The organism is Rhizobium sp. Pop5, assembly GCF_024721175.1.
In the GTDB taxonomy this organism is placed as follows: Bacteria; Pseudomonadota; Alphaproteobacteria; order Rhizobiales; family Rhizobiaceae; genus Rhizobium.
This window is the reverse complement of record NZ_CP099399.1, coordinates 4353816-4411030: the sequence shown is the minus strand read 5'-3', so window position 1 is coordinate 4411030 and position 57215 is coordinate 4353816. Positions and strand designations below refer to the sequence as shown.

General features: G+C 56.3%; 53 protein-coding genes and 4 pseudogenes (2 of these 57 cut by a window edge). 35 read left to right on the top strand and 22 right to left on the bottom strand.

Annotated elements, in window-relative coordinates:
- The 5 genes from NE852_RS23820 to NE852_RS23800 form a co-directional block, all read left to right on the top strand.
- Nucleotides 1–768 carry the 3' portion of a pirin family protein gene (locus tag NE852_RS23820; protein WP_008524705.1) on the top strand. 144 nt of this gene lie to the left of the window's left edge, so only the last 768 of its 912 coding nucleotides appear in the window; the start codon falls outside the window, past its left edge; the stop codon is at nucleotides 766–768.
- A 312-nt stretch (nucleotides 769–1080) separates the two neighbouring features.
- Complete coding sequence (locus NE852_RS23815) at nucleotides 1081–1758, top strand: FadR/GntR family transcriptional regulator (RefSeq protein WP_258156158.1); 678 nt, start codon at nucleotides 1081–1083, stop codon at nucleotides 1756–1758.
- Entirely contained in the window at nucleotides 1755–3044 is a 1290-nt protein-coding gene (locus NE852_RS23810; protein WP_258156157.1) for an MFS transporter, read from the top strand. The genes NE852_RS23815 and NE852_RS23810 overlap by 4 nt, the downstream gene beginning before the upstream one ends.
- Before the next feature lie 105 nt (nucleotides 3045–3149).
- On the top strand, nucleotides 3150–4682 hold the full coding sequence (locus tag NE852_RS23805; RefSeq protein ID WP_008524711.1) for a S10 family peptidase: 1533 nt from the start codon (nucleotides 3150–3152) through the stop codon (nucleotides 4680–4682).
- 10 nt (nucleotides 4683–4692) lie between these two features.
- Complete coding sequence (locus NE852_RS23800) at nucleotides 4693–5094, top strand: GFA family protein (RefSeq protein ID WP_008524712.1); 402 nt, start codon at nucleotides 4693–4695, stop codon at nucleotides 5092–5094.
- A gap of 6 nt (nucleotides 5095–5100) precedes the next feature.
- On the opposite strand, the gene NE852_RS23795 is transcribed toward NE852_RS23800, so the two are convergent.
- A complete protein-coding gene (locus NE852_RS23795) occupies nucleotides 5101–5628 on the bottom strand; it encodes an Lrp/AsnC family transcriptional regulator (protein WP_374991992.1) in 528 nt (175 codons plus the stop codon).
- Nucleotides 5629–5710: 82 nt separating this feature from the next.
- On the opposite strand from NE852_RS23795, the gene NE852_RS23790 reads away from it, so the two are divergent.
- The 3 genes and pseudogenes from NE852_RS23790 to NE852_RS23780 all read left to right on the top strand — a co-directional run bounded on the left by NE852_RS23790 (nucleotide 5711) and on the right by NE852_RS23780 (nucleotide 7714).
- A complete protein-coding gene (locus NE852_RS23790; protein ID WP_008524716.1) occupies nucleotides 5711–6097 on the top strand; it encodes a RidA family protein in 387 nt (128 codons plus the stop codon).
- A gap of 313 nt (nucleotides 6098–6410) precedes the next feature.
- Nucleotides 6411–7349 (top strand): sialate O-acetylesterase, encoded by a 939-nt coding sequence (locus NE852_RS23785; protein ID WP_258156156.1) that lies wholly within the window; start codon nucleotides 6411–6413, stop codon nucleotides 7347–7349.
- 55 nt (nucleotides 7350–7404) lie between these two features.
- A pseudogene (locus NE852_RS23780) lies at nucleotides 7405–7714 on the top strand (RidA family protein).
- A gap of 43 nt (nucleotides 7715–7757) precedes the next feature.
- Here the strand turns inward: NE852_RS23780 and NE852_RS23775 are convergent.
- Nucleotides 7758–8465, bottom strand: coding sequence for a glutathione S-transferase family protein (locus tag NE852_RS23775; RefSeq protein WP_037170922.1), 708 nt, complete (start codon nucleotides 8463–8465; stop codon nucleotides 7758–7760).
- Between the two features lie 114 nt (nucleotides 8466–8579).
- On the opposite strand from NE852_RS23775, the gene NE852_RS23770 reads away from it, so the two are divergent.
- Entirely contained in the window at nucleotides 8580–9473 is an 894-nt protein-coding gene (locus tag NE852_RS23770; protein WP_258156155.1) for a LysR substrate-binding domain-containing protein, read from the top strand.
- A gap of 3 nt (nucleotides 9474–9476) precedes the next feature.
- Here the strand turns inward: NE852_RS23770 and NE852_RS23765 are convergent, their stop codons facing one another.
- Nucleotides 9477–11060: a peptide chain release factor 3 gene (locus tag NE852_RS23765; protein WP_008524747.1), complete on the bottom strand. Its 1584-nt coding sequence runs from the start codon at nucleotides 11058–11060 to the stop codon at nucleotides 9477–9479.
- An 89-nt stretch (nucleotides 11061–11149) separates the two neighbouring features.
- Between NE852_RS23765 and dut the strand changes: the two genes are divergently transcribed.
- Both dut and NE852_RS23755 read left to right on the top strand, forming a co-directional pair.
- Nucleotides 11150–11620: a dUTP diphosphatase gene (gene dut, locus NE852_RS23760; RefSeq protein WP_008524748.1), complete on the top strand. Its 471-nt coding sequence runs from the start codon at nucleotides 11150–11152 to the stop codon at nucleotides 11618–11620.
- Nucleotides 11620–12519 (top strand): GNAT family N-acetyltransferase, encoded by a 900-nt coding sequence (locus NE852_RS23755; protein WP_008524749.1) that lies wholly within the window; start codon nucleotides 11620–11622, stop codon nucleotides 12517–12519. Before dut ends, NE852_RS23755 begins: the two co-directional genes overlap by 1 nt.
- A 21-nt stretch (nucleotides 12520–12540) precedes the next feature.
- Here NE852_RS23755 and NE852_RS23750 read toward each other — a convergent pair whose 3' ends face one another.
- Nucleotides 12541–13005 (bottom strand): Lrp/AsnC family transcriptional regulator, encoded by a 465-nt coding sequence (locus NE852_RS23750; protein WP_008524750.1) that lies wholly within the window; start codon nucleotides 13003–13005, stop codon nucleotides 12541–12543.
- Between the two features lie 112 nt (nucleotides 13006–13117).
- On the opposite strand from NE852_RS23750, the gene NE852_RS23745 reads away from it, so the two are divergent.
- The gene (locus NE852_RS23745; protein ID WP_258156154.1) at nucleotides 13118–14020 is read left to right on the top strand and encodes a DMT family transporter; all 903 of its coding nucleotides are present in this window, start codon (nucleotides 13118–13120) and stop codon (nucleotides 14018–14020) included.
- A gap of 43 nt (nucleotides 14021–14063) precedes the next feature.
- Here the strand turns inward: NE852_RS23745 and NE852_RS23740 are convergent, their stop codons facing one another.
- Nucleotides 14064–14582, bottom strand: coding sequence for a Dps family protein (locus NE852_RS23740; protein WP_008524761.1), 519 nt, complete (start codon nucleotides 14580–14582; stop codon nucleotides 14064–14066).
- A gap of 234 nt (nucleotides 14583–14816) precedes the next feature.
- On the opposite strand from NE852_RS23740, the gene NE852_RS23735 reads away from it, so the two are divergent.
- Both NE852_RS23735 and cysK read left to right on the top strand, forming a co-directional pair.
- Complete coding sequence (locus NE852_RS23735) at nucleotides 14817–15434, top strand: LysE family translocator (protein WP_008524764.1); 618 nt, start codon at nucleotides 14817–14819, stop codon at nucleotides 15432–15434.
- 144 nt (nucleotides 15435–15578) lie between these two features.
- Complete coding sequence (cysK, locus tag NE852_RS23730) at nucleotides 15579–16541, top strand: cysteine synthase A (protein ID WP_008524766.1); 963 nt, start codon at nucleotides 15579–15581, stop codon at nucleotides 16539–16541.
- Nucleotides 16542–16611: 70 nt separating this feature from the next.
- Here cysK and NE852_RS23725 read toward each other — a convergent pair whose 3' ends face one another.
- Nucleotides 16612–17679: a DUF4037 domain-containing protein gene (locus NE852_RS23725; protein ID WP_008524769.1), complete on the bottom strand. Its 1068-nt coding sequence runs from the start codon at nucleotides 17677–17679 to the stop codon at nucleotides 16612–16614.
- Nucleotides 17680–17779: 100 nt separating this feature from the next.
- Nucleotides 17780–18682 (bottom strand): annotated as a pseudogene (locus tag NE852_RS23720) (YifB family Mg chelatase-like AAA ATPase); the annotation flags it as partial.
- On the opposite strand from NE852_RS23720, the gene NE852_RS23715 reads away from it, so the two are divergent.
- Nucleotides 18628–19623 carry a recombinase family protein gene (locus NE852_RS23715; protein ID WP_258156153.1) on the top strand — a complete coding sequence of 332 codons (996 nt, stop codon included), beginning with the start codon at nucleotides 18628–18630 and terminating at the stop codon, nucleotides 19621–19623. The pseudogene NE852_RS23720 and the gene NE852_RS23715 overlap by 55 nt on opposite strands.
- Here NE852_RS23715 and NE852_RS23710 read toward each other — a convergent pair.
- Both NE852_RS23710 and NE852_RS23705 read right to left on the bottom strand, forming a co-directional pair.
- Nucleotides 19620–22376: a hypothetical protein gene (locus NE852_RS23710; protein ID WP_128623514.1), complete on the bottom strand. Its 2757-nt coding sequence runs from the start codon at nucleotides 22374–22376 to the stop codon at nucleotides 19620–19622. The genes NE852_RS23715 and NE852_RS23710 overlap by 4 nt on opposite strands.
- Nucleotides 22369–22791 carry a hypothetical protein gene (locus NE852_RS23705; protein ID WP_008524774.1) on the bottom strand — a complete coding sequence of 141 codons (423 nt, stop codon included), beginning with the start codon at nucleotides 22789–22791 and terminating at the stop codon, nucleotides 22369–22371. The genes NE852_RS23710 and NE852_RS23705 overlap by 8 nt, the downstream gene beginning before the upstream one ends.
- Before the next feature lie 202 nt (nucleotides 22792–22993).
- On the opposite strand from NE852_RS23705, the gene NE852_RS23700 reads away from it, so the two are divergent.
- Entirely contained in the window at nucleotides 22994–23458 is a 465-nt protein-coding gene (locus NE852_RS23700) for a GNAT family N-acetyltransferase (RefSeq protein ID WP_008524775.1), read from the top strand.
- Nucleotides 23459–23560: 102 nt separating this feature from the next.
- On the opposite strand, the gene NE852_RS23695 is transcribed toward NE852_RS23700, so the two are convergent.
- On the bottom strand, nucleotides 23561–24871 hold the full coding sequence (locus tag NE852_RS23695; protein ID WP_008524776.1) for an RES family NAD+ phosphorylase: 1311 nt from the start codon (nucleotides 24869–24871) through the stop codon (nucleotides 23561–23563).
- A gap of 1 nt (nucleotide 24872) precedes the next feature.
- Nucleotides 24873–26174, bottom strand: a complete 1302-nt coding sequence (locus tag NE852_RS23690; protein ID WP_008524777.1) for an MBL fold metallo-hydrolase — start codon at nucleotides 26172–26174, stop codon at nucleotides 24873–24875.
- A gap of 589 nt (nucleotides 26175–26763) precedes the next feature.
- On the opposite strand from NE852_RS23690, the gene NE852_RS23685 reads away from it, so the two are divergent.
- Entirely contained in the window at nucleotides 26764–27555 is a 792-nt protein-coding gene (locus tag NE852_RS23685; protein WP_205621932.1) for a thermonuclease family protein, read from the top strand.
- 396 nt (nucleotides 27556–27951) lie between these two features.
- On the opposite strand, the gene NE852_RS23680 is transcribed toward NE852_RS23685, so the two are convergent.
- The 3 genes from NE852_RS23680 to NE852_RS23670 form a co-directional block, all read right to left on the bottom strand.
- Nucleotides 27952–29544, bottom strand: a complete 1593-nt coding sequence (locus NE852_RS23680; RefSeq protein ID WP_008536638.1) for an IS66 family transposase — start codon at nucleotides 29542–29544, stop codon at nucleotides 27952–27954.
- A 74-nt stretch (nucleotides 29545–29618) separates the two neighbouring features.
- The gene (gene tnpB, locus NE852_RS23675) at nucleotides 29619–29963 is read right to left on the bottom strand and encodes an IS66 family insertion sequence element accessory protein TnpB (RefSeq protein WP_008536637.1); all 345 of its coding nucleotides are present in this window, start codon (nucleotides 29961–29963) and stop codon (nucleotides 29619–29621) included.
- Nucleotides 29960–30310: a transposase gene (locus NE852_RS23670; protein ID WP_225897245.1), complete on the bottom strand. Its 351-nt coding sequence runs from the start codon at nucleotides 30308–30310 to the stop codon at nucleotides 29960–29962. The genes tnpB and NE852_RS23670 overlap by 4 nt, the downstream gene beginning before the upstream one ends.
- Nucleotides 30311–30506: 196 nt before the next feature.
- Here NE852_RS23670 and NE852_RS23665 point away from each other — a divergent pair, with 196 nt between their 5' ends.
- Nucleotides 30507–32153 (top strand): hypothetical protein, encoded by a 1647-nt coding sequence (locus NE852_RS23665; protein WP_008524787.1) that lies wholly within the window; start codon nucleotides 30507–30509, stop codon nucleotides 32151–32153.
- A gap of 167 nt (nucleotides 32154–32320) precedes the next feature.
- On the opposite strand, the gene NE852_RS23660 is transcribed toward NE852_RS23665, so the two are convergent.
- Together NE852_RS23660 and NE852_RS23655 are read right to left on the bottom strand one after the other, a co-directional pair.
- Nucleotides 32321–34135: an ATP-dependent endonuclease gene (locus NE852_RS23660; protein WP_008524788.1), complete on the bottom strand. Its 1815-nt coding sequence runs from the start codon at nucleotides 34133–34135 to the stop codon at nucleotides 32321–32323.
- A 185-nt stretch (nucleotides 34136–34320) separates the two neighbouring features.
- On the bottom strand, nucleotides 34321–34830 hold the full coding sequence (locus tag NE852_RS23655) for a hypothetical protein (protein WP_258156152.1): 510 nt from the start codon (nucleotides 34828–34830) through the stop codon (nucleotides 34321–34323).
- Between the two features lie 247 nt (nucleotides 34831–35077).
- On the opposite strand from NE852_RS23655, the gene NE852_RS23650 reads away from it, so the two are divergent.
- A complete protein-coding gene (locus tag NE852_RS23650) occupies nucleotides 35078–36805 on the top strand; it encodes a recombinase family protein (protein WP_008524792.1) in 1728 nt (575 codons plus the stop codon).
- 404 nt (nucleotides 36806–37209) lie between these two features.
- Nucleotides 37210–38423, top strand: a protein-coding gene (locus NE852_RS23645) for an IS3 family transposase (RefSeq protein WP_128623700.1) whose coding sequence is annotated in 2 segments (ribosomal slippage) — nucleotides 37210–37546 and nucleotides 37546–38423 — 1215 coding nt in all. Because the reading frame shifts where the segments join, the coding sequence is not laid out codon by codon here.
- Here NE852_RS23645 and NE852_RS23640 read toward each other — a convergent pair.
- A complete protein-coding gene (locus NE852_RS23640) occupies nucleotides 38370–39221 on the bottom strand; it encodes an HNH endonuclease (protein ID WP_258156151.1) in 852 nt (283 codons plus the stop codon). The two genes, NE852_RS23645 and NE852_RS23640, sit on opposite strands and share 54 nt — an antisense overlap.
- A gap of 224 nt (nucleotides 39222–39445) precedes the next feature.
- Nucleotides 39446–40006, bottom strand: a complete 561-nt coding sequence (locus NE852_RS23635; RefSeq protein WP_008524803.1) for a recombinase family protein — start codon at nucleotides 40004–40006, stop codon at nucleotides 39446–39448.
- Between the two features lie 324 nt (nucleotides 40007–40330).
- Here NE852_RS23635 and NE852_RS23630 point away from each other — a divergent pair, with 324 nt between their 5' ends.
- The 7 genes from NE852_RS23630 (at nucleotide 40331) to NE852_RS23610 (ending at nucleotide 46757) form a co-directional block, all read left to right on the top strand.
- Nucleotides 40331–41254 (top strand): hypothetical protein, encoded by a 924-nt coding sequence (locus tag NE852_RS23630; RefSeq protein WP_128623517.1) that lies wholly within the window; start codon nucleotides 40331–40333, stop codon nucleotides 41252–41254.
- Nucleotides 41206–42213, top strand: a complete 1008-nt coding sequence (locus NE852_RS32785; RefSeq protein ID WP_128623518.1) for a radical SAM protein — start codon at nucleotides 41206–41208, stop codon at nucleotides 42211–42213. The genes NE852_RS23630 and NE852_RS32785 overlap by 49 nt, the downstream gene beginning before the upstream one ends.
- Before the next feature lie 65 nt (nucleotides 42214–42278).
- Nucleotides 42279–43862, top strand: coding sequence for a carbamoyltransferase C-terminal domain-containing protein (locus NE852_RS23625; protein WP_258156150.1), 1584 nt, complete (start codon nucleotides 42279–42281; stop codon nucleotides 43860–43862).
- Nucleotides 43863–43864: 2 nt separating this feature from the next.
- Nucleotides 43865–44557, top strand: a complete 693-nt coding sequence (locus NE852_RS32780) for a glycosyltransferase domain-containing protein (RefSeq protein WP_008524808.1) — start codon at nucleotides 43865–43867, stop codon at nucleotides 44555–44557.
- Complete coding sequence (locus NE852_RS23620; protein WP_128623520.1) at nucleotides 44554–45420, top strand: hypothetical protein; 867 nt, start codon at nucleotides 44554–44556, stop codon at nucleotides 45418–45420. The genes NE852_RS32780 and NE852_RS23620 overlap by 4 nt, the downstream gene beginning before the upstream one ends.
- A 6-nt stretch (nucleotides 45421–45426) precedes the next feature.
- Nucleotides 45427–46155 (top strand): putative glycosyltransferase, encoded by a 729-nt coding sequence (locus NE852_RS23615; protein ID WP_008524810.1) that lies wholly within the window; start codon nucleotides 45427–45429, stop codon nucleotides 46153–46155.
- Between the two features lie 431 nt (nucleotides 46156–46586).
- Nucleotides 46587–46757, top strand: coding sequence for a hypothetical protein (locus NE852_RS23610; RefSeq protein ID WP_258156149.1), 171 nt, complete (start codon nucleotides 46587–46589; stop codon nucleotides 46755–46757).
- 2 nt (nucleotides 46758–46759) lie between these two features.
- On the opposite strand, the gene NE852_RS23605 is transcribed toward NE852_RS23610, so the two are convergent.
- Both NE852_RS23605 and NE852_RS23600 read right to left on the bottom strand, forming a co-directional pair.
- Nucleotides 46760–47523, bottom strand: a protein-coding gene (locus NE852_RS23605; RefSeq protein WP_128623705.1) for an IS5 family transposase whose coding sequence is annotated in 2 segments (ribosomal slippage) — nucleotides 46760–47184 and nucleotides 47184–47523 — 765 coding nt in all. Because the reading frame shifts where the segments join, the coding sequence is not laid out codon by codon here.
- 39 nt (nucleotides 47524–47562) lie between these two features.
- Nucleotides 47563–47793 carry a YccF domain-containing protein gene (locus NE852_RS23600; protein ID WP_258156148.1) on the bottom strand — a complete coding sequence of 77 codons (231 nt, stop codon included), beginning with the start codon at nucleotides 47791–47793 and terminating at the stop codon, nucleotides 47563–47565.
- Between the two features lie 108 nt (nucleotides 47794–47901).
- On the opposite strand from NE852_RS23600, the gene NE852_RS23595 reads away from it, so the two are divergent.
- The 8 genes and pseudogenes from NE852_RS23595 to NE852_RS23560 all read left to right on the top strand — a co-directional run bounded on the left by NE852_RS23595 (nucleotide 47902) and on the right by NE852_RS23560 (nucleotide 55849).
- Nucleotides 47902–48357, top strand: a complete 456-nt coding sequence (locus tag NE852_RS23595; RefSeq protein ID WP_008524819.1) for a transposase family protein — start codon at nucleotides 47902–47904, stop codon at nucleotides 48355–48357.
- A gap of 775 nt (nucleotides 48358–49132) precedes the next feature.
- Nucleotides 49133–50661: pseudogene (gene istA / locus NE852_RS23590) on the top strand (IS21 family transposase).
- A gap of 12 nt (nucleotides 50662–50673) precedes the next feature.
- Nucleotides 50674–51411 (top strand): IS21-like element helper ATPase IstB, encoded by a 738-nt coding sequence (gene istB, locus NE852_RS23585; protein WP_008524821.1) that lies wholly within the window; start codon nucleotides 50674–50676, stop codon nucleotides 51409–51411.
- Nucleotides 51412–51727: 316 nt separating this feature from the next.
- Nucleotides 51728–52078: a hypothetical protein gene (locus NE852_RS23580; RefSeq protein ID WP_128623523.1), complete on the top strand. Its 351-nt coding sequence runs from the start codon at nucleotides 51728–51730 to the stop codon at nucleotides 52076–52078.
- Between the two features lie 547 nt (nucleotides 52079–52625).
- Nucleotides 52626–53378 (top strand): DUF2971 domain-containing protein, encoded by a 753-nt coding sequence (locus NE852_RS23575; RefSeq protein ID WP_008524823.1) that lies wholly within the window; start codon nucleotides 52626–52628, stop codon nucleotides 53376–53378.
- A gap of 606 nt (nucleotides 53379–53984) precedes the next feature.
- Nucleotides 53985–54281 (top strand): hypothetical protein, encoded by a 297-nt coding sequence (locus tag NE852_RS23570; protein ID WP_008524825.1) that lies wholly within the window; start codon nucleotides 53985–53987, stop codon nucleotides 54279–54281.
- On the top strand, nucleotides 54274–54753 hold the full coding sequence (locus tag NE852_RS23565) for a hypothetical protein (protein ID WP_008524827.1): 480 nt from the start codon (nucleotides 54274–54276) through the stop codon (nucleotides 54751–54753). Before NE852_RS23570 ends, NE852_RS23565 begins: the two co-directional genes overlap by 8 nt.
- A gap of 568 nt (nucleotides 54754–55321) precedes the next feature.
- Nucleotides 55322–55849, top strand: coding sequence for a hypothetical protein (locus tag NE852_RS23560; RefSeq protein ID WP_008524831.1), 528 nt, complete (start codon nucleotides 55322–55324; stop codon nucleotides 55847–55849).
- Nucleotides 55850–55982: 133 nt separating this feature from the next.
- Here NE852_RS23560 and NE852_RS23555 read toward each other — a convergent pair.
- Both NE852_RS23555 and gshB read right to left on the bottom strand, forming a co-directional pair.
- Nucleotides 55983–56630, bottom strand: a pseudogene (locus NE852_RS23555) (magnesium chelatase domain-containing protein); the annotation flags it as partial.
- Between the two features lie 177 nt (nucleotides 56631–56807).
- On the bottom strand, nucleotides 56808–57215 hold the final stretch of the coding sequence (gshB, locus tag NE852_RS23550; protein ID WP_008524835.1) for a glutathione synthase. It continues 540 nt past the right edge of the window; the window shows 408 of its 948 coding nt (coding positions 541–948); the start codon falls outside the window, past its right edge; it ends in the stop codon at nucleotides 56808–56810.

The window sequence follows — 57215 nt, the reverse complement described above, 5'->3', positions numbered from 1 at the left end:
CCGGCGGAATATATCCGCGGTTTTCCCTGGCATCCGCATCGCGGCATCGAGACGATCACCTATGTGCTCGCCGGCACCGTCGAGCATGGCGACAGCCTCGGCAATCGCGGCCTGCTCGGCGCGGGCGACATCCAGTGGATGACGGCCGGCAGCGGCATCATGCATCAGGAAATGCCGAAGGGTGATTTCGCCGGCCGCATGCACGGCTTCCAGCTCTGGGCTAATCTGCCCTCCTCCCTGAAGATGACGGCGCCGCGCTATCAGGACGTCAAATCGTCCGATATTCCTGTCGTCGTCGATGATGACGGCACAGCCGTGCGGGTGATCTGCGGCGATTTCTGGGGCAAGGCCGGTCCTGTGGACGGCGTCGCTGCCGAGCCGATCTATCTCGACGTTTCTGTACCGCCCGGCAGGAAGAAGCGTCTGCCGGTCGATACCTACCGCAACGCCTTCGCCTATATCTTCGCCGGCTCCGGCACCTTCCGCGATGCATCGAAACCCTTCGGCGTGCGCGTCGAGAAGGAAGTCGACGGCGAAGAACTGAACATTCGCGACATGTCGGGCAACCGCACGCTCGTGGTTTTCGACAGCGGCGATGAAGTCACCGTACAGGCAGGCGACCAGGGCATTCGTTTCCTGCTTGTTTCGGGCAAACCGATCGAGGAGCCGGTCGCCTGGCACGGCCCCATCGTGATGAACTCCCGCGAGGAAATCATGCAGGCGATGCGCGAGTTGCAGAACGGCACCTTCATCAAGGCGGCGCATTAATCGTATTTTTTCTTGCTTCTCAAAAGAATCGGCCTACCTTCCATCTATCAGCAACAGAACGAAAGGAAGGTGATCCAATGTCTAATGAGATTTCGGACCTCGTAACGGGCATGGGAGAGGTGATGAAAGCGAGGCAGCCCTCGCGCTAATCCCCGCCTTCCTGGGGCTGCATAGACAGCCCAGGCCAGTTTGAGGCCAAACTCATGGAAAGGGTCGCTGAGGCGGCCCTTTTTTATTGCCTGGATTTCGGGTTGACGGCAGAACTCAATTTCTCTATTCATAAAGTCATCAGATGACTTTATGAATAGAGAAATGCGAGCTCTCAGCAAAACCAATCTCGCGGATGAGGCGATCGAAGCGATCCGCAGCGACATTCTCGGCAAACGCTGGGCGGTCGGCGAGAAATTGCCGAATGAAGCCTCGCTGTCTGCCATGCTCTCCGTCAGCCGCGGCACGGTGCGCGAGGCGGTGCGGGTTCTGGTATCCCAGGGTTATCTCGAGACACGGCAGGGGTCGGGAACCTATGTGCGCTCGACCAGCGATGCCGGCCGGCCACTGACGATGGCGCGGCGCGCCAGCCTGCGCGACCAGTTCGAGGCTCGCCTGGCGCTCGACGTGGAGGCAGCCCGGCTGACGGCGATCCGCAAGACGCCGGAAACGGTTGCGGGGCTCCGCAGGCTGCTTGCAGAACGCAGCAATTACGATGGCGGTAACCAGGCCGCCTTCATCGAGCGCGACCTCGCCTTCCACAAGGCCGTCATCGCCGCCTCTGGCAACCAGGCGATGATCGAGATCTATAATTTTTTCTCGACCTCGATCGCCGACACCATCGCTGCGACGCTCGGCAAGGATATTCCGGAACCAGACATGCAGGCGCATGCCGCTATCGTCGACGCCATCGAAACGGGCGACCCCGACAAGGCGGATGCGGCGGTGCGCCGTTTCATGGCGCCGGTTCTTGCGGCGCTCGACCGGATGATCCTGTCATGACCGCGCCTTCGAACAATGCCGCCAGCACGCTCGAGGCGGCCGACGAACTGCTTTTGGACGCCGAGGCCGACAGCCTTCCGCCACCGCAGGCCACGCGGGTCAGGGGAGCTGCGGATCGTTTCCTGCTCGGTGCGAGCCTCGTGCTGATCGCCTTCAATCTACGACCTGTCTTCTCGAGCGCCTCGGCTCTCCTGCCGGAAATCCGCTCGGAATTCGGGCTGAGCGCGCTTGGCGCCAGCCTGCTGACGACGCTTCCGGTTGTCTGCCTTGGCGCCTTCTCGCCGCTTGCGGCTCGCCTTGCCCAGCGCATCGGTTCGGAGCGCATACTGCTCGGCGTTCTCCTGCTGCTTGCGCTCGGCACCGCCTTGCGCGGGCTTTCCTCGGTGCCGCTACTTTTCATCGGCACGGCCCTTGCCGGCGCCTGTATCGCCATCGGCAACGTGCTGCTGCCGGGGCTGGTGAAACGGGATTTCGCCGGGCGCGCCGCTGTGATGACCGGCTTCTACACGATGGCGCTCTGCGCGGGTGCTGCCAGCGCGGCCGGGCTGACCCTACCGATCGAACATATGCTCGGCGGCTCTCTCGACGGCGCGCTCGCCGCCTGGGCGCTGCCAGCACTTCTCGTCGGCCTCATCTGGCTGCCGCAGGTTCTTCGCAGCGGCGGCCATGCAAGGCGAAACGGTTTTCGGGTCGAAGGCCTCTGGCAGGATCGGCTTGCCTGGCAGGTCACGCTTTTCATGGGGCTGCAATCGGCGCTTGCCTATTGCGTCTTCGGCTGGCTGGTCCCTATTTTGCGCGAACGGGGTCTCGACGGCGTCACCGCCGGGGCGATCGTGTCGCTGTCGGTGATGGTGCAGGCGGCGTCCTGCCTCATCGTGCCGCATATCGCCGTGCGCGGCCGGGACCAGCGCTTGATCAACGCCAGCCTCTGCGGCGTCGCGGTCACCGCCCTGCTCGGGCTGCTCTTTGCCCCGCTTTCGACCGTTTGGCTGTGGGCGGTGTTGCAAGGTATCGGCCAGGGCGGACTGATCGCGGCCGCCATGACGACGATCGTGCTGCGCTCGCGCGATCCCGATGTCGCCGCCCATCTCTCCGGCATGGCGCAATGTGTCGGCTATCTTCTTGCGGCCATCGGCCCGCTCATCGTCGGCCTCATCCGCGGCTGGACCGGAAGCTTTTCCTGGTGCGCGGTTCTCTTCATCGCGCTCGGGCTTGGAGCCGCGATCAACGGCTGGAAGGCCGGCCGAGCATTGGAAGTGAATGTGCGCGCGGTCGAGAAAGTCTGAACCGCCCTCTCACTTTCGCGCTCCCCGGCCCATCACCATCTCTTGATGCCGGTCGCCGGACGCGGATGCTACGCTATGTCAGCCTGCATTCGCGGAGGACAAATCGTGCGCATACGAACCCTGTTTCTGCTCACTGCGCTTATGGCGTCGCTGTGGCCTGCCCTTTCCCCGGCACAGGAAGATGGCGAACGACCGGCGAATGTGCAGCGCAGCGCGCGTGACGGCGTGCTGAAGCTGCTGCCGGCCGATTCCGTCACGGAGCACGAACTGACGATCGGCGGCCGGAAGATCGCCTATACAGCGACGGCAGGCACGCTCGACCTTTTCGGTCAGGACGGCGCGCAGACCGCCGCGATCTTCTACACCGCCTATGTCGCGAAAGGCGGTGAGCCTAATCGGCCATTGACCTTTGCCTTCAACGGTGGGCCGGGTGCGGCTTCCGCCTTCCTGCATCTCGGGCTGGTTGGGCCGAAGGTACTCGATTTCGGGCCTGATGGACGTGACGGCGCCAATGCGAAACTTGTCGACAACGAGCAAAGCTGGCTCGATTTCACCGATCTCGTGCTGATCGATCCGATCGGCACCGGCTGGAGCCGGACTGTAAAGGCGGACGACGCCTCCAACTATTACAGCGTCAACGCCGATGCCCAGAGCATCGCCAAGGCGATCGCGCTCTATGTCGCGCACAACAATCGCTCCAACTCGCCGAAATATCTTCTCGGTGAGAGTTATGGCGGCTTTCGCGCAGCCAAGGTCGCCTCCGTGCTGCAGGAAAGCCAGGGCATCGTCGTCGCCGGCGCAGTGATGCTCTCGCCCTTGCTTGAAGGCCAGTTGATGTTCAATGCCGATCAGTTCGCACTCGGCGCAGCACTGGAACTGCCGTCGCTGGCGGCGGCCGAACTCGACCGCAAGAACGCCTTTGACGAAGAGAAGCAGAAGGAGGCCGAAACCTTCGCGCTCGGCGACTATCTGATGAAGCTCGCCGGGGCGCCGCCGACGGGTGCGGATGCCGACGCCTTCTATGGCAGGATTTCCCGGCTGACCGGTATCCCCGAGGATATTGTCACCCGCAACCGCGGCTTCCTCGGCAATTCCTTCGTCAAACATGCGGACACCGGCAAGGGCGAGGTGACCAGCCCTTACGACGCCGCTTTTGCCTCGCCCGATCCCTATCCGGAATCCGACTACGACCGCGGTGACGACGCCATCCTCGATGGTTTCACCCGCGCCTATGGCGGCGCTTTCGCCGACTATGCCCGCAACGAGCTCGGTTTCAAGACCGAGATGACCTATGAGCTTCTCGACAGCGATATCAGCCGGCGTTGGGAATGGGGCAGCGGGCGCGGCGGCGGATCGCGCTTCCAGGCGAGCGCCGACGACGACGTCAGGCAGCTGCTCGCCTCGAATTCGGCCTTTCATCTCCTGATCGCGCACGGCTACAGCGACCTGGTGACGCCCTACAGCGTCAGCCGCTATGTGGTCGACCATCTGCCGCCCTCGCTCGCGGGCGGGCGCGTCAGGCTGGAACTCTATCGCGGCGGGCATATGTTCTACACGAAAGCCGATCAGCAGGCCGCTTTCACGGCAGATGCCAAGGCCTTCTACACCGCACGCCCGGCCGCGCAGCCGGCGGACTAAGGAATTGCCGATGCATATCACCGGAGGATGCCATTGCGGGGCGATCCGCTATCAGGCGGAAATCGATCCGGAGCGCGTCTCGATCTGCCACTGCACCGATTGCCAGCGGCTGACGGGTTCCGCCTATCGCGTCACCGCGCCGGCGCGGCCGGGAAGTTTCAACCTCGTTTCCGGCGAGCCCAAAGCCTATACGAAGTACGGCGACAGCGGCGGTCTCAGCCGGCAATTCTTCTGCCCGAACTGCGGATCGCCGCTCTACCGCGCGGGCGACGGTGGCGGCGCAATCGGCATCCGCATCGGGGGTATCGACCAGCGGCGGGATCTGATGCCAAAGAAACAAATATGGTGCCGGTCGGCTTTGCCCTGGGTGGAGAATATCGAGTCGCTGCCGCGGTTTGCAGACGAGGGCTGAGCCGGCCTATTCCGGCAAAGGCATGTCAGGCCAGTTCTCGGTGACGCCTGCCTGCACCGGACGCTCCAGATAGGTGGAGAGCGCGATGTAGCTGCGGGTGCCGGTGACACCGGGAACGGCGTGGATTTGCGAGAGAAAAGCCTCCAATGCCTGGGGGCTCGCGGTGCGCACCTTGAAGAGCACACTGGCGTCGCCCGCGACCGAATGCATCTCCTCGACCTCGGGAAAACGCAAGACCTGCATTAGCCGCTCGCTTTTTCCCCAACCGGCCGCCTCCACATGGACGAAAGCAAGCAGCGGCTTGCCGAGGGCCGATCCATCAAGTGCGGCATGCACGCCCTTGATGACACCCGATTGCCGCAGGCGACGTACTCGCTCGTGCACGGCCGGCGCCGATAGCCCGACTGCCTCGCCGAGCCTTGTGTAGCTCTGGCCGCTGTCGGCGCCGAGTTCGGCTAATATCTTTCGGTCGAAGGCATCCATGACAGGCTGCTGCTGGCGCTTCCGCCGAAGATCTTTTGTATTTTCCGTCATTCGGAAAACTTCCCTTTCTGACGAAGAATAATCGTCGATATTGGGATTATTCAACAGAATATTCGGAAGAGGAAGAGATATCATGGAGATGATCGAGCGTAATCCGGCAAGCGGGCTCTATGCGACGAGCCCTGACTACATCCATGCGCTGGAAGTCCGGCATCCGTCGCGGCTTCTCTTCGTCAGCGGCACGATGGGTCTCGATCAACAGGGAATGGCGGCTGCCGATCTCGATGGACAACTGGAACTCATCTGGTCCAATCTGCGCGCCATCCTCGCCTCGGCCGAGATGACGGTGGACAATATCGTGCGGCTGACGAGCTATCTGCGGGACGGCGCCTCGATGGAGGTCAACCAGAATGCCCGGCTTCGGGCCCTCAACGGCCGTGCCGTGCCGACCACTGCCATCATCGTCGAAACGCTGCGCGACGACTGGCTGGTCGAGATCGAGATCATCGCCGCGGGATAGCTTCCGGATCTTTTGTTGGCTGCTTCAGGCGCTAAAGACCCCGCTGAAACGAGCCTCGCTGCAGGCAGGCAGGCGTGATCTCTAACCCAACCGGATGATTGCCATCACTGATCCGGACTATAGTTTAGAGCAGGTTTTCGGCGACTCCGCGCGAAATAGCCGTCGATCGGGGCTCGATCTTCGCGACGAACCTTCTTTAAAGATCACGCCCGAGCAAGCAGATGTGGCTGGTGTAAAGGAACCTTCATGGCTGGAGCAGCCTTGATCGGTCCGTAGACCCCATGTCATCGGATGATGTTTCAAAGGTGGCGACATGCGCAAAGCAATTGCAGTCGGCCTGGTCGCCTTGCTCGCCATGTACTTTCTCGGCGGCATGAGCGCGAGACATGAGATCTTTCCTTGGCCACAACTTTCCCAGTTGAGGAAAATGGTTGGCGCAGAGAAGGCGGTGGCTCCAAGCCGTTATACCTTCGACGACAAGGAACGGCTCATCGGGGATGAATCAAAAACCGCTGTGACCTGCCCGACTCAAACTGATCGAACTGCGGTCTTACTCATTCTTGGCCAATCGAACGCGGCCAACGAAGGTGGGCAGCGGTACCGGTCAAATTACGGCGCTCGCGTTGTAAACGCCTTTGACAAACAGTGCTTCATCGCGGCGTCGCCACTTCTTGGATCGACCGATACCAAGGGAGAGTACTGGACGCTTCTTGGGAACAAATTGATCGCATCAGGACAAAATGACAGCGTCATCCTCGCGCCTCTCGCATATTCCGGATCGGAGGTCGCACGATGGGCGACGGGTGGTGACCTCAATCCTGTGCTGGTCGATACAACAAAACAGCTTCAGGATTCCGGTTACCGGATAACGAGCGTCCTCTGGGTGCAAGGAGAGAAGGACCTCGTTATGAGCACCACTGCAGACGCCTATCAGAAACGTTTCATGTCGATGGTTGACACATTGCGTCAGCACGGCGTCGCAGCGCCCGTTTACATTTCGATCGCATCGAAATGCCTCGAGCCGAGCAACGGCGGCTTCAAGGAGCATATTCCAGACAATGCGATAGTACGGGCGCAACTGGCCCTGTCAAAAAGCGGCCACGGTATCCGAGAGGGCGTGAATTCTGACGCGTTACTCGATGGAGAGGACCGATACGACGATTGCCACTTCGGGGGCACAGGCGCGGAGAAAGTGTCGCAGGCCTGGCTGAACCTTCTTCGCGGCGATCGCGGCCTGGAACCCTCGGGATAGTCTTCCCTGAACCGGTTTCCGCGCCTTCGCAAACTTCGGGCATGGCGGCGAGCCCATCACGCAGAACTTCCGCCGCGCGATGCTCTTCGTCAGCGGCACGATGGGCCTCGGAGGGAATAGCGGCGGCCGATCTGGAAGGGCAGTTGGAATGCGTCTGGTCCAATCTTCGTGCCATTCTCGCCTCTGCCGGCATAACGATGGACAAAATGGTGCGGCTGACGAGCTATCTCAGCGACGGCGCCTGTGTCGAGACCAACCAGAATACCCGTCTCCAGGCGCTTGGCGGCCGCGCCGTGGCGACCACGGCCATCATCGTCGAAACGCTGCGCGATGACTGGCTGGTCGAGATCGTCGCCGCGGGCTGATGGCAGATTGGCCATCGCACCAAAGATGCGATGGCCGGGGTTTTCAGGCCGCCTGCTTCAACAGGCAGAATGCGTCGGCCAGATCGACCTCGCCGAGGAAACCGCCGCTGCTTCTTGCCTCCTGCCGATGCTCGATCGCATGGGCAAATCGTACGGCTGGCTGCTCCTGCATGCGCTCATAGAGACCGCGCAGGCCGGGGAACTGGCGGCGGTCGACGACCTTGTGAAAATCGTTCCAGCGGGCAATACCGACGAAATAGGCATCTGCCAGGCTTGGCCCGTTGCCGAGAAGCCATTCGCGGCCACCGAGCAGACGTTCCAGCGTGTGATGCGCCTTTTCGACCGCCGCCATGCCATAGGCCGTGATGGCCTGTTTCTGCTGCGGCTCCAGCGGATGCTCGAACGCATACCAGAGCGGGCCGAAAGCCTTGAAGAAGGTAGTATTGAGAAAGGCGAGCATCTGGTTCAGACGATCGAATTCCTCCGCCCCCTGCGCAAAGCCCAGACCGGTGCCGATCGCGCGGGCGCCGATATGGTGGAGGATCGCCATGCTTTCGCTGATGGTCCTGCCATCTTCGAGCAGCAGCGACGGCGTTTCGCCGACTGCATTGATCCGCTTGTATTCGTCGCTCGAGACGATTTCCGGCATCTCGACACGGCAGAGCCGATAAGGCAGGCCGGACCATTCCAGCGCGACGATCGAGCCGAAGGAGCAGCCCTCCGGCACGCCGTAAAACAATATGGGTGACATCAATCGTTCCTTTCAGAATTGAAGCTTGTTGGACGCGATGAATGTGCTGATGTAGACGATCCTGCGGTAGAGGCGATAAATGCATCGCAATGTCTACATTTGTGGAAGACGGTCATGGCGCTTTTCAATCTCAACGATCTCCATCTTTTCGTGCAGGCCGTCGACAGCGGCGGTTTTACCGCCGCGGCCAGGCATCTCGGCATTCCCAAATCGACGGTCAGCAAGCGGGTTGCCGAGCTGGAAGGACGGCTCGGCGTGCGGCTGATCCAGCGCACGTCGCGAAGCTTCGCGCTGACCGAACTCGGCCGCGAATTCTTTCAGCATGCCCAGGCCTCGATCATCGAGGCGGAGATGGCCGAAGGCATCGTGCGCAGGCATCTGGCCGAACCCGCCGGCACCGTCCGCCTGACGGCTTCGGTACCGACGGCGCAGTTTACCTTGACTGAGCATCTGCCGGCGTTGACGGCACGCTATCCGAAGCTCCGGCTCTCCGTGCATGTGACGGACCGCTTCGTCGATATCGTGCAGGAGGGCTTCGATATCGCGCTGCGCAGCCACCGCGGGCCGCTGCCGGATTCGGCGCTGGTGCAGCGCAAGCTCGCCAGCCACCCTTTCCTCATTCTCGCTTCCCCGGATTATGTCAGCACGCATGGTCAACCGCGCCGGCCGGAGGAGCTGGTGGAGCACGCAACGATCATGACCAGCCTGACGGAAAACCAGTGGCGGCTCTACACCGATCACGGCGATAAGGCGCTCGTCACGCTGCAATCCGCCGTGGCGGCAGATGAGCCTTATGTCCTGATGGAAACGGCGGCTGCCGGGCTTGGCATTACCTGCCTGCCGACATCCGTCTGCCGGAAGGCGCTGGCAGACGGGCGGCTGGTGCGGGTGCTGCCGGACTGGACGGCCGGCAGCATCGAGACGACAATCCTGATGCCGCACCGGCGCGGCCAGCTGCCGGCAGTGCGCGCCGTCGTCGATTTTCTGGCGGAACGGCTGGCCGAGTGAATATCACGCCGCCTTGGCGGCGTGATATTCCTTGATGGCGACCATCTTGATCGCCGGATAGCGCTCGGCCTCGTAACGCAGCGAAAATGCGTCCTGGGCAAGGAAGACAGGATCGCCGTCGAGGTCGCGGGCGATATCGCCGCGCTTGACGGTAAGGAACTTGTCGAGGTCGGCTGCCTGATCGGACGAGATCCAGCGGCAGACAGAAAAGCGCGACATTTCGAAGGAGACCGGCAGGCCGTATTCGGCCATCAGCCGCTCCTTCAAGACGTCGAGCTGCAGGGCGCCGACAACGCCGACGATCGCCGGCGAGCCGTCTTCCGGCGAGAAGAGCTGGACGACTCCTTCCTCGGCCATCTGCTGCAAGGCTTCCTTGAGTTTCTTCGCCTTCATTGCGTCTTCCAGACGCACGCGGCGCAAAATTTCCGGCGAGAAGTTCGGCACGCCCTGGAAGACCAGCGATTCACCTTCGGTCAGCGTATCGCCGATCCTCAGCGTCCCGTGGTTGGGAATGCCGACAACGTCGCCGGCATAGGCGGTGTCGGCGAGCTGGCGCTGCGAGGCGAAGAAGAATTGCGGAGCCGTCAGGCCGAGCTGCTTGCCGGTGCGAGCGAGCCTCGCCTTCATGCCGCGCTCGAGCTTGCCGGAGCAGATGCGGGCAAAGGCGATACGGTCGCGATGGTTCGGGTCCATGTTCGCCTGGATCTTGAAGACGAAGGCCGTCATCTTGTCGTCGGTCGCGTGCACGGTCCTGGTATCGGCGACCTGGTCGCGCGGCGGCGGCGCGAAATCGCCGAGCGCGTTGATGAGGTCGCGAACGCCGTAATTGCGCAGCGCCGACCCAAAGAAAACAGGCGTCATATGGCCTTCCAGGAAGGCTTGCCGGTCGAAGGGACGGCAGGCCTCGATCGCAAGCTCCGTCTCGTCGACGAAGGCCTGGCGTTCGTTTTCCGGCAGCCTGTCCGCGATGGCACGCGGGCCGTTGACCGGCGTGGTCTCGACCTCCGTATCGGAACCGCGGGCGGTGCTGTTGGCCAGATGATAGGAGCCGCAGAAGGTCTTCGAGCGGCCGATCGGCCAGGTGATCGGCGCGGTATCGAGCGCCAGCTTCTCTTCCACCTCGTCGAGGATCTCGAAGGGATCGCGGCTTTCCCTATCCATCTTGTTGATGAAGGTGATGATCGGAATGTCGCGCATGCGGCAGACTTCGAAGAGCTTCAGCGTACGCGGCTCGATGCCCTTGGCGGCATCGATGACCATGACGGCGGCGTCGACGGCGGTCAGCGTGCGATAGGTGTCGTCGGCGAAATCCTCATGGCCCGGTGTATCGAGGATGTTGAAGACATTGTCGTTATATTCGAAGGTCATCACCGAGGTGACGACGGAGATGCCGCGCTCGCGCTCGATCTTCATCCAGTCGGAGCGCGTCTGCATGCGATCCTTCTTCGCCTTGACTTCGCCGGCTAGCTGAATGGCGCCGCCGAACAGCAGCAGCTTTTCGGTGAGCGTCGTCTTACCCGCGTCCGGGTGGGCGATAATAGCGAATGTGCGGCGGCGGGAGACCGCCTCGGCGAGACTTTCGGCCATGATGTGAATCCTGTGAATTGGCGCTTAACTAGCGACTAAAGCCCGGTAATGCAATTGACCTTGCCCTTCGAGGCGCAAAGTAATGGGCCATGACCATTCATCACGATCTCAGCCCGACGCTGAACCTCATCCGCCTGGCCAACGGCGAAGGCCTCGATCTGCCCGTCTATGAAAGCAAGGGGGCGGCCGGGATGGACCTGCGCGCCGCCGTCGCCGTTGGCGAACCGCTGACGCTGCTGCCCGGCAAGCGGGCGCTGGTGCCGACCGGCTTCATCTTCGAAATTCCCGAAGGTTTCGAGGGACAGGTGCGGCCGCGCTCCGGCCTTGCCTTCAAGCACGGCATCACCTGCCTGAATTCGCCGGGCACGGTCGACAGCGACTATCGCGGTGAGGTGAAAGTGCTGCTTGCCAATCTCGGCGAGGAAGCCTTCATCATCGAGCGCGGCATGCGCATCGCCCAGATGGTGATCGCGCCGGTAACCCAGGCGCGGGTGGCCGAAATCACCGAAGCAAGCGAGACGACACGCGGCGCAGGCGGCTTTGGCTCTACCGGCGTCTGATGGCACAGCGCCTCGACAGCGCGGGCCTGACCTTCCGGCGGGATTATTTCGCTGACCCCGCCGGCTGGGCAGCACTGGTCCGCCTGCTCAGGGATATTTTCGGCATTGATATCGGGCCGCTGCAACGGCTTGGCGGACCAGATCCCGCCAGTATGCCCTTCGGCTGGTTCGATGCCGAAGGCGAGCTGGCCGCCAATATCTCCGCCTTTGCGCTGCCCTTCGTCATCAACGGCCGGAGCGTCCACGCCGCCGGGCTGCAATCCGGCGCCGTGCGGCCGCCGTGGCGCGGCCGGGGACTCTACCGCAATCTGACAGTGAAGGCGCTCGACTGGTGCGACCGGCGAGGCTTCGAAGCCGTCATCCTCTATACCGACAAGCCGTCGCTTTACGAACCCTACGGCTTCCGCTCGATACCGTTGCACCGATATGAGGGAACGGCACCCGCCGCTTCCGCACCAGCCGCACCTGCCCGGCGGCTTCTCCCGACGGCTTCAGGCGATCTTGCCTTGCTGCAATCGCTGCTGAAAAATCGAACCCCGGTTTCGACTTCGCTTGGTGTGACGGCCAATGCGGCAATGTTTCTGATCAACACGCAGCTCGATGCCGATGTCCGCATCAGCTTCCTGGAAGACCGGCAGGCTGTCGTTGCCTGGAAGATCGACGAGGCCGGCCGCTTCAGCCTTCTCGATGTCGTGGCAGCGGAGATCCCGACGCTTGCGGCCATCCTCGGCGGGCTGGCAATTGCACCCGCCTCTGCCGAGGTGTTCTTCCGTCCCGACAAGCTCGGCTGGGTGGGCGTGCCGCAGCCATTGAAAAGCGGCACCAGGCTGATGCTGCGCGGGCTTGGCGACATCGCCCCGACCTCTCCGGCGATGCTGTCGCCGATGGCGGATTTCTAGAGAATATCGCCCGGCCGATCTCTACCCTTTCCGTGAAAGCGGCGGCAGGCGGCGCTTGACCGGCGAGGCTTTGATCATCGACGTGTTGGTCTCCGCTCTTTCGGAAACCCGGTCCAGGAGACCGTCAAGTTCAGCCATTGAGCGAATGACCAGCCGGGCGATGAAGCAATCTTCGCCCGTCACCTTGTCGCATTCGACGATTTCGGGAATTTCCTGGATGATGCGCTCGACGATGTGCAACTGTCCCGGCAGCGGGCGCACCCGCACGATCGCCTGGAGGGGATAACCGACGGTGGCGGGGTCCAGATCGATGGTGAAGGCCTTGATGACGCCCCGCTCCTCCAGCCGGCGCAGGCGCTCGGCTGCACTTGGCGAGGACAGGCCCACCTCCTGCGCCAGCTCCTTCAGCGAGATCCGCGCATTGCTGGCCAGCGCCTCCAGAATGGCTTGATCGATTTCGTCAAGCGATTGCGTATCATTAGCCACGGCGATTACTTTCCCTATGATAATTAGGAGTATTCAATAATTTCCCTTTCCATTCTTATATAAAATCGCCTGCTACCGCAATATTCTCATATCATCGAAAACGGAGGCGATCATGGGCAGCGACATCAAAAGAGGCTCGGCGGAAATGACGGCAGCGATGCTGATCTCAGGGACGATCGGCTGGTTTGTGGTCATGTCGGGCCAGCCGGTCAGCGGCGTGGTCTTCTGGCGCTGCCTGTTCGGCGCGCTCACTTTGCTCGTCATTTGCGGTGCTCTCGGGCTGCTGCGGCCCGGCATCATTACGCTGCGCGCCTTCGGTATTGCCATTTTCGGCGGCGTCGCCATCGTGTTGAACTGGCTCTTGCTGTTTGCCTCTTACTCGCATGCGACAATCTCGATCGCCACGACGGTTTATAACACCCAGCCCTTCATGCTGCTGGCGCTCGGCGCGCTCTTTCTCGGCGAGAAGATCACCGCCGCCAAGCTGTTCTGGCTGACGCTCGCCTTCGCCGGCATGATGGCAATCGTTCAGGCGAAACCTCAGACGGGCGGCGGGATATCTGGCGATTATGGCTTCGGCATCCTGATGGCGCTGGGCGCTGCCTTCTTCTATGCGCTCGCGGCCCTTGCCGCGAAATGGCTGAAAGGCACGCCGCCGCATCTGATCGCGCTCATCCAGGTCGCAACCGGCATGCTCATGCTGGCGCCGATGGCGGATTTTTCCAACCTGCCCGGGGATGCCGGAGGCTGGGCAATCCTCCTGACCATCGGCGTCGTTCATACCGGACTGATGTATGTGCTGCTCTACGGCGCGATCCAGAGGCTGCCGACGCACCTGACCGGCGCCTTGTCCTTCATCTATCCGATCGCCGCGATCCTGGTCGACCGGCTGGCCTTCGGCCACGCGCTGCAGCCGATGCAGATCGCAGGTGCTGCAACCATTCTCCTTGCGGCAGCCGGCATGAACCTCGGCTGGACCCCGAGGCGTTTGCTCAACCGGGCGTTCGAGAGCTGAACCGGTGCTCCGGCACGGATACCGACGCGCCGGTTTGCCGACATCACCTCTGCGAGCGCGTCGTTTCGAACAGGAACCAGGTGCGGCGCTCCGCCTCGTCGATCCAGTTCTCGATCAGGCTGGCGGTCGCGACATCATTGTGCTCGTCGCAGAGATCATGCACCTCGCGCAGCAGCGAAACGAGCTGGGCATTGTCGCCGCCCAGTTCCGACAGCATATCCTCGGGCGTGACGAAATCCGCGTCATTATCTAAAATGCGCTGCTGGCGGGCGATCTGGCCGATGGAGCGCAGCGTCGTGCCGCCGATCTTGCGGGCGCGCTCGGCAATGTCGTCGGTCATATTGAAGATCTGTTCCGCCTGCTCATCGAGCAGCAGATGATAATCGCGGAAATGCGGGCCGGACATGTGCCAGTGGAAGTTCTTGGTCTTCACATAAAGCGTGAAGACATCGGCGAGCAGCGCGGTCAGCGCAGTCGAGATATCAGTGACGGCATTGGTCGGCAGGCTGGACGGCGTCTTGAGTGGCGAAAGCCTGCGGGTTTCGGCTGGCGTATGGGACATTTAGTCTCTCCTGGTAATGAAAATCTCTGCGGCGTTGCGCTCCTTTTCGGGAAGCACGGAGGACGCTGATCGCGCATTTGCAGGGAGAGAAATAGCAAGACCGGGTCGCTTTCCAAGTAGATCATGGTCTAGCAGACCTATTCCTTATGGTTATGGACTGATCAGCACCAAAGCATTGATGCGGAAGCGCCGCCTGCCTATAGATGGGCTGATGGAAACCCATGGGTTAAGAAGATGAGCCTTACCGCCTTGATCACCTATGCCGGAGCGCTGTTCATCGCCGCGGCCATTCCCGGACCAGGGATTACCGCAATCGTCGCACGCGCGCTCGGCTCGAATTTCCGCGAGACCTTCTTCATGGGCCTCGGGCTGGTACTCGGCGATATGACCTATCTCACAGCGGTCATTCTCGGCCTTGCCTTCGTGGCGCAGACCTTCACCGAAGTCTTCATCGTCATCAAGATCGCCGGTGCCCTCTATCTCGGCTACATCGCCTGGAAACTCTGGACGGCGGGGCTGCTGCCGCAGGACATTGCGGCAGGGAAATCCACCAATATCGGCATGTCCTTCCTCTCAGGCCTGCTGGTGACGCTCAGCAACCCGAAGACGATGCTCTTCTACGTTGCCCTGGCGCCGACGTTAATCGATATCGGCAATGTCGGCCTGCAGGATTATGTGATGCTGCTTGCCGTTACCTTCGTGGTGCTGATCGTCGTGCTCGTACCCTATATTCTGCTTGCCTCGCGGGCCCGCACCATGCTGAGGAAGCCGCGGGCCTTGCAGGCGCTGAACCGGGTGGCGGCCGGCATCCTTGCGGGCACGGCCGCCTTCATCGCCGCGCGGGCGGCCTGAAATAAACATTCGGCAAGGACCAGTTTTCAAAGGTTATTTTCTCCCCGGACCGCTTTGCCGGAATGAACGCGGTCTGGCCTCCGCCGGCCTTTGACCCTATTCTCCTCCCCGATTCAGGGGCAGGATTTCAAAGGGAGAGCACCCATGTCACACAAGCCCGGCCGCGGCCGCATCTATTCCTCGATCACCGAGACCATTGGCGATACGCCACTCGTGCGCTTCGACAAGCTGGCGCGCGAAAAGGGCGTCGTGGCAAACCTGATCGGCAAACTCGAATTCTTCAACCCGATCGCCTCGGTAAAGGACCGCATCGGCGTGGCGATGATCGAAAGCCTCGAGGCACAGGGCAAGATCACCCCTGGAAAGACCGTGCTGATCGAGCCGACCTCCGGCAACACCGGCATCGCGCTCGCCTTTGCCGCCGCCGCTAAGGGCTATCGCCTGATCCTCACCATGCCGGAGACGATGTCGGTCGAGCGTCGCAAGATGCTGGCGCTGCTCGGCGCCGAGCTGGTGCTGACCGAGGGACCGAAGGGCATGAAAGGCGCCATCGCCAAGGCCGAGGAGCTGGCTTCCTCGCTTCCCGACGCCATCATTCCGCAGCAGTTCGAAAATCCGGCCAATCCCGAAATCCACCGCAAGACGACGGCCGAGGAAATCTGGAACGATACCGACGGCACGGTCGACATCCTCGTCTCCGGCATCGGTACGGGCGGCACGATCACCGGCGTCGGCCAGGTGCTGAAGAGCCATAAGCCCGAAATCAAGGTCATCGCCGTCGAGCCCGCCGATTCCCCCATTCTCTCCGGCGGCAACCCTGGCCCGCACAAGATCCAGGGCATCGGCGCCGGCTTCGCGCCGAAGATCCTCGATACCGGCATCTATGACGAGGTCGTCACGGTCACCAATGACGAAGCTTTCGAACAGGCGCGCCTTATCGCACGGCTCGAAGGCGTGCCCGTCGGCATCTCCTCGGGTGCGGCACTGACGGCCGCCATCAAGGTCGGCAGCCGGCCAGAGAATGCCGGGAAGAATATCGTCATCATCATTCCGTCTTTCGCGGAGCGGTATCTCTCAACGGCGCTGTTTGAAGGGCTTGGGAGCTAAGGAGCGGGCTGCCATCATCATCGAGATTAGCGGGGGCGTTTCGGCGCCCCTCTTCTTAAGGTCTGTGCGTCTAGCTCAACAGCTGCCGCATTACGCACTGCGAAAGAGAAGCATTTTCCAGAAGTGGCGTGAGATCGCTGACCTGATCGAGCGAGCCGAGAATTGACAGCTTTTGAATGTGCGTATCTGCAATTGCCGCGGCGGTGCTTGCAACCGCATCCTCAGCGTTGATCGTCATAAATGGCCGGTCGTGATATAGGCCGATGACGGGCTCGAAATTGGCGATTCCCAGCGCATTTTGCCGGTGCGCCAGCTCAAGATATGCCGAGGCGAGTGCGTTTCCTCGCTTGCTCCACTCGCCCGCAAGAACCGCCTGCTCCAGGTGGGGCACGAGGCGATCTGAAATCGGGAGTTTTGCAAAGCTGCTTCCAAACCATTTGGCATATGGGGCGTACCGGCGTTCAAGCAAAAATCCCATCCTCATGACATCGCGGATAAGCCGGCCAGCGATGATCCGCGAACCAAGATCGTCCCCCACCTGCCCCGCTCGGCCAACAAATGCCTGCTCTTCAGCGATCCGTCGCCACTGACATGCGATCTTGTATAGCCACACGTCATCGGGGAAATAGTCCATGCGCTCGCGGGCGTTCCGCAACCGCCCATCGTCGTCGTGGAACACCGCGCCCGCCGTGAACGCGAGAAGCTTCTGCTCTGCAAATCCAAGCCACTGAACAGACGTTAGATTTTCAACGGAGCGAACGACGAAGTGCTCCTCGAGCCTAGCCTCCAGCGTGTGGAACTCAAGCCCGTGCTCAATGGCGCCGACGGCCTCCGGGCCATTGGCAGGAGGATGCGGACGGCTCCGCCATCCTATTGGCTCGCCAAGGTAGTTACTGGGTGCCACCTTGGTGAACTCGCCGACCAGCGGTCGGGCATAGTCATTGAAGCTGTCGATGCTCAGGAAGATATGAACCCTAGGCCCCCAGTTGTGATCCCTGGAGACCTCGTCATCCAGACCAAGCAGTTCCGATCCGTAACCAATTAGCGCCGCTGAATGGGGGAGTTCCGGTGCGACCTGAGCCAACCAGGGTCTGATAATGTCTGTGTAAAAACGACGGGACAACTCAATCCCCTGCATGGCCTGCCCTCCTTCGGTCTATTCATAGTCCCCCGGAGAAACCGAAGAACCGCCTACCGTGCAGTTTCGGCGAATGGCAGGCCAACGATCTACGTTCTTCCTATGCCGCTGCCGTCAACCTCTCACCGGCAATGCGGTAGGAAATCGCCTCAGCCAGATGCATGCGCCCAACCGTCGGCTTGCCATCGAGATCGGCGAGCGTGCGGGCGACCTTCAGGACGCGGTGGTAGCCGCGGGCGGAGAATTTCATTTTTTCGGCGGCTTCGCGCAGGAGCTGCAGGCCGCCGGCGTCGGGTTCGGCGAGTTTTTCGATCATTGATGTGGAGCAGCGGGCATTGGTGCCGATGCCCTTAGCACCGGCGGCTTCGAAACGTTCCTGCTGGATTTCCCGGGCGCCGGCGACGCGGCGGGCGACGTCGGCGCTGGCTTCGGCGACCATCGGTCGGATGAGGTCGGCGGCGGAGACGGCGGGCACGTCGATGCGGATATCGATGCGGTCCATCAGTGGGCCGGAGATGCGGGCCTGGTAATCGCTCATGCAGCGCGGGCCGCGGGCGCAGGTGTGGCCCGGCTCACCCGCCATGCCGCAGCGGCAGGGGTTCATTGCGGCGATCAGCTGGAACTTTGCCGGATAGGAGACGCGGTGATTGGCACGCGCGATGACGCATTCGCCGCCTTCAAGCGGCTGGCGCAGCGCATCGAGCGCCTGCGGCGTGAACTCGGGAAACTCATCGAGGAAAAGCACGCCGTGATGGGCAAGCGAGGCTTCGCCGGGACGGGCGCGCAAGCCACCGCCGACGAGGGCGGCCATGGTGGCGGAATGATGCGGGGTGCGGAAGGGGCGGCGATCGGAGAGTTTGCCGCCGGTGAGCTGGCCGGCGATCGAATGGACCATCGACACCTCCAGCAACTCGGCGGCGGAAAGCGGCGGCAGGATAGAGGGCAGCCTTGCCGCCAGCATGGATTTGCCGGAGCCCGGAGGCCCGACCATCAGCAAGGTATGGACAAAAGACCCATCGTTGTTTTAGGAATCACCACCATGAACCACCCCCCCCGACCCGCCCCAAAGCCTACTCCTATGTTCGCTTCTCAACTCCCGAACAGGAGAAGGGAGATAGCCTCAGACGACAGACTGCGGCAGCGGAAGCCTACGCTCAGCGACACGGCCTTGATCTTGATGACCTGCTCACCTTCCGTGACCTTGGGGTATCGGCATATCTGGGAGCCAACGAGGAGGCCGGTCGTCTCGGTGAGTTTCTCGCGGCTGTAGAACACGGCGACATCAAGCCTGGAAGTTATCTCCTCGTAGAAAGTCTCGACCGCCTGAGCCGCAAGAAACCACGCAAGGCGGTAAGGCTTCTTGAGCGTATCTGCGAGGCGGGGATAACGCTTGTAACCTTGGATGACCAGCGGGTGTACACGGAAGAGGTCCTTGATGAGGACCAGACGGCTCTAATGGTCGCACTTTTGGTTGCCATGCGGGCGCATGAGGAAAGCGCCAAGAAAGGTCGAAGGGTTGCGCAAGCGTGGGAGAACAAGCGGACAAACGCGAAAACCAAGCCGCTGACGTCTAGGGCACCCGGTTGGCTAAAGCTTAGAGAGGATCGGAGCGGCTTTGATTTGATACCTGGCAGGGCAGTGATTGTACGCCGCATCTTTGAGCAGACGCTGGAGGGCCGAGGACAGCATGCGATTGCCGAGAGTCTAAATCGCGAAGGCGTTCCAGTCTTCGGTCGGGGGAAGATTTGGCATCGTTCATACATCAAAAAGATGCTCGAAGATGCTTCCGTAGTTGGGACCTACGTGCCCCACCGAGCCGATAGATCGAGTGGCAAGAAGGTGCGTATTCCTACGCAGCCTGTCAATCGGCGTCCAAAATTTGCACGCCGGAACACAAACCGACGAATGGAACGACTTCCTCGCCGCGATCACGCCCGCCTTTAGTCCTGCCAGGTTGCTGCCGAAACGAACTGGCGTAGAGTTTGCGGTATTGCCTCATATACATCTGACGGAACAATCTTCGGGTCGATGTCCTCGTAAACATAGATATGATTGAGCTTTCGGTGGCCCTCTAGCCCGCTATAATCTGCAAGTTTATTGCCAGGAAGATAAATCGTCATAAGATTCTCCAGTGGAGGGAGCTTGGACAATTTACCGAGCTTTAAATATCTCAAATCCAGATTAGAAAGATGCTTTAAATCCGGAAAATCATCTAAGGACGTTATTTCTCGCCCGCTAACCAAGCGGAGTTCTGTCAACGGCGAGCCTGCAGATATATTTGGCAAGTCGGCCAGTATGCCGTCGAACTGCGCCTTTTCCAAAACCGGAAAATCCGCCATGTCGAAGAAAATTAACTTGTCAGCATCCACACGAAGAGACGTTAAAGACGGTAGGGCAGGCACATCTTTCACTAGAAACGAGCCCTTCACAGATAGCTTAAGTTCATTCAGTGATGGCGCACTAGCCAGCCCTTCTAAACCCACTATCTTATCACCTTGCAATTCGATCGATTTGAGAGCTGAAAGCTTTGAAAGCCTCGCGAGGTTAAGCGGCTTCCGCAAGTAGAGATTGAGGGCCTCGAGCTTCGGAAACGGCGGAAATTCTCCGAAATCCAACGCATGATCATCCTCGCCCTCATCCAAACCAGGTCCCCCTATAAGGATCGAACCGAGTTCCAGTCGCACTAACTCCGGCTGCGAAATCAAGCCTTTAAAGCTTTCGATTAAAGCCTGTGGCGCCTGAAGTTTCTGCAATTGAGGAAGCAACGGCATCCCTTCAAAGCTCAAACCTCCTCCACGAATATCGTTGAAATCAATGGTCATTTCCTGAAGCGCCGGCATCGAGGGCATTCCCACGAAGTTCGTCACCCGAGTGTCGATGAGTTCAAATTTTCTCAACGCTGGTAAGGATGGTAGGCCCTTAAGCGACTCCAATCTGTCCCCTGAAAGCCGAAGCCATAAAAGATTCGGGAGGTTAGGAAAATCTTCCAGCGTCGAAAGGTTCAAATCCAACTTCTTGAGCTTCGGGAAATCGGGCACTCCACGTCCGGTGAGCTTTGCATCAATTGTTAGCGAAACGACCGGCGTGCTTAAGTAATTCGCTTGGGAGGCAACATTCCAAAACGCCTTTTCGTCTTGAATCGCAAGCCCGTTCTGAACAAGAGTATTCCCTGTCTTAGCGGGAGGGCCTGGAACCAAGCCGACGCTCGCGAGCTCACGAAGTATATAATCGTCATGCAGCCGGGGATAAACCAAACTCAAAACAATAAATGTTAGTAACCATATGGTGAGGGCTGCCAGAGGAAGCCACGTTCGAACTGAATACCAAGCGGCGTCTCTTCGATCACGAAACATTGGTTGCATCAGTCTCGCAATGAAGTCGTGTGCGACCTCCCACCGTTCTTCATTGCCGCTGAGAATCCTAACTAAGCCGTCGTTTGCGATAGCAATCAAGCATCCTCTTACAACGCTGGGGTCAAGCTTCGCCTGCTCTGAAAGTTCGGCCGTGGAGAGAGTGCGCTTAGTGCCGACGTCCGTTACGAGCGGGCGGAGAACTCGGAGTGATACATCCTTGATGAGCGGGTTTTTCAAGCTCCGCTCAACGTAGCCGGAAAGTAGGCGGCCAGCTTTTACTCCTTTCGGCAGCGCTCCGTGAAAGGAAGACACCACCAGTCCAAGTAGGTTCAGGACTATCGGACGCACACGGTCCGGCATATCCTCAATTTCCGCAGCTTCGCCTAGAATTTCCTCAACAAGATCCTCTCCGAGAAGTAGGCCGGAGTGCTCGATGAAATCCTGTCCAGCGGCGCGTGTGAATGGGCGTACCTCGTAAGCATTCTCGTTGGAGCCCAACGCGGGTCCGGGTAGTCCGAGAGTCATCACATCGGTAAGGTACTCCGCTCGGAGCGCCAAAAGCAGCAGCAGTCCAGGCCGTGGATTTTGTTGAAGATCCCCGAGAACCCTCGTCAATGCCGATCTGGCCTTGTCGTCGCCTAGAACAAAAACTTCTTCGAATTGGTCGATAATGAGAATTAGACCTTTGCCGCTTTGTCGCACTCGGCTTACAGCTTCATCTAGGATCCTCTCTGTGTCGTAGCGATAGTCGGGGGGCTTTCGCCAAATCGCAGTTTGTTGCCGCAGGGCAGTAGAGATTGCTTGTAGAGAATCGGAATGTGGGCGGCATGAGCAAACAACCCAGCCTCCCTTCAGTAGGGTTGGCACCACTGCCGCGTTTAAGAGAGAGCTTTTGCCAGACCCAGACTGGCCCCAAAAGTAAAGAATCGGATGGGACGTAGACTCTATCCACTTAAGGACAGAAGCTGCTGCATTGTCCGGACGGTTAAACGCCGTTGCATCGTCGGCCTGATACGGCGTCAATCGAAAGTAGGATGGTTCCTTGAGGATGCCGTTAATACCTTCCCTTTCCAGGCGATCCATCTTTATCTCAGATCGCCACTCCGGAAGTACGTAAAGCAGGATGAAAAGAAGTATGAAGGTGCCGCATATCAGGGCTGGCCAAGGTTCAGCAAGTCCGAGCTGTACGCGAAGCGTGTAGTAAGCAGCGACTAACCCAGACACCGCGCCGGTCAAAGTGGCGACGCCCGTAATATTGGAAGTAACCCTCGAGAGCGAACTTTCAATGGCTCTGCTTAACGGGCCACCGCGTCTTGCAGAAGCTCGATTGAGCTTGTCAGTCACTTCGACACCCCTCTCGCCTTGGAGAGAGCAGGATATTCTCATTAACTAGACTGACAAGTTGGCCCCACCTCTTCTTGATCGCATCTCGCTTCTCCCTGGAACTCAGGCCATCCCACCGGTTGCTCATTGATATTTGAAGTACGCTGATTTGACCGAATAGTTCAGCCACCCGCTGTAACTGGGCGACGGTCGCTTCTGCTTCTTTCAACTTCTTTTCGAGGGCCGCTTGTACGCCCGTTGCGCCAAACGTGAGGTTCGTTATGTCTTCGAGCCTTGTTGCGAGAACAGCGAAAACGAAAACAACAGCGACCATGATGTACTGGCCTTTGTCGGCGCCGATGAAGATTAGATACAGGAACGAAAGAAAGAGGATCGCCGACGCGAGAAGCGCTCCAATACGTACGGTGCTACTCATTGCTCACCTTTAAAGCGAATCGAGTTTCTTTTTAGTCTACCGAAAATTTGATGGCTCTCAGAAGGAATTCAGTGCGGTCTGCAGCTCTCGCCATAGCAGTCCTTGCCGTAATCCCATCCCTCCGGGACTCTCGCGTTCCGATAGGCGGTCGTTGAATATTCGACATTGATCACGGACCGCGCTCCCGACAAGGAGCGCCTAGATGATCGATCCCCTAAATTTCGACTGTATTTTTCGTCCTGCTAATAACTTAGACTACGACGATCTTCACCGACTGCTTTCCTCGTGCTGGATGGAAACATACGGAAGGCAAGTCTCACGGAAGATCGTGAGACGCTTCACGAAAGAAGATTGCGTTGGCGAACACCTCCGCCTGTTTTTGAACAGCATGCAGGTTGCCGACGTTGACGGGCAGGTTGTCGGCGTGATCAATCAGATCGACGACTGCATCACCGCTCTCAATGTCGCTAAGGAATTTCGACGCAATCGGATCGGTTTCAGTCTGTTACACAACGCTTACATGGCGGGTGGCACACGGTTGATCGTTGGAGCTTTCAACACTCCTGCGATCCATTTCTACGAGCGCTGCGGCTGGAGGAAGTCCCGAAGATTTTTCGAGGACGTTTGCGGGGCGAAGGTCGCCGCTTTTTTGATGGTGCGCGACTAGCGTACGGCGCGATCGATGAGATCGCAGGAGGCCTGGAGCCGTCCTATGTCTGATAGAACAGATGGTGGACGAAGTGGGCCCCTTGCCACCGCACATCGGCTTTCAGAAAGGGAACACATCGTCGGAAGTGATCTCAAAGTAATCTTCAGTCTGATATCGGGCGCTTTCGACCCTCATTGACGTTACCGACGATTTGATTGCCTGGATTGCGGGAGGCGGTCCTGGCCGGCTTTCGGTCAGGAAAAGCTCCATGGAATCTGGAAGGCTTGCCCCCGCCAGAGTCTCGCGTTGCCGCTTCGGGCGTAATCCTGGTTCGTTTCCAACCTCGGCAGCTTCGCCGAGGATCGCTATGTTTCTATTCGCTGGAAGCTGCGCCGACCTGTAAATTATGGCGTCTATCTTGCGCTGATGGCCGTCGCGTTTGAATTGATGGTGAACCCTGAGGTACTCCGCCACAGCTTGGGTCGGAATATAGTCTAGGTGTTCATCAGTTGGGGACACCGGCTTAGCAATGTCCTCCATAAACCGCTGCATGAACGCCCACTGCTCGACCTTGCGTAGGTAGTCCTTCGAAAACAGGCTCTGTGGTTTCATCGGCGCCTCAAACCGTGTCGTGTCGAGTACCCAGATGGGTCGAGTCAATTCAAACTTCCCATAGACCACGACGCTGCCGACTGGAGGGCGAAGCTCTGCAACGCAGGTCTCAAGATCGAAAGCTCCATAGAAGCAGGCGATGCCTGCGGGACTCATTCGACCCGCCTTGCGCAGTCGCTTCGGTGGAGGCCCCAGAACCGATGCCGGCTCCTCTCGGGCGCGGGCGCGCTCTTTCGGATCACTGAGAACACGGGCACGATAGAAGATACCCAAGTCGCTGCCCGGAGAAATCTCATAAACTGGAGACTGCCTTCGGTGATCTCGTTGTGCGTCGACACCGGAGAACAGCTCCGAAATTAGGTCCTTGGCGTTAGAATTGAAAAAGCGCTGCTGGTAGACGACACTTTCTCGAAAATTTCGCCAGAGGTTATCGTTGCGGTGATTGCGGTTGAAACCGTGGCGGACGTAGTTCTGATCGTCGGCGTAAAACGACTGCTCGCCATTCTGGGGCCAATATTCGTCGTCTTCAATGAGTTGATCGGCCAGAGCGCGAGCTATTTCCTCGTCTTCTGCTTGCGTAATGTCTCCAACGCAGAATACTAGACTGTCTCCCTCCTGTTCAGAATAGGCATACGGATATTCTCCAAAGCTGTAGAAATATCGGAATACGTCGTCGACCATCGCGGCGACTAGGCGGATTGGTACTCCCTTGTTTCGCGGGTGAAAGCTGCATTTTTCGTCGGGATACTGCGGCCTTACTTCCTGGATACGCCGACTGATCGCCCTATCACCAAAACACTTCGGACAAACCAGCGTCATGCTATACTTTCCAGCGATCTACGCATTCGAAGAGTCGCGAAGGCATTTCCGAGGTGGCCACGTGAACTGCAGATCCCAGCGAACAAACCGACTGGACGACGTGCGCTCCGGGGTGAGACCAATTCGAATACCGATCAGCAGCCGCAACACATAGGCGGGGTTTTATTCGTCGCACCAGTTCAGGGTGAAAGTTTTGGACAGAGCCGTGATGGGGGAGCGTAAATGTACCAACGTTGCTGAGGAGGGGGCCGTAATGCTTGAGGAACGCCTTGCGACGTACTTGTGAAGCTAATGCAGCATCGCCCGTTCCCATCCAGGCGCTCTTTCCGAACCCCCAGCCCCAATCTGCTGAGTGATCCTCATCTCTCCCAGTCCATATCTCGTGCGCCGGAAACGGATGGGCTGGTCCAGAATAGAGGCAGAGTGACGTGACGTTCAGATCTCTTGTTAACGAGTGATATGCAGCAATCAAATCGGCGGTGCCGGTTGTCAGCAAATCTTCTAAATTGCCTCGCTCTCTGAGCCATGATTTCATTTTGGGCACCGACAGGCCTCTCTCTTCGGCAAGTGCCTTGAGAAACTTCGGTCTGTCTTGGGAAATACCGGGGTCAACGAACGGAGCGAGCAGCCAATGACCGTGCTCGTAATTAACGGCTGCCGCAACTGTATCGGGAAGGACGACCAAGCCTGCATCGTTGACGGTTTCCAAGTTTTCAGCCGAAGAGGTGGGGATATCGCCGCGTCTAGCAAACGTCCACGAACGCTCTGTTTTAAGACCGCCAGGCAAATCATAGTCAATCGGAGCTAGCGGTGAATCCGCACCTCCAGGTGTGCCTCCGTCGCCATCTCCAGCCCGAAAGAATATGACCTGACGGGGGTTGAACCGAGAAAAGGCCGAACTCGGCTGGGTAACAAAAGTACGATAAAACTCTGTGTCCGCAGAGGCTCTGTCTTCCGCGTAGCTTCGGGCAAACGCTATCAGCCGGTCGATATCGTCAAGCAATGGCATGACAATAGTGTCCACCTGAAGGCCGCTTCGGGCGTCAAGAAGCTGCTCAATCCCGCTGACGTGATCGACGTGAAGGTGGGTTATAAAGAGAATGTCGAGTCGCGACTTTCGTGAATGCTTTTTTACATCTCTAATATACGCTCGTATTCTCGACTTCCTTGCAGTTTCATATTTTTTCATGGAACCACAGTCCACGACGTAGCGAACGGTTCCACCCTCGCCATGCACAAGACCGCTATGAAAAAAGCCTTGTCCAACAGGATGTTGGACGCGCTCGTGAATTCTCTGACGCATAATCCCTCTTGCCCGCGTATAGACTACTGGCCTCGCACTTCAATCGCAGAAATTGCTTTCGCAAGATTAAACGCCTGGGTTGCTCGCGTCGGAATTCGCGTCTGAAGCTGTTAGCTGCGGCCTTCGTCGGCCAGGGGCATTGCTTTACTATCAGTCGCAGAGAGCCGCTTGAATTGAAGGGTCGGTTTGTTCGACCTGCTTCGTTGTTGGTAAGCAACGTGCCGACAAATCAGCCCGTCTCGGCAAACACTCCATGCAGTGGCCGAAAAGGCGGCATTGAACATTGCCAAGGCTCGAGTTTTATTTGTCGTGATGGCTCGGTGAACGCAAGTAAGAAATCGTGTGAAGCGACAATGGGTGCCGTTGGTTTGCTTGGGTCAGCAGAGGAAATGCAGCCAGCGATTTCCGGGGAATGCTCGTGCCGAGGCGGAAACTACTGCACCGGCCAGGGAGGAGGGTTACTGTGTTACTGACAGCGGCGCGAAGAGCTACCTGCGCCGGTAGCTGCGAAATGCACACGATTGGTCGGCAAAAAAACTCGCTAAAATTTTCCTCATCCACGCAACCCGAGATTAGGCGAATGCGTGGTATGGTGTGGCTGATGGGGGCTACACATTTGCTGACAGATATTGAGGTCGCGTATTTCCGCAGCCGCATCGATGACGTCCTCCAGAGTGGACTACCAACGGATTGGCAGCGCGGCTTCCTTGTTGACATGCGGTCGAAGATCGATCGTTACGGCACGCGAACGCGGCTATCAGAAAAGCAAATGTCGACGCTGAAGCGGCTGACAGCGCTCAAGAGCGATGCCGATCTAAGACTGGTTGTCAGCAACGTCCCGGAACGGCGGAGATATCGACGTCGAACACGATATTGGGGACTCAGCCGCAGCGAGCAGAAATTGCTGATCATCGGTGCGGTTATGGTCGTCATGATGAGCGCGACAGTCGTTAAACACGCTGAAGATTATGTCGGCGGTTGGTTCCCGGCGGTGTCGACAACAACTTCTGAGGCAAGGAATTTTTCGATCACCGATGGCGATACGATCAAAATGAATGATGGTACCCGCGTGCGGCTCGTTGGCTTCAATACGCCCGAAAAATTCGAACCGCTTTGCGATCGTGAGAGGGCGCTTGGCGTCAAAGCAGGTATGAGATTGGTAGAATTGGTTTCATCGGGAAAATCAACGGTGACCAAAGTTGCTTGCTCTTGCAAGCCAGGCACAGAAGGGACTGACAAATGCAATTACGGTCGGAGCTGCGGCATTTTACGTGTTAATGGACGTGATGTCGGCCAGACGCTTATATCCGAGGGCTTGGCCGTGCCGTTTGTCTGCGGTGCTGGCGGATGTCCGCCAACACCAAGGCCATGGTGCGGATGATCAAGGGGTATATATGCTGAAGACGCCCTTGTGATATCGCAAACTGGTCGCTGGAGGCGTCATTGACGTAGTTGTGGAAAGCCGGTTCGATGACGCCGCTGTAATCAGTATGGCGGTCGGCAGACGATTTTCTGTGGCAGTGTTTAATGTTCCTGCGATCCGCTTCTACGAACGCTGCGGCTAGAGGAAGTCTGGCAAGTTTTTCGAACATATTTGCGGAGTTAAGCTCACGGCTATTTTGATGCTGCGCGACTAACGACAAAGCGAAATTGTTGCCGCAAATGAGGTTGCCTTCGGCGACGTTAGTTAGCCGAAGCTACGGTGGTTTTCCAGGCCGCAGCTTCGAGCGCACTGCGTCGCAATGAGCCACTATTGTAAGCGGCAAGCTGAGGCCGTTCAGGCCGTGTAGTTCCATGGCATGAGGGCATCTATCTCGCTGCTGGGCCATCCGTTTGCGAGACGCTCAAGCGTTTGGGTCAGCCAAGCCTGAGGATCGACGGTATTCATTTTTGCCGTTTGCAACAGGGTCGCGATCGTCGCCCATGTCCTGCCGCCGCCGTCGCTACCAGCGAAGAGGCTATTTTTTCTGGTGATGGCTTGAGGCCTGATTGCCCGCTCAACAATGTTGGAGTCAATCTCGATGCGCCCATCCGTCAGAAAGCGCTCGAAGATGTCTCGACGCGAGATGGCATACCGGAGAGCCTCGGCGAGTTTGGATTTTCCCGAGACCCGCGGAAGGGTCGCCTGCCAAAGTGTGAAGAGGTCACGGACGATCACCGCCGAACTCTTCTGTCGCGCCGCGACACGAGCTTCAGGGCTTTGGCCTCGAACGGTTTCCTCGATCTCCCAAAGCTTTGCCATGCGCTCGACCGTCTCTGTGGCGACCTTCGAGCTCTTGGCAACATGCAATTCATAGAACTTCCGGCGGCTATGTGACCAGCAGCCAGCCAGGACAACGCCGTCGTTGCCTCCATCCTTGCGGACCAGTTTGCTGTAGGCACCGTATCCATCGACCTGCAGGATCCCGTGATAGCCGCTGAGGTGCCGCGCAACGCATTCGGTCGCTCGGCTGTCCTCGAAGCGATAGGCCACCATCGGCGGACCGCTGCCTCCAAAGGTCCGATCGTCCCTCGCGTAGGCCCATAGCCACGCCGTCTTTGCCGATCCGGATCCAGGTGCAAGCGTCGGCAAGGTCGTTTCGTCGGCAAAGATCCGCTCTGCCTTCTTGATCTCGTTCAGGATGTAATCAGCAAGAATATCGAGCTCGAACCCCAGCTTGCCCATCCATTGAGCCATGAGCTTGCGGTCGAGTTCGACCTTGTCCCGCGCGTAGATCGCTTCCTGGCGATAGAGGGGTAGACCATCGGCATATTTGGAAACGGCGATCTGCGCCAGAAGTGCTTCTGTTGGAATGCCGCCTTCAATGATGTGTGGCGGGGCCGCAGCCTGGATGACGCCGTCTTCGTTCTTAAAAGCGTATTTGGGACGGCGCGTGACGATGACACGGAACTTCGCCGCCACGACATCTAGCCGTTCGGAGACGTCTTCTCCGATCAGGATTCTTTGCTTGCCCGCGTGTTCCGGTAACTCTTCCGGCTCAATCACCACCTCGACGCGCTCAAGATGCGGTGCAAAGCCCTTGCGTGGCCGCGGTGCGCGTTTGCCATCCGTATTCGAGCTGCCTTTCGTGACCTGGGCTTTAATCGCGGCTATGCCGGTCTCGATCTCCTCGAAGACAAAGGCTTGCTGCTCATCGTCGATAGCCGATGCGCCGAGCTTTTCCGAGCGCCGTCCGAAGCGAGCCCGATCGAAGGCCTTGAGGATCTGCGTCAGCCTCTCGATACGCTCGTCGGCGTCAGCATTGCGGGCCTCCAGGTCATCGACCTGCTTTTCCAAAGCATCGACACGGGCTGCCTTTTCGGCCATGGCAAGGACCATGGCCTTTAGGGCCTCAACATCATCCGGGAGCTCGATCTCGGGTCGCGTCATGGATCTGATCAGAGCATATTTTGCCGTGATCCGCCCGTAGTTTCAGGCCCCTGATTCACTTCGCCGCAGTGGTTTTACCCAACAATCTCAGGCGGTTTGACGGGCGTAAAGCGAACCCGCTTCCAGTCCATTCCATCGACCAATGCCAAGAGCTGGGCATGGTTGAGCTGGACCCGGCTGTGGCCAATGCGCGGCCAGCAGAACTGCGCTTTTTCCAACCGCTTGGCATAAAGGCAAACCCCGGATCCATCCCACCATACAATCTTGATCCGGTCCGCTCGCTTCGCCCGGAAGACATAGAGAGATCCGCTGAACGGATCGCTGCCGGCATCTCGAACCAGCGATAGCAAGCTATCTGGCCCCTTGCGGAAGTCTATTGGATGGCTCGCGAGAAAGACCTTTACGTTCGACGGGATCATGCCGAGCGCACCGCTCGGATAACCCGTTGCAGGTGTGCTTCATCGATCCCAGCGCCAGCCCGGATCACAACGTCGCCGATGATCACGTCGATCACCGCAAGCGCACCACTTGACGTCGTTCTCGATACCGTAGCCTGATCCTGCCGCGCAGATCGGCGTCCGTCACGAGCATCACGGCGCCAACCAAATAGCTGTGAGGGATGTATCTCTAGGCGATGTGCGATCGCCGAAACACTGGCGCCGGGCTCCATCGCCTCGGCCACTGCCCGTTCTTTGAATTCGTCGGACCAGCGCCGCCGAAACTGTCGCGGCGCACCTTCAAGCCGTTCCGGAACGGCCTCGATCATATGGAAGTTTCTAGTTCCAGAGCTAGGCGCAGACATAGAAGCTCACAGTTCGTGAATCGTCTCACCGCAATACCGGAATCGCCGCCATCAATGCCAGACGGGGGCTGCTTGTCGCTTACCCACTATTAATCGATCACTCAGCTTCATCGGCTAGTGCTGGTAATCGACCCACGGACCAAGAAATTACGGAACCTCTATGAAACTGGTCACTGCCGATGGTAAGCGCATCAACGCCACACTGGACCTGGACCAACTGAGCGTCATCGTGCGTTGTCGCGGTGGTACCATCGGAAACAGAGACTATCGACGTGCAGTTGAATTGCTGTTGGCACGCTTGGATACAGCTACGATCCCTTACGAAATCTATCTTGGTATTCGATCCAGTAAGGACATCTTTCTCCCTGGTCGCCGACTTTTGTTCACCAAGGAGGAACCAGTCGCCACGCGGTTCGACCAACTTATTCGGGAAATGAACGCCGGTACAAAAAGCCGCGGTGCTTGGAGAACCCTGTTGGTCGCGACCTCTGAAACTAGCCACGACCAGTTAAAGCTTGCTCTTCAACCTTTCGAACCTACGCCCAAGATTGTCCGTCTGTCTGCCGAAATTTTGCGAAAGGTTGAAACAGCTCATATCGACCGGGCAGTCCAGAAGCTGTTGGGGGGTGGGGATGCCCCCAACTTCGAGCCCTCTCGCGATTACGATGCCGTGACTTCTGAAGGGATACCTCTAGCACCAAAAAAAGTGTTCGGCCTTGCCCTGGAATACGCGCTGCGTATAGAGGCGCATCCGGGTCATTTCAGTGCCGGCTGGGGTCAAATCTGCTTCGAGGCGCTTGAAGCGGCAGGGCTTCGTATCGTGCCGAAAAACAATGCCCGAGAGCGACCTAAGGCCTCACCGGCAGCTTTGGCTATTCCCAATATCTATGCTTATCGCCTTGCTCCGAGTGGAATCGATCGAGTCGTCGAGCTGCTCGAAGATAACCAAATAGCTATTGGTTGGAGCGCACTTGATGAGCAAACGGTATTAAATTTCGCAGTAACAAAAGACGAAATCCGCGAGAAACTTGCTTCTCTTTATCCGCAGCTAGCCGCACAGAAACGGATCACGCACGGAACGAACCAAGTATGGCGGTTTATCCAAGAAGTCAGAGTTAACGATATCGTTATCGTCCCACATCTTGGCAAAGCTTACTTTCTACGTGTCACCGGCAATCCGATTCATCTTAGCCATAAAGTAGAAGATGACACCGCGATAAGGCGCGACATCAGCAAACTGAAGACCGTTGCGATATCGAGCCTTCCTACCGCGATACGCGAAGGGCTTATTTTCCGTGGCCATGCATCTATAAGACTTGAGGACATTAAAGACGCCGTAATGGATTTTCTCGGCATTGATCGGGAGCTTGCAGCCGAAGAGAACGAGGCCGTCAGAGCTGAGAAATTAATGTATGAGGCTATGGGATCATACGTGATCCCGGCAAAAGATGAGATCATCGTCACACGAAAACATGCTGAGGTGTCCGAGGCATTGATCAGACATCTGCAAGCAAAGGGGTTAAAAGTAGTCAACACTCGAACAGCCGGCCTGGCACCGGATCTCTACACCATGTGCCCAACAGACCCTATGTTATTCGAAATCAAGACTGGGTCCGGGCCTGGTGATTATCTAAAGGCCCTTGGGCAACTTCTGTTTTATGAGAAGCTCCGGGGTCGGTCATTCCGAAAGCTTCTGGTGGCTCCGACGGGCATCGGACAGCTTACCTCTTCTGTTCTGGAAAGCTTCGATGTCGAAGTCGTCGAGTATACTGAGGCTGATGGAAACTTCACATTCCGCTGGTCGTGATCCAGACATAGTGGGAACTTACGTTGTCGCATGGCCAATTAATCCTCTTCATAATTCAGAACATGCGGGTGCTGCGAGAAGGTCGACCGTTCGTCAACCGCGTGCACACGCTGGAGAGGGTCTGCATTTGCATACAACTGGGCGCGAAGTAGTATCAATCAAACTTATCAATCAGTTTCCTGCCGCGAAAGGGCGACCAGTCTTCTCACGAAGTCGATCAGCCCTTCGACGTGAGCGCGATCGGCCACAAGAATCTCCCTTAAAATCTCGAAGGAATGATTTCGCTTTGAGAACGTAAGTCGGGTGTCGGAAAGGCTGCTGAACAGGTCACTCAAGAGATTCGCGGCGTCCACTCTCTCAAGCCATTTTTCATTCGTGAAATCGCCGTTCCATTCCTCTCCTGCTTTGTATTTGACCTTGCCCCCTTCCGAGATCAGGAAACCTTCAATTGCTTCGACCGATGCTGGCGCATCATCAAGCGACGCATTCATAACCGACGCTATCGCGGCCGGTTGAAGCAAGTAGCACTCGAACATACGCCGTGGCAGAAACAGCAGCCGGCCTTTCGCGCGTCGCGTTAGATCCTCCATCTGCGCATGATTCAGCTCTTCCGCGTCGAAAGCAAAGGTTGCCGCGCCGGAAAGAACGGATGCGTTGCTCAAGCGATCGTAAATGTCAAAAATCAAGTCGGGCCGGGTGCGTTTCGCCGTGAAGTCGCCAGTAGCGACAACGGCCGCAAATTGCGGAGATTTCTGACGGCGCTCGCTCGAACTGTCGTCTCGTGTTTCCTCAAAGATGTAAGGGAAAGCCTTCTCTTCGGTCGGCCCCTCGACCCAAACTACCCGATCGGCAGCGAAGACATCTGTCATCGTTACGCCTAATTCGGATGTAATTGCGCGTAGATGCTGCATATTCTCAACATCCAACGCGATCACCGAAGAGGAAAAATCAGTCTTTGTGATAAGGTGGACTGTCGAGGGTGAACACGCCGTGATCACCTCGGGTGAGTGGGTTGAAATAATATATTGATGATAGGGATAGTGGCTTTCCAGGATTCGAACCAGTGCTTTAGCCGCTGCCGGGTGCAAAAAGCTGCTTACCTCGTCGATGGCAATCACGGCCTCTTCCATGACCATCACCACAGTAAGTATTGCAAGCACTTGTGATAACCCGGTGCCACTCTCGTTCAGGCTTGTGGCAAGCTCTCGGTGTTGTTGCTCGACAACCGGCCACACCAGAATTTCAAGGTCACCCGATCGATCCGGGCTAGAAACGCTTAGATTTCGCACGCTCGGAAAAATGTCGCGCATGTGCTGAACAAGGGCCCGAAAGAGGTCGCCGTTGTTTCCTTGCATTCGCATCAGTACGGCTGGCAAATTTGCTGCGTCCGATTGCAACTGCGGTAGCATAGCAATTGGGCAAACGCCTACGTTGTATCGCTGGGCATCAAAGTGAAAAAATGCCTCATTCCAGCGAAATTGCAGGATGTTTGTCAGCCCATTGCCTATGGCCTGATAATTCACGAACGAGGCACCTTTTGGCGTTGGATGGTAGCACCCTATCACTGCGTTGGGCTCCGGTGCCATCGGCCAATTTTCGATCTTGAATTCCCGTGGAGAGCGATGGATCTCGGCGATCCACTCATCCTTTTGTAAGAAGGCGCTCACGGCGTTAGCTTGCTTGTCTGGATCGCTTTCGAAACTCCAATTGATGTCAAATCCTCCACGAAGCCAAGCGTTGAAGAGTTCTCCGCGCTGAAATTCGATTTTTAATTTTTGAAAGGGTTCTACGAGCAGCTCGGTTCTGAATGACGATGAGCTGCGGTAGGGATTGTGATTGAACGCAACTCTCAGACTTCGAAGCAATGCCGACTTTCCGGTATTGTTCTGGCCAACGACAAAATTGATCCCCGGCCCGAACTTTATAATCTCGGTTTTATCAAAGCTCGCGTAGCCCTCTAGTTCAACTTCACGAATTCGCATGCTTCGTGGCCCTCATTAGAGTACGGTTTGACGAAGCATCGGGCCTTCGTCATTGTATTCCTCGTTTAGGAAGGAGATTGCCAAGCCGACAGACGGCGACTGTTTTGCATTTATTGCGCCGATCGTCGAAAACGCGACCGCGAGAGATGCAATAGAGGGTGAGGCCAACTAGTGGACCCACCCTGTCAATTGTTGAGGTCATAGATCACCGCCAAAATTGCTTCACCAACAATGGACTTCTGAATGGCCTTCCCCTGCGTTTTGCCAAATATACGGTTAGCTTGAGCGATTTGTCGGTCCTCAGTAGCTTGAGCGCCGTTCCTGCCCTTAGCGCCTGTGCGGATCTGCGCGTAAGTATCCATAACGGTACAGATTTTGTATTGCGTTATATCGGCCGCCTTAGAGTAGCAGCTGTCGATGAATCTGTTGAATTCGCTTATCCCGTTCCGATAAAGCTTTTTTGAATTAAGGATGGCCGCCTGGGTGGTCGAGTCGCCTCTTAGTGAGGTTTCAAAGTTTTGGAGTCGGATCTCGTCCTTAGCCCGCATCTGTTGTTTCCTGCAGAAGAGCTGCATGTGATAATCGCTTCCCCATAGGCGTGCGCATTCTTGAGCAACATCGGGATCAACATCCTTCGCATGAGCGCTCCAAGCTAGGCCGCATATTACCGCGCAGATGAATATATATCGCTTCAATGTTGCATCTCCCCGCCGCACGCGCATTCGACCGTAAATCCCACAAAGCATGCAACCGTGAGCTGCGCAATCACTTTTTCTGTTATGACGGCTGGCAACGTTACTTTAGCCCATCGGGAAGCTGACACCGATATACCTGGAATTTGCTGCGCTTGGATCATAACCGGCGGTTGATTAATCCACCTCATAATTCAGATGTTGAGGTGGATTAACTTATGAGGTAAATGCTCTGTCTTAAGGAGAGAGCATGAAACCTAAAGCCTATTCCTATGTCCGCATGTCGACCGATGTTCAGTTGAAAGGCGACAGCCTACGAAGACAGACCGAAGAATCGAAGCGCTACTGCGAGGAAAACGGCCTCGAACTGGTCGAAGATTTCAAGCTCCAAGATATCGGCGTCTCCGCTTACCGTGGGAAGAACGTTGCGCAGGGTGAACTCGGTAGATTTCTAACTCTTGCTGAAGATGGTTTGATCCCAAAGGGATCGTTGCTCATAGTCGAATCTCTCGACCGCATCAGCCGTGAAAAACCGCAGACGGCTGTTGCTCTATTTCTTCAAATTCTGGAATCAGGCGTCGACATAGTCACGTTAACCGATAGGCGGGTCTACAAGTCCGGCAGCGCCGATGTTTCTGATATCCTTCTCTCTGTCGTGATTATGGCTCGCGCCTACGATGAATCGCGCACCAAGGCCCTGCGTGTTGGCGCGGCATGGGAGAACAAACGCAGGAACATCCACGACAAGAAACTGACGCAAGTCGCACCTGCATGGTTGCGCCTTTCAGAAGATCGACGGGTGTATGATGTAATCCCTGAGCGTGTCGAGATTTTGAAAGCCATCTACAATGACGCCGACAACGGTAGGGGTTCGTACCAGATTGCTCGCAAACTCAATTTGGACAGCGTGCCGACGTTCGCTCCGTCCCAAGGGTGGCATGAATCTTACGTCTCGAAACTTCTGACCAGCCGTGCGGTGTTAGGCGAGTTCCAGCCTCATCGATACATCGAAGGCAAGCGTACTCCGGCAGGCGATCCAATCACCGATTACTTTCCTGCTGTTATTTCGCGGGACCAGTTTGAACGAATACAGGCTGGTCGAGCTGTCCGAAAGAATCGTGGGAGTGGTCGAAAGGGTCGTAACAACATCAACCTGTTTGCAGGAGCCGCCACCTGCGGTTATTGCAACGGCAAGATGATGATTGTTGACAAGGGTACCGGCCCTAAGGGTGGGGTCTATATTCGATGTGACAACGCTCGTCGTGGAAATGAGTGCTGGGCAGGATCGTGGCCCTTAAAGCATCTTGAAACAGCCTTCCTCTTTTTTGTGAAGGAGCTGGATTTGCACTCTTTCATGCTCGGATCTTCGGCTGAGGACGCTCGCCTCTCAGCTGAAGGACAAATGGCCACGATTTCCAATGAATTGACGAAGAAAAAAATGAGAGAAGGCGCATTCGACCTGCTGTCCGATGACAGCGTTGATATCGGCTACGTCAAAGGTAAGCTTGTCGACCTTGCCAGCGAAATACAGCGGCTGGAACAAGAGCTGGCACAACTCAGTTCCCAGGCTCGGCAGGAGGTCTCCCGCCAAGCCGATAGCGATCTTGATATCAGAATCCTCATTGAAGCAATCTCAACTGGACCGAAAGACAATTTGGATAGTCGAATTGCCGTTGCCGATTGGATACGCCGCAATGTGCAACAAATGAAAATTTATCCTGATGGTCGTGACGGTCCTCAGCGTGAAATAGAAAGAATGACAGCGAGTTTGGACCCGGATGTTGCTCAGCTTTTAGCTGCCTCAATCGCGTTTGCAAAGCGGCACGACGCATTAGACGACGGGTCTCACCGGCACTTTTATGTCGCGTTCGGCGGTCATAGGTTTCGAGCGGTGGATGTTGATCGCGACGATCCTACAAAACACATTGTCATGACATTTGCTGACGATGATACGTGGGGAACTGACCGGGCGAGTTGAACTTGGGGGCTTGGCGCAATCCGCGATCAAACTTTAAAATACGACGAGACAGTAAGGGATCAATGCTATCGGTTTGTGTGCACGATCACGATATTCCACCACCATTTGCTCCTCCTGACATTGGCCTCATCCGGCTGTTCATCGAGTTTAGCCTGCAGTCACCAGGCAGGTATTGCTTCAGCTCACACTGATCGTCACCTACCGGAAAATTTGATGGAAATGATGCTCAAGTGCTAAAGTGGAAGGGCGAGTAGTGGATAAGGTTGGCAACGTTACTGGCTGGCCTACAAGTTTTTGATAGTCGGTTCCTGCAAGCTTCGGACTAACGTGCTGAACTGCCCCCACTTTCGACCGGACACTCAGCATAAGCAGGAAGGCTCAAGCACAGGCTTGAGGATAAGCTTATGTCTAACGAGTTTCGACAGGTTGACTTGATGATCGGTGACGTCCGGCGGCGACGCTGGACAACGGAACGCAAACTGCAGATCATCGAGGAAAGCTATGCCGCCGGGGAGACCGTTTCCTCCGCGGCGCGGCGGCATGGAGTTGCGCCAAATCTTCTGTATCGCTGGCGTAGGCTCCTGAGCGAGGGAGGTGCGGTGGCCGTGGATTCTGACGAGCCAGTGATCGGCAATTCCGAGGTGAAGAAGCTGGAAGATCGAGTGCGCGAGCTTGAGCGCATCCTCGGGCGCAAGACGTTGGAGAACGAGATTCTCCGCGAAGCTCTTTCTAAAGCCCACTCAAAAAAACCGATATCGCGGCCGATCTTGTTGCCGAAGGACGGTTCCCGATGAAGACCGTGGCTGACGTCCTGGGCGTATCGCGGTCCAATCTCGTGGAGCGCCTTAAAGGCAAGTGCAAGCCGCGTGGATCATACCTCAAAGCGGACGATGCCGAGCTGCTGCCTGCCATTCGTAAACTCGTGGATGCTCGGCCGACCTATGGCTATCGGCGGATCGCTGCCCTTCTCAACAGGCAGCGGCGAGCTGCTGATCTGCCCGTCGTCAATCGCAAGCGAGTTCATCGCATCATGGCCAATCACGCTATGATCCTTGAGAAACACACGGCGGTGCGAATAGGCCGTGTCCACGACGGCAAGGTCATGGTGATGCGGTCTAACCTGCGCTGGTGCTCGGATGGCCTTGAGTTCACTTGCTGGAATGGCGAGGTGGTCCGTCTCGCGTTCATCATCGATGCGTTTGACCGGGAAATTATCTCATGGGCAGCCGTCGCCAATGCCGGGATATCCGGCTGCGACATTCGAGACATGATGTTGGAGGCCGTCGAAAAGCGCTTCGGCGCAACCAGCGCCCCGCATGCAATAGAACATCTATCTGATAACGGCAGTGCATACACCGCGCGGGAGACCAGGCTGTTTGCCCAAGCCCTCAACCTGATCCCATGCTTCACGCCCGTTGCCAGCCCACAATCGAACGGCATGTCTGAAGCCTTCGTCAAAACCTTGAAGCGGGACTATATACGCATCTCACCCATTCCGGACGCCGATACAGCTCTCCGGAAGATCGACGGATGGATCGAAGACTATAATGAAATCCATCCACACTCAGCGCTGAAAATGGCCTCCCCAAGGGAGTTCATCAAAGCATTGTCTCAATAGCTGATCTGTCCGGCGAAATGGGGGGCACTCCACGTGCAGCCGGAAGCTCGTGTCTATCGTGATCAACCCACTGTCGAAAAGGCGATGAATATCTGCCCTTAGGCAAAGCCCGTTCTGAGGATGATCACTTCGCTGGTCCACATATGGCTGTATGTGGGCTGCTTCTAGCAATTCCGCTATCGTAGCGCCGGTGATGCAGCAACGATGTTCGTAGTTCTTCAGGACGGTCTGCCGAAACGCAGACTGTCCTTTCCTGTCTTTTCGGGATACATGTTTCCGAGTTCCGGTGCCAGCGACCAACGTGAAGGGTGTTGTGACCAGCATTGGCCGGCCCAGGGCAAGTTGGAGTTTATCTTGATCGGTGAAATATTTCAGTTTCACCACCTCGCGAGGAAAGGTATGGCCTACTTCATCGGGAGATAGAAATTCATTGTCGGCGAGAAAAACAGGTTCTCGAAGTAGTATGCATCCAATTTGCGGATTAGACGGCAGTGCCTTTATGGAGCGCTTTGTCGCAAAATCCTGTACCTTAGTGGTTAGGCCTTCCCTGCTATCCACTCCGTTTCCCACTCCAAATTTTTCCCATGCATCGGCAGCAGACAGTTCGACATAACTAACAAACAGTCCGTAACCCGCGACTTTCCGAACTGGATGCTTCAGCAGAAAATAAAATCGGTCATTGGAGCTTAAGCGCCTGATATTCCAAGGCGTCGGTGTCCAAAAATTGATCAAGTTCGGTACAGGACCAGTTCTCAATCGGTCGAACCAATCTAAATCTGTGGGTGCAATTGCGAACATCGTGTCACCTGATGCAGTTGAGTTGATCGATTATCGACAGGTGCGATAGGTAAAAAAAGCCCCTTGGCGCGAAAAACAGAGAAAACCCGAGATAGGATCAGCCGGTGCGGAGCCATTTTTGAACGTTGGTTTAAATTGTGATTGATTTAATCAGTGAGGCTCACTTAAACAGCGGATCAAATTTTTGATACTCTGCGGGTGAAAGATGCCACCCATCTTCGATTTTATCCCTGCCTCGTTAAGGTGGCGGGCGATGCCCGAATAAGACATGCCGGTCCAACCTTCCGGTAGATGAGGGCTCGCTCACTTGCTCGACGAGTAGCCTCGATTCTATTTTGCTGTGCGAGGCGCGCTCCGTGAACACCTAGCTTCACTCCCTTTTTCTTCGCTTCAGCGAGAGCGGCTTTTGTTCTCGCCGAGATGAGCCGGCGCTCCTCTTGAGCCAAAGCTGCAAAGATATGGAGCTGGAATTCTGACGCTGTCGGCATGTCTGCGACTACAAATCCGACATCGCTTTCCATCATCTTCGCGATGAAGCTGACCCGCCTCGAAAAGCGATCGAGCTTCGCGATCACCAATTTGGCGTTGTTTTTTCTCGTGATCTTGATTGCCTCAGCGAGCTTCGAACGGTCGTCCTTTTTGCCCGAACTTGTTTCGACGAATTCCGCAATCAATTCGTCAGCAGGTTGTACGAAGGCTTCGATGGTCGCCTTTTGTGCTGCCAGACCAAGTCCTGAGCGCTGCTGTTTGGATGTTGAAACGCGGTAGTAGGCGACGTATTTCATGGTCCTCCGTCAAACATAAACGTTGGTTTATGTTTGAAGGCTCGGCTATTTTAGGTGAAAGATCAACGCGCCAACTCGGGGAACGTCAATCAACAACTATCTGTGTTGTTTCGCCAAGCAATCAAAGCCTTCTGTTGCATGGAAGTGCTATTTCCGTAGTAAAAAAGGATTATTGGAAGGCGATTGCATTTCATTAAAACTCATGCAATACGTGTGTAGCAAGCACAAACAGGCAATTCATTCTAAATACTCTTCTCCGATGTCCGGTCAAGTGGAGAGCTATGCTTATTCGTTTCTCGCAGCTCTATTCCGAGAGGTTGTGGTATGGGGCCGAAGCGTGTTGTCAGAGAACGTCTAGATACTTCAGAAGACAGGCCGGGATTTATACATCCTGGCCAAGTATCATTCGGATTCGAAGTGCCTGGGCGCGAATTTGTCACCACGGACGGGTTCGTTCATAAGCTGGATGACCAAGGTTTTAGGCTGGCTGAACGCAAACCAGGCAAGCGTGATCTCACCATTCTCGTATTGGGGTGCAGTTTTGCATTCGGCTACGGTCTACCCCGGGAACAAACCTTAGGCGCGCAGATGGCTCGACTGCTTCAAATACTTTTGGGACGCCGAGTTTTCGATATTAACCTGGCTGTTCCCGGTGCCAGCAATGATTATATATCTAGACAGCTGTCGGAAAGCATAGAATGCCTCCGGCCCGATATTGTATTTGTAGCTTTTACCCAAGCATCTCGCGTCGAGTATTGGGCCTCCGAAAAAAAAGGATACACCCTGAGACCGGGGCAGCCGAACAGATCGGAATGGTCCGATGAAAGAATTAGCCTTAAGAAAAAGTGTGAAGACCTTGAAGGCTATGCAAATGACATGGCGCGACTATATCGCTCAATTAAGATTTGCTCCCTCGCCTGTCTGGCGTATTGCGTTCCATTTTATTACACCTATGCAACATACTATAAGACTCCAAGTATAAATCAGTGGATGTCGAACGAAGAGTATAGTGGTCTTGTATTTCCGCGGATAGACTTTGCGGGTGACCACACACATCCAGGCCCCCTTTCCAATAAGCTTTTAGCGTTGGCCGCAGTTGCGAAGATGGCTACCACCAGTTTTCAAAGGCGAGGCCGTCGAGTTCGACGTATTTTTCGGTCTTTGGAAAACAATCTGACTTTAGGTGACGATGTGACTTCATGGGTGGCCCGACGGCAGGAAACAATTGTCGTGGAACCGTATCGATGAATGTGACTCGGCCAAAAATTGTATCACTGGAGCACACCGACGCCGCACGCTCAAAACTGCTCGTTGTTGATTGGAACGTTGGAAACAGGTGCAACTACCGTTGTTCATACTGTCCCAAATATTTACACGACGGGACACTTTGGCAACAGGATGCCGCACAAGCCCACCGCTTCGTCGATGCGGTGAGCGAATGGTCGTCCGGTACCGGGCGCCAAGTTCATTTTCAATGGACCGGGGGAGAGCCCACACTGTGGGAGCCGCTCCAAAGCTCCGCTTCACGTGCAGTGAATCTAGGACATACCGTAGGGATAATCTCGAATGCCACACGTCCACGGGCGTGGTGGGAACGGCTCGGACCAGTCTGGCGTGAGGTCACCTTGACCTATCACATCGAGTACTCCGACTATGACAAATTTGTAAGTGTTTTAAACTTCTTAACGGCGTTTTGTTCGGTCCATGTAAATTTCACAATGCTCCCAGATCGCTTCGAGGAGACACGCCATATCGCCGTTAGGCTTACAGAAGAGCACCGCGATGTGACCGCAACGTTGAAACCGTTGCTAGTCTCATTCAAGAACGAACTTTACCCGTATGAGGACGAACAACTCGATACCCTGAAGACCTATCGCTTCTCAACAAGGACTGCCGCTAAGCAAGACCGAACTTGCAGTCGTATGCGTGTCGCCTACGAGGACGGAACGCAAAACACCGTTGAGGCGTCGCGAATGGTGGCAACGCGAGCAAATCGATTCTTGGGGTTTTCGTGCGCGGCGGGGATCGAGCTGTTGGTAGTTCATGGAAACGGCGACTTGTTTCGCGCTAATTGCAGAGAAGGAGGAAACCTAGGAAATATTTGCGGGACTTTCTCCTTGCCCGAAGGACCGATAGCCATCTGCACACGGCATGCTTGTTCCTGTTTGGTAGATATCGCTGTTACTAAGCGCAGAGTTGAAAATTGACTATAAGTCTTGGTATTTCCTGCTTCTACCACAACTCCGCAGCGGCTCTCGTTGAGGATGGCGTTTTGATTGCTGCTGCGGAGGAGGAGCGCTTCACCCGCAGCAAAAACGACAAGAGGTTTCCTGCCGCCGCTATCGAATTTTGTCTATCTGCGATTGAGAGCCCTTCGGATCTTGATGTTGTTTGCTTCTACGAGCAGCCTTCAAGAAAGTATCTGAGGGGCTTTGGTGGGATATCCTCGCGCGTACCTGTCGAAGAACTGGCAAGCCTGAAGAAGCACGTAAAAAGACTTGTAGGCGCCGATACGCCACTCTGTTTCGTACCACACCATGCCGCTCACGCAGCATCGGCTTATTTTTGCTCACCGTTTGATCATTGCTGCATCTTGGTTGTTGATGGTGTCGGGGAAGACACGTGCATATCGCTGTTCGAGGGTCGCAGCGGGCAGATCCGTAATCGCAAGGAGATAAAATATCCGAATTCAATCGGATTAATTTATTCGGCAGTGACAGAGCATTTAGGCTTTCGTCCGCTTCTTGACGAGTACAAAGTAATGGGACTGGCGGCTTTCGGCAGTCCCGACAAGTATTCTGCGGAGAGTCTGTTGAGTCCTAACCTCGACGGATCATTTCGATGCGCTTCAGCGTTCGTAGAAAGTCAGATGAGTAGAGATGGCGACGGCTGTCGATTTTTAACCTCAGTGTTTGGTCCTCAGCGCCTACCTGAAGAGCCAATTCAACCTGTGCACGCAGACGTGGCGGCTTCACTGCAACGCTTAACGGAAAGCACACTTTTGAAATTGGTGCGGCACGCAAAGTCGGAATTTCCCGGTATCTTGAATATCTGTCTTGCGGGCGGCGTGTTTCTTAATTGTAAGGCAAATGCTTACATCGCTGCGAACGCGGGTTTCGCCGACGTTTTCATCCAGCCTGCAGCGGGGGATGCCGGAGCTGCAATCGGTGCAGCGTTTCTAGCGCAGCGATCCGGCGATCTTGCGCGGCTAGATAGGTCGAAGACGTTATTTAATCCGTATCTCGGCCCTTCTTTTGATTCCTACCAAATTCCCCGGTTACTGGCTGAGCTGGGCCTCGACTATCGGGAAGAACCTGATGACGAGCTCGTTTCCTCTGTTTCAAAAGCTATCGCTGATGGGGCGGTCGTAGGTTGGTTCCAAGGCAGGATGGAGTTCGGACCTCGGGCCCTCGGCGCACGCAGCTTGCTCGCCGACCCTCGCCGAGAGGACATGGCCGCACGCTTGAATGCCATCATCAAACAACGAGAGATTTTTAGACCGTTTGCTCCTGCGGTCTTAAAGGAAGCTGCACTTAAGTATTTCGACGGTGCTAAACTTGATCCATACATGCTGTTCACGGCGGATGTGCGCCGGGGTTTCAGAACGCAGTTTCCTGCGATCACACACGTCGATGGCACGGCGCGTGTACAAGTAGTCGAGCGGCAATTGTGCCCGAAATTTTATGACCTTCTAAATGCATTCGGAAATTTAACGGAGCACCCTATTTTGCTCAACACGTCCTTTAACCACAGTAGCGAGCCAATTGTTTGCACCCCGCAAGACGCCATCAGGACCTTTGTTGAGAACAAGATCGACCTCTTAGTCCTGGAGAATTTTATTGTGGAGCGGGTATAAGAATGGGCAGTGATACCCCGGAATACTCCAATGTAGTAGTCTACACTGCTCTTTTGGGTCCATACGACAGCCTTAAGTTGTCGCTAGCTGGGCCTGTTTCACATTTATGCTTCACGGATCAAGTCCTTCCCCGCCGACCACCTTGGAGGATATTGCCAGTCAAACCGTCAACTACCCTCGATCAAAGAGTCAGGTTGGCACGGCATATAAAGTTGCATCCGCACCTCTATTTACCCGAACATGAGTACAGCATCTGGATCGATGCCTGCCTTCAACCATCTGGACTGCTATTAGACGCTATCGGATATTTGGGAGAGCATGATCTAGCAACATTTGCATATCCATCGACTTACGGCCCCCGTAACTGTGCATATGAAGAAGCGGCGGCGTGCATCGCACGCCGTAAGGACGACCCAAGCAAAATATTGATGCAAATAAAGCGATATCGTGAAGAAGGGTTCCCCGAGAATTACGGCTTGGTTGAAACTTCAATTTTGGTCCGCAGGAATACAGTAAGGGCACGGGATTTCTGCGCCGGCTGGTGGTCTGAGTTAGAACACGGAAGTCGACGGGACCAGCTTTCCTTCAATTATGTCGCCTGGCGTAAGGACATGCTGTACGGGACATTGCCGGGCCATCGAACAAATAGCGCGTTTGCAACGTGGGCAGCTCATATGCAGGACATCTATACATGATCTCCTTGGTTATGACCACGGAACCGGCGCGGATCGGCTGGCTACCCCAGTTTGTTCGCCATTATCTTCGGCAAGGTGTTTGTCGTTTTGAAATTTCGATTCAATTTGAGCCGGGCATCCCGAAAGTAGAACGAGACAGAATTCTGGAAGGATCGAGGTCTGTTTTAGGCCAAATGGAGGGAGTGACGTTACGAGAATTGGTGTGCACTTTTGACGCGATGTCTTTACGAGCTCACCACGATGAAATTCAGTCGACGATTTCCAAGAGCTGCGATTGGATTGTCTGGGCGGATGTCGACGAATTCCAGATTCATCCCTATCCCTTACCCGTGATGACCTCACATTGGACCGAGAAAGGGCAAAGCGCATGCAAAGGATATTTCATCGACCGAGTCGCAAGAGACGGTTCACTTTGCGCTTTTGACCCTTGTCGCACTATATGGTCCCAATTTCCTGTAGGCACAAACATGACGAAAGTCATTGTCCAGGGCCAGACGAACAAGGTGGTTTGTGCAAGGCCTGACGTTCGAATAAAGCACGCAAACCACGACCTCATAAAGGGACAAGAAATTCTTTGGGCCGATACCCAGGTTCCTGTACATCATTTCAAATGGGATGCTTCGCTAAGAGATCGTCTCGCAACGCGCCTCACAGATTCATGGAAAGAACGCTGCTCATGGTGGCCGCAAACGGAGCGTCTATTCCAGGCGATTGACTCTTCTGGCGGGAAATTGCCTTTGTCGAACGTACATTGTTTCGATTATCTAGACGATGATTTTGATTATATACAGCATCCTTATGAGGTAAATTCGAGATATCATTTGGCATCGCAAATTCCATCCCAACTATATCTCAATAGGTGAACAACTATGCATGAAGCTACTGTTGTATTATTAAGCTATAAGCGAGAGAGAAATATAGAATCTGTAGTGTCTAGCGTGAAATCGCAAACTGCATGTGCGCGCATTTTCATATGGCATAACTCTCCCTCTGCAATAATTAACAAGAATGTAGATCTCGTAGTAACGGCCTCATCGAATTTGTATTGTTGGCCACGGTGGTTCATGGCTTCGATGGCGGATACAGAAATTGTTCTAAGCCTCGATGACGACCTAGCCTTCTCAAATCAAAATACACTGGCTGAGATACTCAATACTTACCAGAAACACGGAAGGGATAATTTGGTTTGCGGTCCTGAGGGGGTATCTTTGAAGCCCAAGAAGCCTTACTTTCCGTTGTATTCGGGACGCATCAATAAGGCTGCGGACGATCAGTCGCTCGATTCCAGCGTACATATTTGCGCGCCTGGTGAGGATCAAGCTGTCGATATAGTGAAGGGGCGCTGCCTTGCGTTCGCCCGCTCCGCGTTGTCGGCAATCCCCCTGAAACCCGAATATGGGGAAACCTGCGATGATATCGCGCTATCGTCGCTTGTAGGAGGAGGTGGGGTAAAAACGAACCTTGTGCCTGCATGCTTAACTGGTGGTTTCGTGGATCTCCCAGGAAAGAATGATGAGATGGCTTTGTCCTCTTCCCCGGTTTGGAAGCAGATACGGGAGCAGGCACGATGGCATTATTTTCCAAGTCAAGAGGTTTGATAATGACCGACCAGCCGTTGGAAATTCATGAATTACTCAGTGCATCGGAAGATATACTCTTAGGTACCTTGGGATCCAAAAACCTGTACAGTTATGAACAACGCGTCATCTGCGAGTGCCTGAAGTCTTTTCTCATTGACCTCGCGGAGGGTCGGCAGAGAGTGAACAATATTGATTCTCCCTTTGCTTACCCCCACTGAACAAGTTTAACTCTAAACATCCCAAACGATAGAGCCGCCCAATCGGTGGCGACAACAGAAATCAACCGCGCCGAAAAGATATTACGGTTTCGACTTCGGAATGGGATAAATTCGTGTGTTGATCATTCGATCCTGATCCACATTTGCTGGCAGGTTCAAGACTGTTGAACTGTCGAACATCTTATCAAGCTATCGTGAGCTCGACCGAATGTTTGGGATGTCGAAATAGCGATGCCGACCGCGATGACTGATGCGACGTTTATGAACGCCATTGGTTTACGAGGAGACGGCAACACGATGCATCTTCTCGAGCTTGATCTTCGCATTGTGTTCGCGCGCAGCCCGCGCCAATTCGACACTGACAACGCGACGGCCGACCGGCCAGAACGACAAACCAGCTAGGGTCAGGACTCATTGATCCAAAAGATGAAAACGGCAGCGAGTGCGATTGCAGACAGGAAGGTGTGAGCACATCGGTCATATCTGGTGTGGATGCGTCTCCAGTCCTTGAGGCGTGCGAACAGGTTCTCGATCCTATGGCGCTGGCGATATAGGTGCCGATCGTAGCTGTGCTGGACACGATGTTTTGCATGGGGCGGGATACAGGGGGTTATCCCTCGATCTATCAGCGCTTGCCGGAAGGCAGCGGAACTGTAGGCCCTGTCGGCCAGCAGGAAGCGGGCAGGCGGCAGTTGTTCAAGAACGGCGGCTGCCGTCTTGTGATCGTTGGCCTGTCCCTCGGCCAAATGCAGCAGCAGCGGTCGCCCCTTGTCGTCGCAGACCACCTGCAGCTTGGTGGTCAGGCCGCCTCGGCTACGTCCAATACATCGGGATAGAGCCCCTTTTTAAGCAGACTGGCCGCTGTGCGGTGCGCCTTGAGGTGGGTGGCATCGATCATCAACTTGTCGGTACCGCCACCCTGTGCCGCCAGCTCGGCCAGGATACGATTGAACACGCCCAGCCGGCTCCAGCGGATGAAACGGTTGTAGATAGTCTTGTGAGGACCATAGCCGGCAGGAGCATCGCGCCAGCGAAGGCCATTGCGGATTACGAACAGAATACCGCTCAGTACCCGCCGGTCATCGACCCGCGGTACACCGTGCGATAGCGGGAAATAGGGTTCGATCCGCCGCATCTGCTCCGGCGTCAACATCAGCAAATTATTCAAGGCAGCATCCTCCTGCCACCTTGAATCATCCATCAAGCCTCAATTCAATAAATTAATGGGTCCTGAGCCTAGCTTGAAAGACTGAAGGCCAAAGGGGATGGTAATGATGAACAGGCAGGAAATAATACCTGCCATCAGGTAGCTGAAGAAGAGTGCGATTCCAAACGTGCACGCCCAGATGATGTTGACGATGAAGCCTATCGTTCCTGTCAGCGCGGTAGCTGCATTCAGTCCCTTCCCGTCAAGTTCTCGAACGTGAACGACTGTCAATCAGCGTCCAAAATTCACCCCTTATCGGCATCCAATTTTGGCTCTGACTCAGTTTTGATGCAGTTGTAGCGATGCTGTCTTGCTGGTTTCCACAAAGGAATCAGCACGATGAGCACCAAGTTCCACGCTTCTGATTTGGTACCGGCTGGCTTCATCGCCGAAAGCATCACGCACATTGATGACGAGACCCGCATCCTGCTTTCCCGAGCCGGCGCTACCGCGTCGTGTCCGGCATGCGGACGAATGTCACGAACGGTTCGAAGTCGCTATTGCCGCCAAGTCGCGGACCTTCCCCTCTCTGGGAAACGCGTCAGGCTGCTCGTGCAGACACGAAGGTTCGCTTGCGATGCCGTGCTCTGCGGCAGACAGATAGGGGCGCATGTCGTCCCAGACTTCCATCCGACCACAGCGACTGGAGGCGACAAGATGACGGCAAGCATCACCTGTCGGGTTGCGGGTGCTGGCAATGATGACAGCGCCGTCGAGGGAGACCGAGTAGTTCTGACCACGGTTGCCAAGACTGACAGGGCGGATTGTGATTTTCACGGCAGGTGGTCGAGGTGACGAGCGCAAAGCTTCGCCATCCTCCCGACCAAGGCGGGGAGTTTCGTTGTGCATGATGTTCTTTCAGGGTCTGTGGTTGTGAAAGTATGTCGTGGGCGTGGTGAGTAAAACCGGCCCTCCCGTCAGCAGGACTGGTGACAAGAGGGCCGATGGCCAACCACGACCATGAGAACGAAAGCCCAGCTCAAATCTGAGCCGAGCAGCGCACTCTCGGAAGTCGAGCGTCTATGATGAGACCGTGCGCGGTATTGGAGGCGTCCCCTTGAAGGAGACATCAAGGGAACCTTAGGGAAGATAACAAGTGGATTGGGGTTCTAGATACCAACATCACCCCCATGAAGATCAGATAGAGGTCATCCTGATTTCATCAGCCCATCGTCTACTCCCGTTCATTCCAGATGTTTGGTCTTCCCCTTCCTAGCTCCCCTTAAGTGGGTGGTAATTAAGGGTTGTTCTCATCTTGTGTCTTCAACTTGCCTCCCCCGTCTTCTGCTTAAGGGTGGGGTAATTGAGGGCTGTCTTTCAACCGATGTCGACACGAGGTGGGCCAGCTTTCAACGGGGAGGCGATTATCGGCGTGGATTGCAAATTCCGAGGCAATCCGCCCCCTGATTCCGAAATGATCTCGCCCCCCGATTCCGAGAATTAGTCGCCCCCTTGTTCCGAGATGATGCCGCCCCTTCGGAAGGGATATGGCGTGGGTGTTCTGCCGGTGTGAAGTTCCTTCCGTCGATAGTGATGGGGAAGGAACGGGATGCCTGCGGAGAGACTGGAGATGCGGCGTGTCCGCGAGATACTGAGATATCGGGCCGAGCAAGGACTGGGCCACAAATCGATTGCGGTTCGGGTCGGGGCAGCTCCGTCGACGGTGCGCGAGACCCTGCGGCGTGCGACGGCTGCGGGGCTTTCATGGCCGTTGGATGACGAGGTGAGCGATGCCGTCCTGGAGGCGGCGCTCTACAAGGCGGCCGGGACAAAGACGGGTCATCGCCGGGCCCCGGAGCCGAACTGGGCCGAGGTCCATCGCGAGCTCAAGCGCAAGCACGTGACGCTGCAAATCCTCTGGGACGAATATATCGGCCGTTATCCGGATGGCTATCGCTACAGCCGGTATTGTGACCTTTACCGTGGCTGGGCACTGAAACTGCCGGTGACGATGCGGCAGGAGCATGCGAGCGGCGACAAGCTGTTCGTCGATTATGCCGGCGACACGGTGACGGTCGTCGTTGATCGGCTGTCGGGCAAGACGCGGCAGGCGCACTTGTTCGTGGCGGTCCTGGGAGCGTCCAGCCTTTCGTTCGCGCAGGCGCGCTGGACAGAGACACTACCCGACTGGATCGAATGCCATGTTCAGGCGCTGGAGTTCTTCGGCGGTTCGCCGGCGCTTCTTGTGCCCGACAATGCCAAGGTGGCGATCATCAAGGCGTGCCACTTCGATCCCAGGTCAACAGGACCTATTGCGCCATGGCGGCGCACTATGGGAGCGCGGTCCTTCCGACACGACCGCGGCGGCCGCGCGACAAGGCGAAAGTGGAAGCTGCGGTTCGTATCGTCGAGCGCTGGCTGTTGGGCCGGCTGCGCCATCGCGTCTTCTACAGTCTCGCCGAGGTCAATGCAGCGATCATGGAGTTGCTCCATGACCTCAACGACATCAGGGTCTTGCGTCGGGTCAATTGCACGCGGCGTCAATTATTCGAAGAACTCGATCGTCCGGCTTTACGGCCATTGCCTGTCGAGCGCTATGTCTTCGCCGAATGGCGTATCCGGCGCGCTGGACTGGATTACCACGTCGAGATCGAACGGCATTATTACTCCGTTCCCTATCGCTTTGCCCGCGAGCAGGTAGAGGCACGCATCACCGCCAATACGATCGAGATATTCCATAAGGGCGAGCGGATTGCCGCGCACCGCCGCTCGAGCGGCAACGGCAAGCACACGACCATCCCCGATCATATGCCCTCGGCGCATCGTCGGTTCGCCGACTGGACGATCGAACGCATTCGACGCGAAGCCTCAGCCATGGGGCCGGATGTCGACCTGTTGTGCGAGCGCATCCTTGCCGACCGGCCCCATCCAGAGCAGGGCTTTCGCGCCTGCCTCGGGATTATCCGCCTTAACAAGAGCTTCGGCCGCGACAGAGTCAACGCCGCTTGCGCCCGAGCGCTGGAGATCGGGGCCCGGACCTATGGCTCGGTGCGCTCCATCCTCGACAATCGCCTCGACCGCACGGCGAGCTCGAATGGAGCCGCCTCGCACGAACCGATCCACCACGAGAACATCCGCGGACCTCGCTATTACCACTAAGGAGAACGAAGAATGCTTGCTCATCCAACACTTGATAGACTGAACGCCATGGGCCTGGCCGGCATGGCCAAGGCCTTCGGCGAACTCGTCGCCAACGGCGAGGTCGAACACCTCTCTCATGCTGAATGGCTCGGACTGCTGCTCGAACGGGAATGGAGTTCCCGTTACGACCGCAAGCTCGCGGCGCGCCTCAGATTCGCCAAGCTTCGTCATCAAGCCACCCCGGAAGATGTCGATTATCGCGCTGAACGCGGCCTCGACCGTGCGCTCTTCATGAAGCTGCTCGGTGGCGACTGGATCGGTGCCCACGACAATCTCGCTATCTGCGGTCCCTCAGGTGTCGGAAAGAGCTGGTTGGCTTGTGCCCTTGGCCACAAGGCCTGCCGTGACGACCGTTCCGTTCTCTATCAGCGTGTCCCACGACTCTTTGCCCAGCTCGCGCTCGCGCGCGGCGACGGCAGATACGCTCGCCTGCAACGCACCTTGGGTCATGTTCAGCTGCTGATCCTGGACGATTGGGGCCTTGAGCCGCTCAACGAACAGGCCCGTCACGATCTGCTTGAAATCCTCGAGGACCGCTACGGCCGTCGATCGACGATCATCACCAGCCAACTCCCCGTATCAGCCTGGCACGGTGTCATCGGTGATCCCACCTATGCCGACGCCATCCTGGATCGCCTCGTCCACAATGCCCACCGCATCGAACTCAGCGGAGAAAGCCTACGCCGAAATCTGCCGCGCAAAGCTTGACACATCACTCGAACGAACTGACAACAATTATTGCCTGCAGACCCCTGAGACAGGGGGCGAGATCATCCCGGAATCCGGGGGCGCAATCATCTCGGAACAATGGGGCGGCTTCATCGGAATCGGCAGCGTGGATGATCGGGGAGGGGTGAAGACACTGGCGAAGCTGTAAAGCTGCTGGAGGGCTCACACGTCAATAGAAAGAATGGACGCCTCCTGCTCTGCCATGTGTGGGTGGTAATCACGTGCCCCTTCATTCCACCGTTACGCTCTCCAGCGTATCTGGACAAAAAACCCTGCAGATGTCTCCACGGGGTCGATGATCTGGTGGCGCCCGCTTCAGGCGGCTTTAAGAGGCGGCTGCCTTCACCTTGCGGAGGTGGACGTAGAAAGTCAGGTAGAACCTGCCGATCCAAAATTCGTGATTGCCGTCCTCGTTACGGTGGTCAAAGAAGCGATCGAGAATGCGCTTCTCTTCCATCTCAAAATATACCTCAAACCACTGTGTCTGCTTAAAGAAACGCATTCTCGTGTCCAATCCGCGCGCATCCGGCGCGACCTGTTTGTTGTTGCGAAGCGTTCCGGCCAGAACGACACTGTTAGACTCCGGCTAACGAGTCCCGTCAATATGGGAAATGGCGTTATTTTTCAGATACTTATTCACGGGTGAATAGAACGGCGGCGCGGGGCCAGGCCATTCAATGGCTTAGCAACGCTCACGGGTGAATGGATCAGAGCGAATTTTTTTGTCACCAACGATAGTTTTGACGCCCAGCTTCTGGCCACCCGTTTGAAGACCGAACTTGATCTTCACGCTACCTTCCGGTGAGGCCCATCGACAGGGGTGTGAAGCCATCGTTTCAAAACGCGGTGCGGATGCGGGCCCTCACTCAAGGACACACCCAACGAGTCACCTACCACTGGCGTCTGTTCCTCACCTGTCGTAACTTTAGGTGGCAATGGGGTGGGCAATTTATGGTCGAGCGGGGGGCATAAGTGCGATTCTAGCGCGAATACAAGAAATTTCAACGGCCCGTCGAGCGCGCAGCTAGGCGCACATTGTGAACTTTTGCAATCATAACGGAAACATCTATCGAGAGTGTAACTTGCCTTACTTCCACTACTGCTCCACCGAAACGTTCAGAAGTATCTTGTCGACCAGAACAATCTGGCTTTCATCCTTAACATCATCCAACGATGCCCTGGAAGGTAAATGGATGACTTCTGTCATTGGCAAGGTTGCAGAAGATGAGGACATAAACAAATTCGAGCGTGACGAACTCACGGGGATGGCTGGTCTTATAGACAAACTCACTGATTGTCTCGGCTTCTGCATGTCAGAAGATGGCGACACCCTAAGCCAGTGGCGCGGATATGCTGATGATGGCAGAGGGATGAGTATTGGTTTTTGCCATGAATTCCTTACGGCAATTACGAAAAGCAACGACTTCATCCGACTTCAAAAAGTGGTCTATAATCTTGATGACCAAAAGCGGCGCGTTCGTGAGATATTCCCAAAAGTGAAGCAATTGATTTCTGAAGGTGCGGTAAGCATTCCGAGTCCCGGCAGTTATCTCGCTCCCAAGTCCGATGATCAGCTTCAAGCGGAGATGAAGCAATATCGATCAAAAAATAGTGAGCTTTTTGGCACCCTCACAGATCTCCAATCCATTTGGTTTTCGTTCAAAAATCCGGCGTTTCGCGAAGAGAACGAGTGGAGGTTGGCCATGAACGTCCTGAAACCCCTGAACATCCTGGCATCTGACGAGACCGACTATCGCACCGCAGATGGTCGGCTAGTGCCATACCAAAGGATAGCTTTTCCCGCCCCAGAAAGTGCTGCAAAAGTAATCGAACAAGTGATCCTCGGTCCGAAGAGCACAACCCCAATAGGCGTTGTCGAAAGCTTTTTGCGGCGCAATGGATTCGATAACGTAGCTCTTTCTGTATCGACCGCCTCCTATAGGTAATTGGAACCTGCGATGCGCTCTTTTGAACTGCTGAATCGCGGCGCAGATCGGCCATGGTTCAGGAGCGGCAGTCGTTCCTGATCGGGCTTGCCGGTAACGATAGTGATCTTGCGGCGGTCGCAAGCGAGCGGAGCGGAAAGGGCCGCAGCGTTAACCACTGCGACACCCGTTCTCACCCTCTAGCGAAGGGGCGGTGAGGCTCCTTACAGCTCATCGGGAATGAGCTGCAAAGGGACGCTAGCCGTGCCTAAGCAAACCCGCAACGTTTCCGTTCGGGCGGCATCTGTGGATTGCTGTGGAAGGGCATGCTCTCGGAGACAATGCTTATGGAACGGGTGAAGCCTAAATCGGATTTAGCCTTCTCATCGTCGCCAAGAAGGCGAACAGCTGCGGTCGTATTGGTGTGGCCTACTATGCAGCGGACGGTGTTGAGGCTGAAGTCTTAATACCGTTCCTATGCGCTTCTCTGGGCAATGGTTGGCCGCATAGGATCGATGCGAGGTATTTAGCGGATAAGTTGAAGAAACTTGCGGACTATGTATTGATCTTACGCCTGCCTAGAGCGGCACTCAGCGAGTGAACGGGTTTAACAAATTGGGGGATGAGATGGCCGGCCAAAGCAAAACGATGGATGTGAAGGAAGCAGTTCGAATTGCGAAAGCCTATGCCTCTGACATTTTCGCCGAAGACGGGATGTCAAACTTCGGCTTGGAGGAGGTTGATTATGATGCCGATGCTGGTGAGTGGTTGATAACGGTCGGCTTCTCTCGGCCTTGGAGTTCCAGCCGAAACGCCCTCAGCGCGCTCACTGGAGAAGCATCACAAAAGCGGCTTTATCGAGTAGTGCGAATGAACGCTGACGGAGAGGTGTTGTCTGTAAAGCGTCGCGCCACTGATGAATAAAGCCGTCATCCTGGACACGAACCTCACCGTCTTGTTGATAGTCGGTTTGGTAGAGATCGAACAGGTCGGGGTACACAAGCGGACCAGGGCATATGACCGAGAGGATTTCACAATCCTAAGCAATATCTTGTCCCGGTCGTCACGTCTGATTTTCACGCCAAATGTTGTTACGGAAACATCAAATCTGTTGGGGCGATCGAGTGAACGATATGGCGCTCAACTAAGCAGATCTCTGGCCGAAGTTGTCGGCGCAAGTCGTTCTATGGAGCTTCTGATTAGTTCTCAGGCAGGCTTCTCGCGAGACGAATATAAAAGGCTGGGCCTGACAGATGCCGTTCTGCTCCACGCAGCAACCGGAAACGGGGATGCAATAATATTAACAGATGATCTCGATTTGTATCTGGCTGCTGCCCACGATGGGCTGGAGGTTGTGAACTTCACCCACATTCGACGGGATCGACGCGACTTTTGACCGCCACGGTCTTCACCTTCCCCTTGCCGAGGCTGTAATCACCGGCTCTTGTTCCTCATGACCATGCGGTCCCGCCCGCTCGCCGGAAGTAAATTGAAATGAAACCCCTTCTCGTCACCGTGATCGGCTTCATAGCTATCCTGGCCGCCGATCTGACATGCGCGGATGGTTTTAGAGACAGTTGAAGGTGCGGGAAGCAACCAAAGTTTCTTCCGGCGAGATGACGTCTTCTCAACATCAATGGCGAGTGATACTTACCAGAACGCAACCATAGGGGATTATTATGTACTCATTCGAAGTAGAGCAGAAAGTCGGTTCCAAGACCGAGAAAATACTGATCAATCCGATGCACGTCATATTCGTGAAGGCGTTGGCGAACGGAGCCACCGCAATCGGCCTTACGGGCGGCACTCAAATCAACTCTTCCACGTCCTACACTGCAGTCGCAGAGTCGCTAAACGCCGCCATGAGATAGCCTAGACAGTGCAGACGGTTTTAATGAGACATATGGGCCAGCCTCAGCGCTGGCCTTATTCAGATTAGTCTAAGAATCACGCTAGATTAGACCATGTTCCCATTTCCTCAGCTCCCGACCGATCATCTTTACAAGCTAAGCACGTTCGCCGGCATCGCAATGATTTTGGGCGCGTTCTACCTTATGGCCGCTGATACAAAGCCTTTCGAGGACTCTGGATCGGGCACGTATTCCCGCATGACAATCCTCATTGATCGCCTCAAGGATGTTGGGCTTGATGCAAAGCCGCTGGCGGATAACATCTCAGGGGAAGACGTGTATGGTCGATATAGGGAATACCGCGATTTAATCCGCACACTTCCCGCTAATCATTCCGAGGCTAAGCAGCTTCGCGACACGAACGAGCAACTACTCTTGGCACGTTTGAAAAATAGATGGGAGCAGGATTTCCACGACTTCAATCGCACGAACGTCTACACCCTGCTTTATGGCGGCCTTGGCCTTTTATTCGTCGGGATATTTTGGTGGTACTGGTCGTTCCAACGGTACCAAGACATTATTGTCCGCATGAGCGCTATTGAAGCTATTAATCGCGCTTCTCCCAAGCCACCCCAAACGTAACACTTGATGGCCTGCGCGGCTGCTCTCATTGCCGTTAGCAACTCAAAACAGCGGCTTGGCGGATTTATTGCGTCGTCACCCGTCTCTGCCCTTTAGAATATTCACTATAGAAGTCTGGCGGGTCTTTTGTTTCGACCATCAGAAGATTATGACCGCCGGCGGCGGCCACTTCGAGGGCGCGCTTGGCGCTTTCCTGGCCCTTGATCTCAGCGAGGTCGGGCAGATTGGCGGCATTGGCGCGGATCGAGGGCTCCGGCCGGGATAGCACCTGCGTGCCGCGGAAATGATTGGCAAGGGCGATCAGGCTGCGGGGTGCTAGGATATCGACGTCGGCGCCCGCCCAGGCTGCTTCGGCGCCGCTTTCGGCCGGGCATATCAGGCCCTTGCCGAGCGCATTGGCGCCGATCGCGGCCGGCAGTGCGCCTGATATGGCGGCGATCGTTCCATCGAGATTGAGCTCGCCGACGACGACAAAATCCTGCAGCGCATCGGCGGGAATGGCACCGAGGGCTGCCATCAAAGCAAGCGCGATGGGAAGATCGAAGTGCGAGCCTTCCTTCGGCAGATCGGCCGGTGCCAGATTGACGGTGACACGCTTGGCCGGCAGCGCCAGGCCAGAGGCGTGAAGAGCCGCCTGCACGCGCTCGCGGCTTTCGGCAACGGCCTTGTCAGGCAGGCCGACGATCTGCATTCCGACCTTGCCGGGCGCGACCATAACCTGGACCTCGACCGGCACGCCTTCGATATCCTGAAATGCGACCGTGCTGACGCGCGCGACCATCCGCCTACCCCTTGCCCCACCAACTTTTACTTACCGCCCTGCAGCCTTCAAGGCCAGCGGTTGCAATCTTGCATGGAAGAAGGAATAAAACAAGAACGATAAAAGAACATACTCAGAGTATCGGCCGTGACGCGGTTGTATCCGGCCACGGCGGGGAAGCGGGTTAAGACCGCGATCTCAGCCGCGCTTGCGCTCGATCGCATCCCAAAGCAAGGCTGCGATATCGGCGCCGCCGAACTTCCTGACTTCGCGGATGCCCGTCGGCGAGGTGACGTTGATCTCGGTCATGTAATCGCCGATCACATCGATGCCGACGAGCAGGAAGCCGCGCTCCCTCAGCGCCGGACCGATACGCTCGCAGATCTCCTTTTCGCGCGGCGTCAGCTCGGTTGCCTCGGCGCGGCCGCCGACATGCATGTTGGAGCGGCTGTCATGCTCGGCCGGAACGCGGTTGATCGCGCCGGCGAATTCGCCGTCGACCAGGATGATGCGCTTGTCGCCCTTGCGTACGTCAGGCAGATATTGCTGGGCGATGAAAGGCTCGCGGAAGAGCTGGCCGAACATCTCCAACAGCGAGGAGAGGTT

Bases quoted from the DNA above. Each gene is read 5' to 3' on its own strand.
- NE852_RS23815 (WP_258156158.1), top strand. From the start codon at position 1,081: ATGCGAGCTCTCAGCAAAACCAATCTCGCGGATGAGGCGATCGAAGCG.
- NE852_RS23810 (WP_258156157.1), top strand. From the start codon at position 1,755: ATGACCGCGCCTTCGAACAATGCCGCCAGCACGCTCGAGGCGGCCGAC.
- NE852_RS23800 (WP_008524712.1), top strand. From the start codon at position 4,693: ATGCATATCACCGGAGGATGCCATTGCGGGGCGATCCGCTATCAGGCG.
- NE852_RS23795 (WP_374991992.1), bottom strand. From the start codon at position 5,628: ATGACGGAAAATACAAAAGATCTTCGGCGGAAGCGCCAGCAGCAGCCT.
- NE852_RS23790 (WP_008524716.1), top strand. From the start codon at position 5,711: ATGGAGATGATCGAGCGTAATCCGGCAAGCGGGCTCTATGCGACGAGC.
- NE852_RS23785 (WP_258156156.1), top strand. From the start codon at position 6,411: ATGCGCAAAGCAATTGCAGTCGGCCTGGTCGCCTTGCTCGCCATGTAC.
- NE852_RS23775 (WP_037170922.1), bottom strand. From the start codon at position 8,465: ATGTCACCCATATTGTTTTACGGCGTGCCGGAGGGCTGCTCCTTCGGC.
- NE852_RS23770 (WP_258156155.1), top strand. From the start codon at position 8,580: ATGGCGCTTTTCAATCTCAACGATCTCCATCTTTTCGTGCAGGCCGTC.
- NE852_RS23765 (WP_008524747.1), bottom strand. From the start codon at position 11,060: ATGGCCGAAAGTCTCGCCGAGGCGGTCTCCCGCCGCCGCACATTCGCT.
- dut (WP_008524748.1), top strand. From the start codon at position 11,150: ATGACCATTCATCACGATCTCAGCCCGACGCTGAACCTCATCCGCCTG.
- NE852_RS23755 (WP_008524749.1), top strand. From the start codon at position 11,620: ATGGCACAGCGCCTCGACAGCGCGGGCCTGACCTTCCGGCGGGATTAT.
- NE852_RS23745 (WP_258156154.1), top strand. From the start codon at position 13,118: ATGGGCAGCGACATCAAAAGAGGCTCGGCGGAAATGACGGCAGCGATG.
- NE852_RS23740 (WP_008524761.1), bottom strand. From the start codon at position 14,582: ATGTCCCATACGCCAGCCGAAACCCGCAGGCTTTCGCCACTCAAGACG.
- NE852_RS23735 (WP_008524764.1), top strand. From the start codon at position 14,817: ATGAGCCTTACCGCCTTGATCACCTATGCCGGAGCGCTGTTCATCGCC.
- cysK (WP_008524766.1), top strand. From the start codon at position 15,579: ATGTCACACAAGCCCGGCCGCGGCCGCATCTATTCCTCGATCACCGAG.
- NE852_RS23725 (WP_008524769.1), bottom strand. From the start codon at position 17,679: ATGCAGGGGATTGAGTTGTCCCGTCGTTTTTACACAGACATTATCAGA.
- NE852_RS23705 (WP_008524774.1), bottom strand. From the start codon at position 22,791: ATGAGTAGCACCGTACGTATTGGAGCGCTTCTCGCGTCGGCGATCCTC.
- NE852_RS23700 (WP_008524775.1), top strand. From the start codon at position 22,994: ATGATCGATCCCCTAAATTTCGACTGTATTTTTCGTCCTGCTAATAAC.
- NE852_RS23695 (WP_008524776.1), bottom strand. From the start codon at position 24,871: ATGACGCTGGTTTGTCCGAAGTGTTTTGGTGATAGGGCGATCAGTCGG.
- NE852_RS23690 (WP_008524777.1), bottom strand. From the start codon at position 26,174: ATGCGTCAGAGAATTCACGAGCGCGTCCAACATCCTGTTGGACAAGGC.
- NE852_RS23685 (WP_205621932.1), top strand. From the start codon at position 26,764: ATGGTGTGGCTGATGGGGGCTACACATTTGCTGACAGATATTGAGGTC.
- NE852_RS23680 (WP_008536638.1), bottom strand. From the start codon at position 29,544: ATGACGCGACCCGAGATCGAGCTCCCGGATGATGTTGAGGCCCTAAAG.
- tnpB (WP_008536637.1), bottom strand. From the start codon at position 29,963: ATGATCCCGTCGAACGTAAAGGTCTTTCTCGCGAGCCATCCAATAGAC.
- NE852_RS23670 (WP_225897245.1), bottom strand. From the start codon at position 30,310: ATGATCGAGGCCGTTCCGGAACGGCTTGAAGGTGCGCCGCGACAGTTT.
- NE852_RS23665 (WP_008524787.1), top strand. From the start codon at position 30,507: ATGAAACTGGTCACTGCCGATGGTAAGCGCATCAACGCCACACTGGAC.
- NE852_RS23660 (WP_008524788.1), bottom strand. From the start codon at position 34,135: ATGCGAATTCGTGAAGTTGAACTAGAGGGCTACGCGAGCTTTGATAAA.
- NE852_RS23650 (WP_008524792.1), top strand. From the start codon at position 35,078: ATGAAACCTAAAGCCTATTCCTATGTCCGCATGTCGACCGATGTTCAG.
- NE852_RS23640 (WP_258156151.1), bottom strand. From the start codon at position 39,221: ATGTTCGCAATTGCACCCACAGATTTAGATTGGTTCGACCGATTGAGA.
- NE852_RS23635 (WP_008524803.1), bottom strand. From the start codon at position 40,006: ATGAAATACGTCGCCTACTACCGCGTTTCAACATCCAAACAGCAGCGC.
- NE852_RS23630 (WP_128623517.1), top strand. From the start codon at position 40,331: ATGGGGCCGAAGCGTGTTGTCAGAGAACGTCTAGATACTTCAGAAGAC.
- NE852_RS32785 (WP_128623518.1), top strand. From the start codon at position 41,206: ATGGGTGGCCCGACGGCAGGAAACAATTGTCGTGGAACCGTATCGATG.
- NE852_RS32780 (WP_008524808.1), top strand. From the start codon at position 43,865: ATGGGCAGTGATACCCCGGAATACTCCAATGTAGTAGTCTACACTGCT.
- NE852_RS23620 (WP_128623520.1), top strand. From the start codon at position 44,554: ATGATCTCCTTGGTTATGACCACGGAACCGGCGCGGATCGGCTGGCTA.
- NE852_RS23615 (WP_008524810.1), top strand. From the start codon at position 45,427: ATGCATGAAGCTACTGTTGTATTATTAAGCTATAAGCGAGAGAGAAAT.
- NE852_RS23610 (WP_258156149.1), top strand. From the start codon at position 46,587: ATGCCGACCGCGATGACTGATGCGACGTTTATGAACGCCATTGGTTTA.
- NE852_RS23595 (WP_008524819.1), top strand. From the start codon at position 47,902: ATGAGCACCAAGTTCCACGCTTCTGATTTGGTACCGGCTGGCTTCATC.
- istB (WP_008524821.1), top strand. From the start codon at position 50,674: ATGCTTGCTCATCCAACACTTGATAGACTGAACGCCATGGGCCTGGCC.
- NE852_RS23580 (WP_128623523.1), top strand. From the start codon at position 51,728: ATGATCTGGTGGCGCCCGCTTCAGGCGGCTTTAAGAGGCGGCTGCCTT.
- NE852_RS23575 (WP_008524823.1), top strand. From the start codon at position 52,626: ATGACTTCTGTCATTGGCAAGGTTGCAGAAGATGAGGACATAAACAAA.
- NE852_RS23570 (WP_008524825.1), top strand. From the start codon at position 53,985: ATGGCCGGCCAAAGCAAAACGATGGATGTGAAGGAAGCAGTTCGAATT.
- NE852_RS23565 (WP_008524827.1), top strand. From the start codon at position 54,274: ATGAATAAAGCCGTCATCCTGGACACGAACCTCACCGTCTTGTTGATA.
- NE852_RS23560 (WP_008524831.1), top strand. From the start codon at position 55,322: ATGTTCCCATTTCCTCAGCTCCCGACCGATCATCTTTACAAGCTAAGC.